Origin of the sequence: Asaia bogorensis (assembly GCF_900465345.1) — a bacterium.
GTDB lineage: Bacteria > Pseudomonadota > Alphaproteobacteria > Acetobacterales > Acetobacteraceae > Asaia > Asaia bogorensis_A.
The window spans coordinates 57443-115113 of record NZ_UEGO01000013.1 but is presented as its reverse complement, the minus strand read 5'-3'; the positions used below and the strand labels follow the sequence as shown (position 1 = coordinate 115113).

Annotated in this window: 44 protein-coding genes (2 of these 44 running past the window's edge); 24 read left to right on the top strand and 20 right to left on the bottom strand. The window is 59.4% G+C overall.

What is annotated here, in order from left to right; translation table 11 throughout:
• The 5 genes from ED655_RS07795 to ED655_RS07775 all read right to left on the bottom strand — a co-directional run.
• On the bottom strand, positions 1–950 hold the 5' portion of the coding sequence (locus ED655_RS07795) for an ABC transporter ATP-binding protein (protein WP_062164488.1). The gene continues 154 nt to the left of window position 1, outside the view; the window shows 950 of its 1104 coding nt (coding positions 1–950); it begins with the start codon at positions 948–950; its stop codon lies off the left edge, out of view.
• Between the two features lie 54 nt (positions 951–1004).
• A complete protein-coding gene (locus tag ED655_RS07790; protein ID WP_023977319.1) occupies positions 1005–1832 on the bottom strand; it encodes a carbohydrate ABC transporter permease in 828 nt (275 codons plus the stop codon).
• Between the two features lie 4 nt (positions 1833–1836).
• A complete protein-coding gene (locus ED655_RS07785; protein ID WP_122039412.1) occupies positions 1837–2730 on the bottom strand; it encodes a carbohydrate ABC transporter permease in 894 nt (297 codons plus the stop codon).
• A 111-nt stretch (positions 2731–2841) separates the two neighbouring features.
• Positions 2842–4479, bottom strand: a complete 1638-nt coding sequence (locus tag ED655_RS07780; RefSeq protein ID WP_122049680.1) for an FGGY-family carbohydrate kinase — start codon at positions 4477–4479, stop codon at positions 2842–2844.
• A 164-nt stretch (positions 4480–4643) separates the two neighbouring features.
• Positions 4644–7586, bottom strand: a complete 2943-nt coding sequence (locus ED655_RS07775) for a TonB-dependent receptor domain-containing protein (protein ID WP_205836000.1) — start codon at positions 7584–7586, stop codon at positions 4644–4646.
• Between the two features lie 300 nt (positions 7587–7886).
• Between ED655_RS07775 and edd the strand changes: the two genes are divergently transcribed.
• The 8 genes from edd to ED655_RS07735 all read left to right on the top strand — a co-directional run bounded on the left by edd (position 7887) and on the right by ED655_RS07735 (position 18187).
• The gene (gene edd / locus ED655_RS07770; protein WP_240993562.1) at positions 7887–9875 is read left to right on the top strand and encodes a phosphogluconate dehydratase; all 1989 of its coding nucleotides are present in this window, start codon (positions 7887–7889) and stop codon (positions 9873–9875) included.
• Positions 9775–10365: a bifunctional 4-hydroxy-2-oxoglutarate aldolase/2-dehydro-3-deoxy-phosphogluconate aldolase gene (eda, locus tag ED655_RS07765; protein WP_240993569.1), complete on the top strand. Its 591-nt coding sequence runs from the start codon at positions 9775–9777 to the stop codon at positions 10363–10365. The genes edd and eda overlap by 101 nt, the downstream gene beginning before the upstream one ends.
• Before the next feature lie 355 nt (positions 10366–10720).
• Complete coding sequence (locus ED655_RS07760; RefSeq protein ID WP_023977313.1) at positions 10721–12280, top strand: MFS transporter; 1560 nt, start codon at positions 10721–10723, stop codon at positions 12278–12280.
• 3 nt (positions 12281–12283) lie between these two features.
• Positions 12284–13378, top strand: a complete 1095-nt coding sequence (locus ED655_RS07755; RefSeq protein WP_122049678.1) for an HlyD family secretion protein — start codon at positions 12284–12286, stop codon at positions 13376–13378.
• The gene (locus tag ED655_RS07750; protein WP_205835999.1) at positions 13375–14865 is read left to right on the top strand and encodes an efflux transporter outer membrane subunit; all 1491 of its coding nucleotides are present in this window, start codon (positions 13375–13377) and stop codon (positions 14863–14865) included. Before ED655_RS07755 ends, ED655_RS07750 begins: the two co-directional genes overlap by 4 nt.
• A gap of 237 nt (positions 14866–15102) precedes the next feature.
• The gene (locus ED655_RS07745; RefSeq protein WP_122049677.1) at positions 15103–15663 is read left to right on the top strand and encodes a metal-dependent hydrolase; all 561 of its coding nucleotides are present in this window, start codon (positions 15103–15105) and stop codon (positions 15661–15663) included.
• A 55-nt stretch (positions 15664–15718) separates the two neighbouring features.
• Positions 15719–17299, top strand: coding sequence for a bifunctional phosphoribosylaminoimidazolecarboxamide formyltransferase/IMP cyclohydrolase (gene purH / locus ED655_RS07740; RefSeq protein ID WP_122049676.1), 1581 nt, complete (start codon positions 15719–15721; stop codon positions 17297–17299).
• A 135-nt stretch (positions 17300–17434) separates the two neighbouring features.
• Entirely contained in the window at positions 17435–18187 is a 753-nt protein-coding gene (locus ED655_RS07735) for a hypothetical protein (protein WP_162993433.1), read from the top strand.
• 115 nt (positions 18188–18302) lie between these two features.
• Here ED655_RS07735 and ED655_RS07730 read toward each other — a convergent pair whose 3' ends face one another.
• Positions 18303–19559: an AGE family epimerase/isomerase gene (locus tag ED655_RS07730; protein WP_122049674.1), complete on the bottom strand. Its 1257-nt coding sequence runs from the start codon at positions 19557–19559 to the stop codon at positions 18303–18305.
• Between the two features lie 307 nt (positions 19560–19866).
• On the opposite strand from ED655_RS07730, the gene ED655_RS07725 reads away from it, so the two are divergent.
• Together ED655_RS07725 and clpB are read left to right on the top strand one after the other, a co-directional pair.
• Entirely contained in the window at positions 19867–21363 is a 1497-nt protein-coding gene (locus ED655_RS07725) for a glycosyltransferase family 2 protein (protein WP_162993432.1), read from the top strand.
• Between the two features lie 212 nt (positions 21364–21575).
• Entirely contained in the window at positions 21576–24179 is a 2604-nt protein-coding gene (gene clpB, locus ED655_RS07720; protein ID WP_122049672.1) for an ATP-dependent chaperone ClpB, read from the top strand.
• Between the two features lie 147 nt (positions 24180–24326).
• Here the strand turns inward: clpB and ED655_RS07715 are convergent, their stop codons facing one another.
• Complete coding sequence (locus ED655_RS07715) at positions 24327–25298, bottom strand: SDR family oxidoreductase (RefSeq protein ID WP_240993567.1); 972 nt, start codon at positions 25296–25298, stop codon at positions 24327–24329.
• 338 nt (positions 25299–25636) lie between these two features.
• Between ED655_RS07715 and gyrB the strand changes: the two genes are divergently transcribed.
• Together gyrB and ED655_RS07705 are read left to right on the top strand one after the other, a co-directional pair.
• Positions 25637–28090, top strand: a complete 2454-nt coding sequence (gene gyrB / locus ED655_RS07710; protein ID WP_122049670.1) for a DNA topoisomerase (ATP-hydrolyzing) subunit B — start codon at positions 25637–25639, stop codon at positions 28088–28090.
• Positions 28080–28916 carry a DUF3108 domain-containing protein gene (locus ED655_RS07705; RefSeq protein ID WP_240993561.1) on the top strand — a complete coding sequence of 279 codons (837 nt, stop codon included), beginning with the start codon at positions 28080–28082 and terminating at the stop codon, positions 28914–28916. The genes gyrB and ED655_RS07705 overlap by 11 nt, the downstream gene beginning before the upstream one ends.
• Positions 28917–29004: 88 nt before the next feature.
• Here ED655_RS07705 and ED655_RS07700 read toward each other — a convergent pair whose 3' ends face one another.
• Entirely contained in the window at positions 29005–29679 is a 675-nt protein-coding gene (locus ED655_RS07700) for an HAD family hydrolase (RefSeq protein ID WP_240993560.1), read from the bottom strand.
• 105 nt (positions 29680–29784) lie between these two features.
• On the opposite strand from ED655_RS07700, the gene glmU reads away from it, so the two are divergent.
• The 7 genes from glmU to ED655_RS07665 all read left to right on the top strand — a co-directional run bounded on the left by glmU (position 29785) and on the right by ED655_RS07665 (position 38405).
• A complete protein-coding gene (gene glmU, locus ED655_RS07695; RefSeq protein ID WP_122049668.1) occupies positions 29785–31152 on the top strand; it encodes a bifunctional UDP-N-acetylglucosamine diphosphorylase/glucosamine-1-phosphate N-acetyltransferase GlmU in 1368 nt (455 codons plus the stop codon).
• On the top strand, positions 31152–32975 hold the full coding sequence (gene glmS, locus ED655_RS07690; RefSeq protein ID WP_122049667.1) for a glutamine--fructose-6-phosphate transaminase (isomerizing): 1824 nt from the start codon (positions 31152–31154) through the stop codon (positions 32973–32975). Before glmU ends, glmS begins: the two co-directional genes overlap by 1 nt.
• A 43-nt stretch (positions 32976–33018) precedes the next feature.
• Complete coding sequence (thiO, locus tag ED655_RS07685) at positions 33019–33990, top strand: glycine oxidase ThiO (RefSeq protein ID WP_122049666.1); 972 nt, start codon at positions 33019–33021, stop codon at positions 33988–33990.
• Positions 33991–34112: 122 nt separating this feature from the next.
• Positions 34113–34310 (top strand): sulfur carrier protein ThiS, encoded by a 198-nt coding sequence (thiS, locus tag ED655_RS07680; RefSeq protein ID WP_122049665.1) that lies wholly within the window; start codon positions 34113–34115, stop codon positions 34308–34310.
• A 3-nt stretch (positions 34311–34313) separates the two neighbouring features.
• Complete coding sequence (locus ED655_RS07675; RefSeq protein WP_122049664.1) at positions 34314–35081, top strand: thiazole synthase; 768 nt, start codon at positions 34314–34316, stop codon at positions 35079–35081.
• Between the two features lie 2 nt (positions 35082–35083).
• Positions 35084–35695, top strand: a complete 612-nt coding sequence (locus ED655_RS07670) for a thiamine phosphate synthase (RefSeq protein WP_122049663.1) — start codon at positions 35084–35086, stop codon at positions 35693–35695.
• Between the two features lie 130 nt (positions 35696–35825).
• The gene (locus ED655_RS07665) at positions 35826–38405 is read left to right on the top strand and encodes a cation:proton antiporter (RefSeq protein ID WP_122049662.1); all 2580 of its coding nucleotides are present in this window, start codon (positions 35826–35828) and stop codon (positions 38403–38405) included.
• A gap of 329 nt (positions 38406–38734) precedes the next feature.
• Here ED655_RS07665 and ED655_RS07660 read toward each other — a convergent pair whose 3' ends face one another.
• From ED655_RS07660 to ED655_RS07605, 12 genes are all read right to left on the bottom strand, one after another.
• Positions 38735–40237, bottom strand: coding sequence for a SpoVR family protein (locus ED655_RS07660; RefSeq protein ID WP_122049661.1), 1503 nt, complete (start codon positions 40235–40237; stop codon positions 38735–38737).
• Positions 40238–40239: 2 nt separating this feature from the next.
• Positions 40240–41550 carry a YeaH/YhbH family protein gene (locus ED655_RS07655; RefSeq protein WP_122049660.1) on the bottom strand — a complete coding sequence of 437 codons (1311 nt, stop codon included), beginning with the start codon at positions 41548–41550 and terminating at the stop codon, positions 40240–40242.
• Positions 41551–41572: 22 nt separating this feature from the next.
• Positions 41573–43519, bottom strand: coding sequence for a PrkA family serine protein kinase (locus ED655_RS07650; RefSeq protein ID WP_122049659.1), 1947 nt, complete (start codon positions 43517–43519; stop codon positions 41573–41575).
• Positions 43520–43795: 276 nt separating this feature from the next.
• The gene (locus tag ED655_RS07645) at positions 43796–44581 is read right to left on the bottom strand and encodes an MBL fold metallo-hydrolase (protein WP_122049658.1); all 786 of its coding nucleotides are present in this window, start codon (positions 44579–44581) and stop codon (positions 43796–43798) included.
• Complete coding sequence (locus ED655_RS07640) at positions 44578–45360, bottom strand: TatD family hydrolase (RefSeq protein ID WP_122049657.1); 783 nt, start codon at positions 45358–45360, stop codon at positions 44578–44580. Before ED655_RS07640 ends, ED655_RS07645 begins: the two co-directional genes overlap by 4 nt.
• A gap of 11 nt (positions 45361–45371) precedes the next feature.
• A complete protein-coding gene (metG, locus tag ED655_RS07635; RefSeq protein ID WP_122049656.1) occupies positions 45372–46913 on the bottom strand; it encodes a methionine--tRNA ligase in 1542 nt (513 codons plus the stop codon).
• Entirely contained in the window at positions 46910–47851 is a 942-nt protein-coding gene (locus ED655_RS07630) for an AAA family ATPase (RefSeq protein WP_122049655.1), read from the bottom strand. The genes metG and ED655_RS07630 overlap by 4 nt, the downstream gene beginning before the upstream one ends.
• A complete protein-coding gene (gene tmk / locus ED655_RS07625; RefSeq protein WP_122049654.1) occupies positions 47848–48507 on the bottom strand; it encodes a dTMP kinase in 660 nt (219 codons plus the stop codon). Before tmk ends, ED655_RS07630 begins: the two co-directional genes overlap by 4 nt.
• Before the next feature lie 3 nt (positions 48508–48510).
• Positions 48511–49746, bottom strand: coding sequence for a D-alanyl-D-alanine carboxypeptidase family protein (locus tag ED655_RS07620; RefSeq protein WP_023977287.1), 1236 nt, complete (start codon positions 49744–49746; stop codon positions 48511–48513).
• Between the two features lie 9 nt (positions 49747–49755).
• The gene (locus tag ED655_RS07615) at positions 49756–50622 is read right to left on the bottom strand and encodes a septal ring lytic transglycosylase RlpA family protein (protein WP_162993431.1); all 867 of its coding nucleotides are present in this window, start codon (positions 50620–50622) and stop codon (positions 49756–49758) included.
• Positions 50609–51646: a lytic murein transglycosylase gene (locus ED655_RS07610; RefSeq protein ID WP_122049652.1), complete on the bottom strand. Its 1038-nt coding sequence runs from the start codon at positions 51644–51646 to the stop codon at positions 50609–50611. Before ED655_RS07610 ends, ED655_RS07615 begins: the two co-directional genes overlap by 14 nt.
• 43 nt (positions 51647–51689) lie before the next feature.
• Complete coding sequence (locus ED655_RS07605) at positions 51690–52073, bottom strand: hypothetical protein (RefSeq protein ID WP_240993559.1); 384 nt, start codon at positions 52071–52073, stop codon at positions 51690–51692.
• A gap of 555 nt (positions 52074–52628) precedes the next feature.
• On the opposite strand from ED655_RS07605, the gene ED655_RS07600 reads away from it, so the two are divergent.
• The 5 genes from ED655_RS07600 to ED655_RS07580 all read left to right on the top strand — a co-directional run.
• Entirely contained in the window at positions 52629–53651 is a 1023-nt protein-coding gene (locus ED655_RS07600) for a LacI family DNA-binding transcriptional regulator (protein WP_122049651.1), read from the top strand.
• 332 nt (positions 53652–53983) lie between these two features.
• Complete coding sequence (locus ED655_RS07595) at positions 53984–55399, top strand: MFS transporter (protein ID WP_122049650.1); 1416 nt, start codon at positions 53984–53986, stop codon at positions 55397–55399.
• Positions 55400–55502: 103 nt separating this feature from the next.
• On the top strand, positions 55503–56309 hold the full coding sequence (locus tag ED655_RS07590) for a 2-keto-4-pentenoate hydratase (RefSeq protein WP_240993558.1): 807 nt from the start codon (positions 55503–55505) through the stop codon (positions 56307–56309).
• Between the two features lie 78 nt (positions 56310–56387).
• Positions 56388–57368 carry a 2-hydroxyacid dehydrogenase gene (locus tag ED655_RS07585; RefSeq protein WP_122049649.1) on the top strand — a complete coding sequence of 327 codons (981 nt, stop codon included), beginning with the start codon at positions 56388–56390 and terminating at the stop codon, positions 57366–57368.
• A 113-nt stretch (positions 57369–57481) separates the two neighbouring features.
• Positions 57482–57671, top strand: the beginning of a protein-coding gene (locus ED655_RS07580; protein WP_240993557.1) for a carbohydrate porin. It continues 1280 nt past the right edge of the window; the window shows 190 of its 1470 coding nt (coding positions 1–190); its start codon is at positions 57482–57484; its stop codon lies off the right edge, out of view.

The following is a 57671-nucleotide window of genomic DNA, read 5'->3' as shown; positions in this document are numbered from 1 at the left end:
GGAAGTGCGACGTGCAAGAGCGTGAGCGCGCCAAGCCGCTCGACCATGCGGATCACACCTGAGATCTCGCCATGCGGGTCGAGCACGATATGCTCTGGTCGAACACCCAGCGTCATGGCTTCGGCAGAAGCAGACTCACCCGGTAGCACAGGCACCGTGATGGGCGTTCCGTGATCGAGGGCAACGGTCATGCCTTCTTCACCGATGCTGCGCACGGTCACGGGCAGGAAATTCATTGGCGGTGAACCGATGAAGCGCGCAACGAACAGGTTGCGGGGGTGATGATAAAGCTCGAGCGGTGAGCCAACCTGCTCCACGACACCCTTTTGCAGTACCACGATCTTGTCAGCCATAGTCATGGCTTCAACCTGATCATGGGTGACGTAAATTGTCGTTGCTTTGAGGCGACGGTGCAGGGTGGCAAGCTCGACACGCATCTGGCCACGCAGGGCCGCATCGAGATTGGAAAGGGGCTCGTCGAACAGGAACACCTTGGGGTTGCGCACGATGGCACGGCCGATTGCGACGCGCTGCCTCTGGCCGCCCGAGAGCTGTCCTGGCTTGTGCTTGAGATAGGAATCGAGCTGCAGGGTTTTGGCCACGTCGGTGATTTTCTGGCGACGTTCGGCTTCCGGCATGCCGGCCAGCTTCAGGCCGAATTCCATGTTCTGGTAGACATTCATATGCGGGTAGAGCGCATAGGACTGAAAGACCATCGCAAGGCCGCGCTTGGCGGGCTCGACATCATTGACGCGCTTGCCGTCAATCAGCAGGTCACCGCCAGAGATCTCTTCCAGTCCGGCGATCATACGCAGCAGGGTGGATTTCCCGCAGCCTGAGGGGCCAACGAAAACCACAAATTCCTCATCGTTGATCTCAAGGGAGACGCCCTTGATGATTTCTTCGGCGTGATAGGTCTTGCGGATATCGCGCAGTTCAACTTTAGCCATTGTTCACTCCGAAAGAGCGTGAGAAGCCGAAAGGAAAGGTCATTTCAGAGAGGGTCATTTCACGGCGCCAAACGTAAGGCCACGTACGAGCTGCTTCTGGCTGAACCAGCCGAAGACAAGGATCGGTGCGACGGCAAGCGTGGAGGCGGCGGAAAGCTTGGCGAAAAACAGTCCCTCGGGCGACGAGAACGAGGCAATGAAGCTCGCCAGAGGGGCAGCGCGTGACGAGGTAAGGTTGAGCGACCAGAAGGCCTCGTTCCAGCACAGGATGAGAGAGAGCAGCGCTGTAGAGGCAATGCCGGGCAGGGCGAGCGGAAGCAGCACGACGCTGATCTCCTGCCAGCGATTGGCCCCGTCCATACGACCGGCCTCAAGGATTGGCACCGGCACTTCTTTGAAGAAGGTGTAAAGCATCCAGACAATGATCGGCAGGTTGGTCAGCAGATTGATGATCGCGAGGCCGATTACCGTGTCGAGCATGTGCGTCGAGCGCGCGATCAGATAGACCGGCACGAGCACGCCGACAGGCGGCAACATGCGCGTCGAGAGCATCCAGAGCAGGGTGCCACGTGTGCGTTTTGTGGGGAAAAACGCCATCGAATACGCTGCTGGAACACCAAGGAGCAGCGCGCCGCCAGTGGCAAGCACCGACATGAACACGGTGTTGAAGGTGAAATGCCAGTAATTCTCCTGGGCAAAGACGTCGTGATAGCTTTGCAGCGTCGGCTTGAAGATTAGATGGGGCGGTGTCGAGATTGCGTCCATCTCGCTCTTGAAGCCGGTAAGGACCATCCAGAGGATCGGGAAGAAGATCCACAGCGCGACGGCCCAGCCGACGACACCGAGCGCGATTTTGGGGAGGAGTTGCGTTTTCCGGGCCATGATTTCATGCCTCCAGATTGCGGGCGACCGCACGAACGAGGAATGCAGCGATGATATTGGCGATGATGATTGCAATCACGCCACCGGCCGAGGCACCCCCGATATCGAATTGCAGCAGGGCGCGTGAATAGATCAGGAAGGCCAGATTGGTGGAGGCAACGCCCGGTCCGCCTGAGGTCGTAACCGAAATTTCGGCGAACACGGTCAGCAGGTAGATGGTCTCGATCATGATCACGACCGTGATGGCGCGGCTCAGATGCGGCAGGATGATGTAGCGAAACCGCGCGATCGGCCCCGCGCCGTCCATACGTGCCGCTTCTTTCTGCTCATGATCGAGCGACTGGACCGCCGTGAGCAGGATAAGCACGGCAAAAGGTAGCCACTCCCAGGCAACAATCATCATGACTGTCTGCATGGGATAATGGGCAAGCCAGTCGATGGGTTGTAGCCCGACTGCCCGCATCATGGCGCTGTAGACGCCATAGATCGGGTGCAGCATCAGGTTTTTCCACAACAGGGCCGAGACTGTGGGCATGACGAAGAACGGGGAAATGACCAGCACACGTGCAATGCCGCGCCCGAAGAAATCCTGGTCATACAGCACGGCCAGTAGCACACCGCCGCCAACGCTGATGACAAGAACCCCGAGCACCAGCAGAACGGTATTCAGCAGCGCATAGAGGAAGTCCGGGTCGGTCAGCAGATAGACATAATTGCTGAACCCGGCGAAACCCTTGAGGGTCGGGTCGACCAGATTATAGTTCTGGAACGAATACCAGAGTGTCAGGACGAGGGGGATCAGAGACCAGATCAACAGGATGATGACCGCAGGGGAGAGGAATACACCTGCTCCCGCTTTGCGCTTCACCCGCTCTGGTGTGGCGATGACAGCTTCCATAGGCAAGCTCCACGAGCGTAAGGCCGCTCGTCCTGGCTGTAAGGGAAAAGTTCAGCGTGTCTTGTGGGCAGTCCGGATGATGTCCCCCACGTGGGGTGGGGGCTTTGAGGTCTAGTGGGCGAGGGCTTCGGCCATCAGGGCACGATGGTGAAGCTGCTCGTCATGCATCGCCTGAAACACGGCGAATTTGGCGTTGTGATAAGGTGACGTGCTCGCATCAGGCGCGACTTCTGCGCCGACACGGGTCATCTGCGACATGGCCACGCGCATGTCGCTGTAAACACCGCCCGCAACAGCGCCGAGGATGGCCGAGCCAAGGAGAACAGCATCGGGCTCCTTGGGCAGCATGATACGGCATCCCGTTGCATTGGCATGTTCACGCAGGAACACGGGGTTCTTGGTGCCGCCCCCTGTCGCGAAGATGGTGTCGATCGCGTAGCCCTTGGCATTGAGCGCGCGGATGATATCGCGCGTGCCATAGGCCAGGCCCTGAATGGTCGCGAGATAGAGCATCACGAGGTCATCGAACCCGGCCGAGAGGCTGAGCCCGCTCACCATGCCGCGCAGGGTCGGGTCGGCGTGGGGCGACCGGTTGCCATGATAATCTGGCAGCACGTGGAATTCCGCTGTCAGCGAACCGGGCAGGGCGCCCTTTTCCAGTTCGGCCAAGCGCTCATTGAGCAGCTCGTAAACGGTGCGCCCTTCTGATTTGGCCTTTTCGGCCAGCTCAGGACCATAGGCATGGCTGGAAATCACGAAATCGACGAGTGAACCTACGGCAGACTGACCGGCTTCGTTCAGCCATGTGCCGGGGATCATGGCCTCGGAATAAGGGCCCCAGATCCCATCCACATAACGTGCCTCTTTCGACACGGCCATGTGGCAGCTCGACGTTCCACCGATCAGCGCAAGGCTGCGGTCGAGTGCGGCATCATCAACCGTCTCACCCGATGCGGAGCCGATCACACCGATGCCACCGGCATGGGCGTCAATCGCGGATACCCCGACCGGAATACCGGCTTCGAGCCCGAGTTCATGCGCGGCATCGGCACTCAGCCCGTTTCCGACGGTCTCGCCCAGCGAACGCACATCCTTGCCGATGCGCTGGTAGCCTTCATCAACCAGTTCGCCCAGACCGATTGCCTTGAAGTAGGACTCATCCCAGCCCTTGGAATGGGCGAGATAGGTCCATTTGCACACTGTCGAGCAGCAGCTGCGGGAGTCTGCGCCGGTTGCGCGCCATGTCAGGTAATCGGGAAGATCAAAGAAATAGCCGGCTTTGGCGAAGGTGTCCGGCATATTGCGCTTGAGCCAGAGCAGCTTCGGTGTTTCCATCTCGGGAGAGATGGTGCCCCCGACATAACGCAGCACCTCATACTGGCCGGCGTTGATTTCCTCAGCTTCCTTCATCGCGCGATGATCGGCCCAGAGGATGATGTCCTGCTCAGCAGCCCCCTTGGGGTCGATAGAGAGGGGCTTACCCTCCCGATCGAGGACGACGAGCGAGCAGGTGGCGTCAAACCCGATGCCGCGCACCACAGGGTTTTTCCCCTGAAGTTCGCTCATCGCTGTGCGAACGCTCTTGCAGATGGCACCCCAGATGTCCGTCGAGGATTGCTGGATGAAATCTGCCTCAGGCCGCCAGGTACGGGTGGGGGTCACGCAGGAAGCGAGCTTCTCTCCGGTGAGGGAAAACACGCCGGCGCGTGCACTGCCTGTGCCGACATCGACGCCAATAACAACTTCCATGGGAACCCATCCAAACTCTTACGAATTCGTCATATTCCCACTCAGCTTCTGGGATGCAATTCACCAATGCGTGTGATCTGTCTCAATATGTATGAGATATCGCACAAAAAAACCCGGCACCTTGAGATGCCGGGTCGATAGCCTGTTATGTTTGCCAGAAAGGGTCAGAAATTGACCCCGGCCTGGACGAACACGTTACGGCCCATGAAGAGATTGCCGTACTGGTAAACGTTGCTGTTCGTGGCACCATCAACGACGTAGGGGGGCTTCTTGTCGAACAGGTTGCGCACGCCTGTCTGGAAGTTCCAGCGGTTCAGCTGATAGGCCAGCGTGATGTCATGCGTGAAGATGCCTGGCGTCTTGTAACGGCCAACGGTGCCCTTCACGAGGTCCTCCGACTGGTTGTTCCAGACCATGCCGCCCGTATAGCTCATCATATAGATGAAGCTGAAATCGTCATGACGCCATGTTGCCGTTGCGTAGTCACGCACGCGGGGCTGACCTGTGCTGTTGTTGTACAGCAGGCGGCCATCATAATTGTACCACTGACCACCCGGCACATATTGCTGCTGATAGCTTACCAGCTGCTGGAAGTTGTTGCTCAGGTTCAGGCGATCATGACGCGTGATACGGAAGGTATAATCCAGATCGAAGTCGATACCGCTCGTATGCAGGCCGCCGAGGTTTTCATACATGGCGGTGGCGGTCTGGATCTGCTGGGTCTGGGCGTTACGTACGATTGCCGAGCAATAGCCGGTGTTTGCGCCGGTATAGCACTGATCGAGCAGATACTGCGTGCCGATGACGCTGATCATGTTCTTGAGCGTGTAGTGCCAGTACTCGACCGAGAGCGAGAGGCCCGGCACCCAGTGCGGCGTCAGCACGGTACCGAATGTGTAGGTGCGACCCGTCTCGGGCTTGATCTGGGCATTGCCGCCCTGAAGGGTCGGAACCTGCGCCGTGTTGCGCATCTCAAACCCTGGGCCAATGTTCTGACGAGCGCATGTGGCGGCAACCGTCGGGGAAGACGCGCCATAGTTGCCCATCTGCGAGCAGGGATCATAGGCGGTTTCATAGCTCAGCTGCTGACCACCGAAGAGCTCGAAGATGTTGGGCTGGCGGTAGGACGTGCCCAGCGTTCCGCGGAAGCGAATATCGCGGTTCGGTGCCCAGTTGATCGCAACCTTCCAGTTCTTTGCTGAACCGAAGGTGTTGTAGGACGAATAACGGCCCTGGGCGTCGATCGTCAGATCCTTGGCGAGGAAGGCATTCTTCAGCAGGTTCAGCTTGCCTTCGAGGTACCCTTCGGAAACGTTGAAGCCACCACCGGTATAGGCCTGGGTGTTGGTCAACGTGAGACCCTGTGCCACCAGCGGGTCGGGGCTGTCGCTCATCTGCTCGCTGCGATGTTCCATACCAAGGGCGATGCCGAGTTCGCCACCGTTCTTCCAGGGCATCGAAACGACGTGGTTGTTATGCACACGGAAGTTGGTATCGCGGAACTGGTACTGGATGTTTTCCGCCGTGGTGTAGTTGGTGTAGGCAGCGCCCTGCGGTGTCAGCTTGCCAAATGGTGAAGAGAGCTCACAGCCTGCCGATGCCTGACACACACTCGGATCATAGACGAGGCTGGTGTCCGGGTTGCCGGGATCGGTTGCGCGCAGACCCCAGGTGTTGAGCAGATTGGCATAATTGCCAATGTTCAGGCTGCGGACGTTCTCACGGTTCACACCATAGGTGTAGGACGCATCATACATCCACCCATGGGTGATCTCACCCTTCGCACCGAACATGCCGGTCACGGTGTCTGAGGCGCGCTCATAACGGCGGGACCCCCATTCACCCATGCGGCGATAGACGGTTGTATCTTCACCAAAGGGGTTGCCGGGATAATTACCCGGAACATTGACGGTATTTGCAAGGGTGCTGGGCGGGATCGAGCCGGTCATGGGCTCGGGCGCCATGAAGCTGTTCGTCGTACGGTGGCTGTAAAGCACGTTTGCATAGACTGTCAGGTGCTTGTTCACATCGTAATGTGCATCACCCGAGAGCGATGAGTCCTGATAGTTGTTGGTCAGGCTAGAATCGCGGTTGAAGGGATAGCGATCTGCCTTTGTGAACGGCACGACCGTCTGTCCATTGTCATGGGTCGTGTAGCCCTTGCCATTGCCACTATCGGGGTAGAATACGCCGTTCGTGCTGTAGGAGGAGCCGTAGGTCGGCTGGCCCGAGACAGGGTTCGTCAGCGCCACGGGGTTTGCCCACGCACGGTTACGCTGCATCACGCCGGTTGAGGTCAGGTATTGACCGAACAGGGTGATGTTGCCCTTGCCGTGGTCGAAGTTCCAGCCCTTGAACGCTGAGAGCATGCCCTCCGGCGCATCGCCATATTGCGAGATGCTGCCGCGCATCGTGATGTTGCCGGTGTTTACGTCGTGACGCATCTTGATGTTGATAACGCCTGACACGGCATCGGCGCCGTAAAGCTCTGAACCGCCATCCTTCAGGATTTCCACGCCAGCTACCTGCTGGAGCGGAATGGCATTGAGATCGACGCAGTTCGAGTTGCCATTGATGGTCGTGCGCTTGCCGTCGATCAGCACGAGAACGCGGTTGGTGCCGAGGTTGCGCAGATCGGTACAGGACACACCGCCGCCGCCATTGGTGACAGCGTTTGTCGTGGCACTGGAGCCGACGGAAGGCAGACGGGCAAAGAAATCACCAAGGTTGTTCACACCCGTCTGGGCGATCTGCTTGGAGGTGATGATCTGCACCGGGTTCGCGTTGGTGTTGTTCGAGGTGCTGAGCGCCGAGCCAACGACCGTGATGCTTTCATTGCCGGCCGGAGCGGGGCTGGAAAGCGACGACAGGCTGCTGCGACGTGCGCTGACTGGTGCTGCCGTCGTGGCAGCCACCGGGGTTGCCGTGGTGCCCGTGCTGACCGGACGCGCAGAGGTGCGAACGGCGCGCTTTGTGCTGCTCTTGTGGCTTGCCTTGTGCTGGGCCGTGGTCGTTGTGGCGGCCTGAGCGGTGACGCTTGCACCGGCGAGGATCGTTGCACCAAGCAGCATGGAGGCGCGGCAGATGCGGATGCGGGAAATGGCCATTGGTCACTTTCGCGAAAGGAATTGACGGCGGAAAGAGTTCCGAATTGGCAGCGCAGATGGCACATGGTGATCGAGGGTTTCAATATCGTAATGTAGTGTCACCCACTGCAATTGTGACATTCATATTGCTATGTGTTCCTGATGCAACAGCCTGTTGCATGGCTGCTGTTAGGAAATTGCTAATCGGGACGGAAATTGGAAATCTTATTACCGTCACACTCTTGACGTCTCGATCACGGAAACTTTACAAGGTCACAGCTCGCGAAAACGCGAGCACGAAACAGCTTCCAGTGAGCCGCCATGACCGTTCATCCCGTCGTTGCTTCCGTCACCGAGCGCATCATCGAGCGCTCCGCCGTGTCGCGGCGTCGTTATCTCGCTCTCATGGAGCGAAACCGTCAGAAGGGTATTTCGCGCCCGCGTCTCGCCTGCGGCAATCTGGCCCACGCTCTCGCGGCGTCGGGGGAGGACAAGGCGCGCCTCATGCGTGGAGGTGGGGTGAATCTGGGTGTCGTCACCAGCTACAACGACATGCTCTCGGCGCATCAGCCTTATGCGCGCTATCCCGATCAGATGCGCCTTTTCGCCCGTGAAATGGGGGCGACGCTGCAGGTAGCCGGTGGCGTGCCCGCCATGTGCGACGGCGTGACGCAGGGGCAGGAGGGTATGGAACTCTCTCTGCTGTCGCGGGACAACATAGCCATGGGCACGGCCATTGCCTTGAGCCACGGAATGTTTGAGGGCGTGGCGCTGCTGGGTATATGCGACAAGATCGTGCCCGGACTGCTTATGGGCGCTTTGCGCTTTGGCCATCTGCCCGCTCTGCTCGTTCCGGCAGGCCCCATGACGTCTGGGCTGCCGAACAAGGAAAAGCAGCGCGTGCGGCAGCTCTATGCCGAGGGAAAAGTGGATTCGAGCGCGTTGATGGAGGCTGAGGCTGCTTCCTATCACAGTGCCGGAACCTGCACCTTTTATGGCACGGCCAACACCAATCAGATGATGGTGGAGATGATGGGCCTGATGTTGCCCGACTCTGCTTTCTGGAACCCGAGCACCCGCATCCGTCAGGCGCTCAACCGCAAGGCTGTGCATCGCCTTGTCGAAATTTCACGGCCGGGCGCGGATCATCGCCCGCTTGCCCGGATGGTGGATGAAAAGGCCATCGTGAATGCAGCGGTCGGGCTTTTGGCCACGGGTGGGTCCACCAATCATGCCATCCACCTGCCGGCCATCGCGCGTGCAGCAGGTATCTCCATTGACTGGAGCGATCTCGATGCGCTTTCCGGGGCCGTGCCGCTGCTCACGCGGGCTTATCCCAACGGTTCGGCCGATGTGAATGCCATGCAGGAGGCCGGTGGGCTTCCAACGCTGATCGCTGCGCTGAGCGAGGCCGGGATGTTGCACCAGGATATTCTGACGGTGTCGAAGGGTGGCTATGCGGATTACGCCTGCCGTGCCCGACTGGAGGGAGAGGCCCTTCTCTACAGTGCAGCGCGTACGTCATCCGATCGCAGCGTACTGCGCGATACACGCGAGCCTTTCCGTCAGGATGGCGGGATGCGCCTGGTTCAGGGCAGTCTCGGCCGTGGCATTTACAAGACGAGTGCCGTTGATGATGACCGCCAGACCATCGAGGCACCGGCTGCAGTGTTTCATCGTCAGGAAGATGTCATCGCCGCTTTCAAGGCAGGCAAGCTGAACCGCGACGTCATTGTGGTGGTTCGTTTTCAGGGGCCGGATGCAAATGGCATGCCAGAGCTGCATCGCCTGACGCCCACTTTGGCAGTCCTGCAGGACAAGGGCTATCGCGTGGCGTTGCTCACGGATGGTCGCATGTCGGGCGCGAGCGGGAAGGTGCCAGCCGCCATCCATATCTGCCCTGAGGCCCAATCCGGCGGGCCGATTGCCCTGATCGAGGATGGCGACATGCTGCGTATCTGTGCCCGCCGTGGGCAGATCGAAGCGCTGGTCGAGCCCGCCATCTGGCAGGCGCGTCAACCGGCCTTGCCGCCTCTGCCCGGACTGGGTACGGGACGCGAACTGTTCACACTGATGCGTAGCCGGTCCGATACGGCAGAAAAAGGGGGCTCAGCCATGCTCGCCGCTCTCGAAGACACGATGGACCTTCACGCCACAGAACTCGACAAGGAATTCTTCGATGCTCGACACGACTCTGCTCGACTCGGTCATGACGCGTTGTCCGGTCATTCCGGTCCTGGTCATACCGGACCTGTCTCTGGCCCGGCCGATCGCGCAGGCGCTGGTCGCGGGCGGGTTGACCACGCTTGAGGTGACGCTGCGCACCGAATGCGCGCTCGATGCCATCCGGGAAATGTCCAAGGTTGAGGGCGCTCATGTCGGTGCGGGCACTGTGCTGAATGGTGACGATCTGGCACGCGCTGTCGATGCGGGATCGCAGTTCATCGTAAGCCCCGGTCTGACGCCAGAAGTGGCTGCCGCAGCCCAGCGTCATGACGTGCCTCTTCTGCCGGGCGTGGCCAATGCGGGTGATATCATGCGCGGGCTCGACCTCGGACTGAGCCGGTTCAAGTTCTTCCCTGCTATGGCCAATGGGGGCCTGCCCGCGCTCAAGGCGCTTGCTGCCGTGTTCGGCAAGGCCCGTTTCTGCCCCACGGGCGGGATCACGGAAGATAACGCGAGTGCCTGGCTCACCGAACCCGCTGTTACATGTGTGGGCGGTTCCTGGCTTACGGCCGGTCCGTTCGACGCAGCCGCGATCGAGGCACGTGCCCGCAATGCTGCGAAGATGGCAGGCTGAGGCCAGACGTAAGGAGAGAAAGACCTTCTGACAGATCCGCGATGATGGGCCGGGTTCGAGCGGCCCGGATGCGCGCTTAGGCGTCAGGCAGGAAGGCAGTAGCGAGGGGGCGTATGTGAGAGCCGTGCTGTCTCACTGCCTGTCTTGTGGGGTGTGTTCGGCGCACCATGGAATATGAAAGACTGTCCCCCGGGTTCATGGTCTTGCTTGGGGTACGTCCCTGATCCGTCAGTCAGAAATTATAACTTAGAATTTAAGATCGGGATCATTGCCAAGTCGAAGCCTTTCGACGGATAGACACAGACATGCCCTCCTCAGAATTCCGTCCGGATCCCCACGGCTCTCAGCCGCTTTCATGACAAAGCAGGGGCGATCCTATTTCGGATTGGCTGGTGTCATCGTGCTCGCGATGACAACCGAACTCAACGAGCAGGTCTCGTCACAATCACTCCCTGATATCCTGGGCGGGCTGGGCATCAGCCACGACCCCGGGACCTGGTTCAACAGCCTATATCTTTCGGCTGAGGTCATGGGGATGTCGCTCGCGCCCTGGATGGCGCTGACCTTCGGCGTCCGTCGCTTTGCCGTGGTGGTGGCAATGATTGCCAGCCTTTCGGCTGCCTGCATCCCGTTTAACCACAATCTGACCCTGCTTTACGGGTTGCGTCTTGTCGAGGGGCTGGCTGGCGGGTTTGCCGTACCGTTGCTGCTGCTGGTGGCCCTGCGCGTGCTGGCACCCCCTGTGCGGCTTTATGGCCTCGCGGCTTACTCCCTGACAGCCACGTTTTTTCCCAATCTCAGTACGGCGCTGGCAGGTCTGTGGACCGATCTTGTCGATTGGCGCTTTGTGTTCTGGCAAGCCGTGCCTTTTGGCAGTCTGGCAATTTCGCTTATCTGGTATGGCATCGCGCCGGAGGAGCCCAATTACAAACGCTTCCGCAATTTCGACTGGAAGGGCGCGCTTCTTATTTTGTTCGGCTTCGGGGCGCTATCTACCATGTTGCAGCAGGGAGACCGGCTGGACTGGTTCAATTCGCCTGCCATCTGCGTCATGGCCCTGGTGGCGGTGGTGTGCATACCCCTTCTGGTGATCAATGAATGGGAGCAGCATACGCCGCTGTTTCGTATCCAGCTGCTCGGTCGACGCAATTTCGCCTACGGGGCAACGACGTTGCTCATTTTCCTTGTGGTGTCTCTGGCTTCATCGACCCTGCCTGCGACATTCCTGCAGGAAGTGGCTGGCTACCGGCCTGAACAGATCTACCCTGTCACGCTGGAGATTGCCTGTATCCAGCTCGTCATGCTGCCTCTCATGGCTGTGGTGCTGAACAGTAAGGCGGTTGATAGCCGCGTGGTCAGCCTGCTGGGCATGTGCCTGATCTGCATGGCGTGTATTGGCGATAGCTTTCTGACGGTCGGATGGAACCGCAACGAGTTCTATCTGTGGCAGATTTTCATGGGCGCGGGTGAGGCGATGATTGTCATGCCACTGCTCATGATGTCCACCAACTCGCTCGTTCCCGCCGAGGGGCCGTTTGCCTCGGCGATGGTCAACACCCCGCGTGCCGTGTCGCAGGCTATCGGCGTCTGGATGCTCCAGCTTATCCATCGCTGGCGCGGTGGGCTGCATTCCAACCGCATTACGGACCGCATCGGGCTGGACCGCTACCGCACCTTTCAGGCAAATGCCATTCCCCTGCAGCGCCCGGCTCCTTTACTGCCTGACGGTACCCCGCGCAGCCCGGATGCGTTGCCCACCTTCAAATATCAGCTTGCCCATCAGACGACCGTTCTGGAACTGTCTGACGCCTATCTCATCATCGCCGGGATCACGGTTTTCCTCATGGCATGGGTCATTCTCCTGCCTCAGCGGACCTATCCCCCCCGCCTCATGTTCGTGAAGAAAAAATCCTGAATCATGGCCTCAGACGATCAGAAAAGCAGTCCCGCCAAATGGCCTTTCCTTGTGACAGGCTTCATTCTCGTGGTGTTCTGCGGGATCATCCTTGCGATCATTTTCGTGCCAAACCGCAAGGTCTGGACCAATGATGCCTATGTGACAGCTCATTACGCAACCATTGCGCCGCGTGTGCCGGGACAGGTGGTCGAGGTGCTGGTGGATGACAACCAGAGCGTCAAGGCGGGGCAGGTCATGGCGCGGCTCGATCCGCGCGACTACGAGACGGCGCTTACGCGCAGTCGTGCCCAGCTCGCGCACGACGAGGCGCTCGTGCTCGATGCCGAGGCAGCGGTGGATCGTCAGCCGAGCATGATCGAGGAAAGCAAGGCAGAGGCCTCGCGGATTGAGGCGCAGCTCGTCTATGCCAGGCAGAATGCCCAGCGCTATCACAACCTGGCCCAGACCGGCGCAGGATCCGCGCAGGAGCGTCAGCTTACCGATGCCTCTATGCGCGAAATGGAAGCCAATCTGAGGAGCATGAAAGCGCGGATCACGGCAGCGCAGGATGAGATCCCGATCCTGCGGGCACGCCATGAGGCGGCGCTCAGGACGCTCAAGATCGACCACGCCGTGGTGCGGCAGGACGAGCTCAACCTGTCCTATACCGAGATACGCGCACCGTTTGACGGTATGGTGGGCGAGAAGACCGTCCAATCGGGCAATTATGTATCGCCGGGTGCCGCCCTCATGGCGCTTGTGCCAATGGATCAGCTTTGGGTCATGGCGAATTATCGTGAGCTTGCGCTGCGCCATATGCGTCCCGGGCAGCATGCCCGTATCCATGTCGACGCCTATGATATGGATCTGGACGGCATTGTTGACAGTATTCCCCCGGCTTCGGGTGCCGCCTTCGCCCCGATCGCCCCGGAAAATGCCACGGGGAATTTCACCAAGATCGTCCAGCGCCTTCCCGTGAAGATCGTCGTGGCCCCGAACCAGCCTCTCGCCAAGCTGCTGCGTATGGGCTTTTCGGTCGAGACGACGGTCGATACCCATCTCGAAAATGTCGTGGATGAGCAGCGGCATAACGCAAACGGGATCACCGCACGATGAGAACGATCGGATGGGCGGCTGTTCTGCGCAGCGGAATAGCGCTGTGCTGCCTTGGTAGCATGGTTGCAGCCTGCACAATGGGCCCTGATTTCAAACGTCCGGATGTGATCTCGCCAGCGCAGTTCGGGGCGGAGCCGCAGGATGTGGCAGGAGCGACCTATGGCGGTCCGGTCGATGTGGCCTGGTGGAAGCAGTTCAACGACCCCGAACTCAATCATCTGATTGATCGTCTTGCGGTGCAGAACATCGACTTGCAACGCGGGATGCAACGTATTGCCGAAGCCCGGTCGCAAACACGTATCGCGGCCGCGCAGGGGCTCCCTAGTTTGAACTGGGCCGGGTCCTATACCCGCACCCATCAGAGCGAGACAGGATTTATCTCGCTTGTGCAGCCACGCACTGGCGCGCCGAACGAATATGATTTCTTTCAGAACACGCTTGGCGCGTCATGGGATCTCGATCTCTTCGGGCAGATACGCCGTGCCGTCGAAGCCCAGCACGCAGCGCAGGAGGCCGCAGCCGAGGCACGCCACGGCCTTGCCCTGAGCACGATCGCGACACTGGTTGACAGCTACATGCAGCTTCGTGGTGTTCAGGACCAGATTGCAATTACCGAGCGGCACATGGCGGTCTCCGATCATGATCTGGCCCTTGTGCAGTCGCGTTTTGGCAACGGTGCCGCGACCACGCTAGATCTGGCGCAGGCCCGCACGGAGCAGGCCAATACGGCTTCGGCGCTTCCCACCCTGCGCAACTCGGAAAGCGCGCTGATCAATGCCATCGGTCTGCTTCTGGATGAACCCCCGCGAAGCCTGGCGCAGGAACTGGCACGCCGTGATGGCACGATGCCGGTCATCGTGCCGGCTGCGCCGATCGGGGTGCCCTCAGCCCTGGCTCGCAGGCGCCCTGATATTCGTGAAGCCGAAGCCAGGCTGCATATGGCGACTGCTGGCGTCGGGGTCGCCATCGCTGCGTTTTACCCGGATATTACCCTCACGGGGCAAATGGGCACACAGACCCTGTCTGCAGCGAATTTCTTTTCACTGCCATCTCGTCAGTTTGCGACAGGGCCGACCCTGTCTGTCCCACTCTTTGAGGGCGGGCGCCTGCGCGGGACACTGGCGCTGAGACGGGCTGAGCAAAAGGACGCGGCGCTTGCCTACCACCAGACCGTGACGACGGCCTGGAACGAGGTCGACAATGCCTTGACGGCTTATGCCCAGTCCCAGAAGCGCCTCGTGCAGACGCGGATCGCGTGGCAGGAGAGCCGCAAGGCTGTCGAGGTGGCGCAACAGCGCTATCGCGAAGGGGCTGTGGACTTCCTTCAGGTCGACACGGCAGAGGCTGCGGCGCTGGCCGCGGAGGCGACTTTCTCGGCGAACCGGATACAAATCGCGACCGCTTTCGTGTCGCTTTACCGGGCACTCGGTGGAGGATGGGAGTATCCGGCGTTTTCGGAGGATAAAGCTTCGAAATCAGCTAGTTAGGATTATTGTCTCACCCATAGTGTCAAGCGCTATATCCTGAGCTTTCGGGCGATGAATGTTCGCTAAATCACTGATATTGCATTATTCGAGATATGGAGCGTTTTCCGTTCGTGCATCAACAAAGTGACCGCGAGCTTCCCGTGATCGCGGATCTGATCAGAACAAAATATGCCGTCCGAAGTCTTGTTTAGAATCATTGTCATAGACGGGAATGATCAAGTGATGCCATAAGGCGGCATGAATGGACGTTCTCATATCGTTCTGGGCTTGGCCTGCGGAATGACCGCGGCGGCGGCGGGCTATGTGCCGTTCACATTCGCCTCCATGGGAATGGCTGCCCTGGGGAGCCTGACACCTGATATCGACACTGAACGCTCAATGCTTGGTTGTCGCTTGCCGTGGCTCTCACGGCTGCTTTCCCGATGGATAGGCCATAGAACAGCCACTCACTCTCTGGCTGTACCATTATTGATAGGTCTGGCTGCGGTCCATTTTGGTGGAATGAGTTTCTTGCATTCGGCCTTGGGCAGTTTCCTGATTGGATATGCCAGTCATATCGCCGGTGACCTCGTGACCGGCGGATGCTGGGCGCTCTACCCATTATCCCGCAACAGGATCTCTCTCTGGCCATATGCCAGGGTTGGCAGCCTGCGCGAATATATGGTCCTGCTTGTCAGCCTCGGGTTGCTGGGCAGCATAACGTATCATCTTTTGGCCCATGACGTGCGTCAGCCCGGCCACCATGCAACAGTCACATCTCACTCGACCAAGGCCCGTCGCATGGCTTTTATTGCGTAAAATGGCTCCGACGCCTATGAGCACCTCTTGAAATTCAGCCATTCCGGAGCCCGTCATGACCTCTCCCGATCGCCTGCCCGTACGCCGGGCGCTTCTTTCCGTTTCAGACAAGGCCGGTCTGATCGATCTGGGCAAGGCGCTGGTCGCGCATGGCGCGCAGCTTCTCTCGACGGGTGGATCGGCCAAAGCCCTGCGTGATGCCGGACTGCCTGTGACGGATGTTTCCGATCATACGGGCTTTCCGGAAATCCTTGATGGTCGAGTAAAAACGCTGGTGCCGCAGATCCACGGTGGTATTCTCGGTCGTCGCGATCTGGACTCTCACAAGGCCCAGATGGCTGAACACAATATTGCGCCAATCGACCTCGTTTGCGTCAACCTGTACCCGTTTGCCGCGACCGTCGCGTCGGGGGCAGGCCCGGAGGACTGCATCGAGAATATCGATATTGGTGGCCCCGCCATGATCCGCGCAGCAGCCAAGAATCATGACCATGTTGTGATCCTAACAGAGCCTGCACAATATGATGCGCTCAAGGCATCGCTCGATGCAGGCGGTTCCACCCTGGCTGAGCGCACGGCTTGGGCAGGTGCCGCCTATGCCCATACGGGTGCCTATGATGCGATGATTGCCACCTGGTTTGCGGGCCAGCGCGGCGACGCCTTGCCAGAAACCATGACACTGAGTGGCACGCGTCGTGAGTCCCTGCGCTATGGTGAGAACCCTCATCAGCAGGCGGCTTTTTATGTGACCGGTGAGAAGCGTTTCGGTATCGCGACGGCAACGCAGATTCAGGGCAAGGCGCTCAGCTATAACAACCTGAACGACACGGATGCAGCTTTTGAGGCTGTTGCCGAGTTCGACAAGCCGAGCGTGGTGATCGTCAAGCATGCCAATCCCTGCGGTGTGGCCAGCGCCGAGACGCTCGAGGCGGCATGGAAAGCGGCACTCAAATGTGACCCTGTTTCGGCTTTTGGCGGCATCGTCGCGCTGAACCGCACACTCGATGAGGCGACAGCCGAGCAGATTGCCACGATCTTCACCGAGGTGATTGTGGCCCCTGATGCCACCGAAGGTGCACGCGCGGCGCTGAGCCGCAAGAAGAACCTGCGCCTGCTCCTGACGGGGGGCGTGCCTTCCGCCACGGCTGAGGGCATGACCTTCAAATCCGTCGCGGGCGGCTTCCTGGCACAGAGCCGTGATGCTGGTCAGGTGACCGAAGCTGATCTGCGTGTCGTGACCAAGCGTGCACCCTCCGACGCTGAAATGGCCGATCTGCTTTTTGCTTTCCGCGTTGCCAAGCACGTGAAGTCCAATGCCGTGATCTACGCCAAGGATCGCGCTACGGTCGGTATTGGGGCGGGGCAGATGTCACGCGTCGACTCAGCGCGTATCGCAGCTCGCAAGAGCCTTGATGCTGCCGAGGCTGCAGGCGAAACGGTGGCATTGACAGAAGGGTCTGTTGCAGCGTCCGACGCATTCTTCCCCTTTGCTGATGGGCTGGAAAGTGTGATCGCCGCGGGCGCGATCGCCGTCATACAGCCTGGCGGTTCCATCCGTGATCAGGAGGTTATTGACGCGGCAGATGCAGCGGGCATCGCCATGGTATTCACAGGAATGCGCCATTTCCGCCATTGAGAAACCCTGGCGCGGCACGGCATGTGATAGCGCTTTCCCGGAACGGTATGCACAGGGTGCAGCCGATATCCGGTGTTGAGCGGAGGCTTGCTGTTGCCGCCATTTTCGCGGGCATGGCAGGCACGAGGAGATAAAATGAGGGTCAGGACCACTCTGCTGGCCGGATTGATCGCCATTTCAGTGACGATCCCGGTCGACCACGCCGGAGCAGGTACACAGCCTGTGGTAAATATGAAGGGCGCATCTCAAGAAGGCGCGCCGCCACCCGCTTCCGGCTCGCTCCCCACGGGATGCGTTTTCGATCTGACAAGCCTTCCGCGTTTTTCGGGCAGGGTTGAACGCCTTTTGCCTGGCACTCAGGGCGATGTCGTAGGGGCTTTGCTGGTGGATGGCACAGAGATCGAGATGCCACCGGGCCTCGCCGCGCAGGATCACCATCTGCGTAAAGGCGCGATGATCAGCGTTCGAGGGCTTGCGGCACCATCGCTTCATCTCGTCAGGGCTTTCGCGCTCAGTAATGGCACGGATATCTGCGCGGCCCCCATGCCCGAACTCGTGACGGCGGCGCCGCCCGCCAGTACGCAGGGCAGGATCTCGCGTTTGCTGCATGATGGTGACGGGGCGCTCAACGGAGCACTGCTGGATGATGGTTCCGTGTTGCGTGTGCCAGCTTCAGGCGCAAGGACGAGTTTCCTGCGTCTTGGCGCCCCAATCTATGCCGAGGGGTATGGCTACCAGACAGCCTACGGCAAGCTCGTGGTCGCGCGCCGACTTGGGCCTGACAGACTACAGGCAATTCATGTGTCGGACGAACCCTTGATACCGCGTGGCGCGCCTCCCGGCTCATTGGGGTATGATCAGATCGAAACGCCAGGCGGAACCGAGTAGCACCCGGGCAATTCCCGGGTCGCGGAGAGCCTTGGGCTGACCCTGAAAATCGCCGGGTGATGTCCTCACCCGGTATTCTCGTGAGCAAGCCAGAACAGGTGGCTGCTGAGCAGCGCTACACGATGTCTGACTCACGAAGCGCCAGAGTGAGGCAAGGTGAAAGCGGCAGGATGGGGGCAACCGTCGCCTGAAACGCATGATAGAGGTCGGCCTTGTCCGGATAGACTTCGCCAGAATAACGGCCTTGCGCATCAACCTCATTACGCCAACCGCCGTATTCGTGATCAATCAACGTGCTGGCGATATAGTCCCAGACTTTTCTGTACCAGGTTTCATAGGCTGGGCTACCCGTTCGCTTGAGCAGGTTGACGGCAGCTGTAACAGTCTCTGCCTGAACCCAGTGTGCGCGGACTGTGACCACCGGCTTACGGTCCCAGTCAATCGTATAGATCATGCCCGGCTCACCATCTGCCGCCCAGCCAAGGCGCAGTGCTGAATCCAGCAGAGCCCGCGCGTCATGCAGCATCCAGCCCGGGGCCGTACCCTCGCGACGCAGCAAGGCGGCCTCAACCTTGAGCGTAAGATGTGCCCATTCCGAAAAATGGCCCGGCGTCATTCCGTAGGGACGCAGGGGATCCGTGGGCTTGTCACGGTTGTAGTCCTTGAGGAGCGTCCAATCGCGATTGAAGTGCTCCGGCATGCAGTAATCGTGATTTCCGGCAATCTCATGCACAAAGCGGTGTACGATGCGATGCGCCCTATCACGCCACTTCTCGTCACCGGTGATATCGGCGAGCGCCAGACAGGCCTCGGTAGAGTGCATATTAGCATTCGCGCCGCGATAATCCTCCTCGTCGCTCCAGTCAGAGGCGAAGCTTTCGCGCATGACACCTTCATCCTCAGACCAGTAATGCGTCTCGAGGATATTGGTCGCGAGGCTGAGAAGCTTTTCTCCGCCTTCAACGCCTAGCAAGGTTGCCGACGAGCCTGCGAGCGCAACGAAGGCATGAAGGTATGCCTGCTTGCGGCCATCACGCGCTGCGGGGGATTCATACCAGCCGTCATGATCCTTGTCGTGCAACGGACCAAGAAGGGCCTTGACGCCATGACGTACCAGCGGGAGGCAGCCCGGGATGCCCTGCAGGGCCGCCATGGAGAAGGCATGGACCATACGAGCCGTCAGAATGCCGTCCGGCAAGGCATCTTCAGGCAGGGTGCCATCACGTCCAAGGGCGCCAAACCCGCCTTCCATACGCGACGCCATGGCGAAACGGAGCAGGCGGCGCCCTTCGGCCGCAAGCCACAGGCGATGGGCAGAACGGCGCACCCAGCTTGTTTCGGGCAGGAGCATGGGCGAGAGAAGATCGGTCATCGGCGTGATCCCGTTAACAGCCGTGAAACGGCATAGCATTGCATGAACAGGGATGATCACGCGCGGCGGCCGGTTGAGTTTCGCGACAGAAGATTACTTGGCCCCAGCGGCGACCGCTCGGGTACATGCCCAGTGCTGCCACGGCATAACTCTGCCTTGCGTCTTCCGCAGGCTTGAACGGCATTTGCAAAGCGCGGCTACAGGTCTGTCACAAGAATTCACTATCGAAGCATGCGGCCGGGTTCTATTGTGCGGCACCAACGCATCGTACCAACAGCCTTGTTGTATCAGGATATCAAGAAAAGAAATGACGCCGCCAAAGTCATCAGTCTCCCTGCCGACCGATTTGCAGGGGTTCGGCAAGCTTCCGCTCGCAGTTGCCCGTAACAAGGGCATCTGGCCTGAACCCAGATACCAGCATGTCCTGGTCGCCTGCGCTCGCTGGGAATTGGAAAGCGTTGTGGAATGGCTGACCTATCATCGGTCAATCGGGTTTGATCATGTCTATCTGTATTGCGCCGACGATGATCCGAGCGCGCTCTACGAGGCGGTCCTGCCCTTTATCATGGCAGACAGACCGTTCGTGACGTTTCATCACTTCCGGTATGTCGGCGAGCAATTCCAGATGTATCGTCACTTCCTGCGCCATTACGTACATGAGACCCGCTGGCTCATGTTTCTGGACCTGGACGAGTTCGTCTGTCTCCCGGGCAGTAATGATATCCGCAGTGTCAGTGCGCGTTTCGGGGCCGATCACGATGCCATCTATCTGAACTGGTGCGGTTACGGGCATGGCGGTCATGCCGAGCGGCCTTCAGGGGGTATCCTGCGCAATTACTGCTACCGTGAGAGCGGCGCATCACCATTCACGAAAATTCTCGCCAAGGCGGGCGCCGTGTCCTATCGGCTGTCGTTCGAGAACCCGCATGTGGCGATCCATCATGATCTGTATGCCCTCGGGGCATCCCTGCGCGCCTGCAACATGCTGGGTGAGTCGATGGAAGGATATTACGACAATTTTCCCGAGCATGCCTGGGCCTTCCTGAATGGGGAGGATCGTCGCGCCCGTCTGGTCCAGGCAGGCTGTATTGCTCATTTCAACATCCGGTCGGAACAGGATTTCGAGCGGCGTGTCGCACGGGGGTGTCATGGTGATTTCTCCGCACAGACACATTGGAAGAACAAGAGCAGAGAAGAGCGGACGGCCTACCACGCCGATACGAATGCCGTGTTCGATCCTTATCTCGCTGCCTACTGGTCTTCGTTGATTGCAGGTGGATGGCAGTCGAGCATCGTGCCGTGTTCCAATTGGGAATTACTGTCAACGGGAAAGCGTGCCACGCAGAGTTCCACCATGCATGAAGGTTCGCGCGATGAAGATGCATGCCGCGCCGTATCAGGCCATCTGACGGGACGCCCCCAGCATCATACCGCCCTTCAGGACAACCCGTGGTGGATGGTGGACCTTGGTACGTTGTGCCACATACACCAGATCATGATCTTCAACCGTCTTGATGGCGTGATGGAACGCCTTGCCAGTTTTACGGTAGAGGTTTCGCATGATCGTTTCTTCTGGACCAGGATCATCGACAGGAAGAACGGTCCCGTATTTGGCGGCCTTGATGGTACGCCATATAATTGGGTGGATGAGACTGGGGTCATGGGGCGTTTCGTCCGTGTCACCATTCCTGGCATCCAGGTCTATCTGCAGACCGATCAAATCGAGATCTATGGTCGTCCATTCTCGCTTGAGGAATTCGAGGCCGAGAGGATGCCGATGCGGCAGACCGCACTTCCGGGCTGAGCGGGATGGGTGGCTGCGTAACGCCATTCATCAAACGGCCCAGCCACTGTTCCCATGATCGGTTGGCGATAACATACGAATTGTGTCAGTGCGGTCTTGGAAAAGGCCGAAATGCTCCTATCTTCAAGTTATGACGAGGCGAGAACTGCCTTAGAGGGGTTCTCGTTGTCGTAACCAGCCGCCTTTATGGGGCATAGGAGCATTGCGAAAACATGAATATTGAGAAATTTACCGAGCGTAGCCGCGGTTTTCTTCAGGCCGCTTCGACAATTGCACTGCGTGACTTCCACCAGCAGCTGACCCCCGAGCACCTTTTGAAAGCGTTGCTCGATGACCCTGAAGGCGCTGCCTCGGGTCTGATCCGTGCAGCCGGGGGTACACCCGAGACAGTTCGCAAGGCCAATGATGCCGCACTGGCTCGTATCCCCAAGGTACAGGGTGGCGGTGCAGGGCAACCTCAGGCGACGCCTGACCTTGTGCGTGTACTCGATGGTGCCGAGCAGGATGCCCAGCGTGCCGGTGACAGCTTTGTTGCGCAGGATCGCCTGCTTGTGGCGCTTGCTGCCAGCAAGACTGGCGCCGGGCAAGCCCTGAGCGAAGGCAAGGCCGATGCGAAGGCCCTTGAACGCGCAGTGGCTGAACTGCGCAAGGGACGCGTGGTGGATAGCGCCAATGCCGAGGCGGGCTTCGACGCCCTCAAGAAATATGCACGCGATGTCACGGCCGTGGCCCAATCGGGCAAGCTTGATCCGGTGATCGGACGTGACGAGGAGATCCGTCGCGCCATTCAGGTTCTGGCACGCCGCACCAAGAACAATCCTGTGCTGATTGGTGAGCCCGGCGTGGGCAAGACCGCCATCGTGGAAGGTCTGGCGCTGCGTATCGTCAATGGCGACGTGCCTGAAGCGCTGCGCAACAAGAAGCTGCTCTCGCTCGATATGGGTGCCCTGGTGGCTGGCGCGAAATATCGCGGTGAGTTCGAGGAGCGCCTGAAGGCTGTTCTCAAGGAAATCGAAAGCGCCGAGGGGCAGGTTATCCTGTTCATCGACGAGATGCACACGCTCGTGGGCGCGGGACGCTCCGATGGCGCGATGGATGCTTCGAACCTGATCAAGCCCGAACTGGCACGCGGCGTGCTGCATTGTATCGGTGCCACCACCCTCGACGAGTATCGCAAATACATCGAGAAGGACGCGGCTCTGGCCCGTCGTTTTCAGCCGGTCTTTGTGGGTGAGCCCTCGGTTGCTGATACGATCTCGATCCTGCGTGGCATCAAGGAAAAATACGAGCTGCATCACGGTGTGCGTATCACCGATGGCGCACTCGTGGCTGCCGCGACGCTGTCCAATCGCTACATCACGGACCGTTTCCTGCCTGACAAGGCCATTGACCTCGTGGACGAGGCGGCGAGCCGCCTGCGTATGCAGATCGACAGCAAGCCCGAGGCGCTCGATGAACTCGACCGCCGTATCATCCAGCTCAAGATCGAGCGCGAGGCGATCCGCAAGGAAGAGGACAGCGCGAGCCGCGAGCGTTTGGTGAAGCTTGAAGCCGAGCTGGCCGATCTGCAGGAACAGTCGGACACCATGAGCGCGGCGTGGCACGCCGAGAAGGACCGGGTGAACGCTGTTCAGAAGCTCAAGGAGCAGCTCGATCAGGCGCGTTCGGACGTCGAAATTGCCCAGCGCAAGGGCGATCTCGCCAAGGCGTCCGAGCTTATGTATGCGACGATCCCAGGCCTTGAGCGCCAGATTGAGGAAGCACAGCAGGTTGAGCAGCAGGATGCCGCTCAGGCAGGATTGTTCAGCGAGGCTGTGACCGATCAGGGAATTGCCTCTGTCGTGTCGCGCTGGACCGGTGTGCCCGTGGACCGGATGCTGGAAGGCGAGCGCGCCAAGCTGGTGCGTATGGAGGACGAACTTCGTGAACGCGTGGTTGGTCAGGAGCCTGCGCTCAAGGCGGTGTCCAACGCCGTACGTCGTGCCCGTGCAGGCTTGCAGGATCCCAATCGCCCTATTGGTTCGTTCCTCTTCCTCGGCCCAACCGGCGTTGGCAAGACCGAATTGGCCAAGGCGCTGGCGCAGTTCCTGTTTGACGACGATCGCGCCATGCTGCGCGTGGATATGAGCGAGTTCATGGAGAAGCACGCCGTATCCCGTCTTGTGGGTGCGCCTCCCGGCTATGTTGGCTACGAAGAGGGTGGCGTGCTCACCGAGGCAGTCCGTCGCAGACCGTATCAGGTCATCCTGTTCGACGAGGTCGAGAAGGCGCATGAGGATGTTTTCAACATCCTGCTGCAAGTGCTTGATGATGGTCGTCTGACGGACGGGCAGGGGCGTGTGGTGGATTTCCGCAACACGATTATCATCCTGACCTCCAATCTCGGGTCAGACATACTGGCGCAGCAGCCCGATGGTGAGAGCACGGACCTCGTACAGGCACAGGTCATGGCGGTGGTACGTAACCATTTCCGCCCTGAATTCCTTAACCGTCTGGACGAGATCGTTCTGTTCTCGCGTCTGCAGCGAGCGGATATGAATCGTATCGTCGCTATCCAGCTCAAGCGCCTGCGTGAGTTGCTGGCTGATCGCAAGATTACGCTCGATCTGGATCAGGCAGCAGATAACTGGCTGGCTGAATCCGGTTATGACCCGGTCTACGGCGCTCGCCCGCTCAAGCGTGTCATACAGCGCAGCCTGCAGAACACGCTGGCAGGGCTGCTGCTGGATGGGACGATCTTCGATGGTCAGACCGTGCATGTCTCGGCCAATGACAAGGGGCTGGTCATCAATGGCCAGCAGGCCGAGCTGAACTGATTGGCCGCAGGGCCATTGCCATGCCATAGGCCGGTTCATCCGGCGAGCGGCATGGCAAAGAAAGGCATCTGAAGTAAAGGGGGCGCACCTATGGCCGGGTGCACCCCCTTTTCGTTTAATGAACGCTGCCCGAAAGGGGCGTCACTGTTATCCGGGCATACCTGTGCCACCAGTTATGCCGTAGATCTGTCCGGTGATGTAACTACCCTCTGTGGAAGCCAGTGTCACATAGACCGGTGCGATCTCCGCAGGCTGGCCCGGACGCCCCATGGGCACGGTGGTCCCGTATTTCTCGACGGCGGACATCGGTTGGCCGCCGCAGACCTGAAGTGGCGTCCAGAAAGGTCCGGGCGCCACGGCGTTGATGCGTATACCCTTGGGGAGCAGCTGCTTCGCCAGAGATTTGGTCAGGTTGGCGATGCCGGCCTTCGTCAGGCTGTAATCGATGATGATTTCCGACGGGTTATAGGCGTTGGAAGAAGCCGTGTTCACGATGGCGCTGCCCGGTGGCATATGCGGGATAGCGGCCTTGATGATCCAGAACAGCGCATAGAGATTGGTCTTGAGTGTCCAGTCGAATTCCTCGGTGGAAAGTTCAAGGATACTCTCATGGTAGTGCTGCCGACCGGCGCAGTTCACCAGCGTATCAAGGCCGCCGAGTTGTGACGCAGCGTCCGACACGAGTTTCTTACAGAACGCTTCGTCGCGAATATCGCCCGGCAGGGCAATGGCCTTGCGTCCCGCCTTGCGGATGAGGGCCACAACCTCGCGCGCGTCTTCTTCTTCCTGCGGGAGATAGTTGATCGCGATATCAGCCCCTTCACGTGCGTAGGCAATGGCGATGGCGCGCCCAAGGCCTGAATCGCCGCCGGTGATCAGGGCCCGGCGGCCAGCCATGCGGCCGCTGCCTTTGTAGCTGGTCTCTCCGCAGTCTGGTTTGGGATGCATACGCGATTGCAGGCCCGGCCACTCCTGGGGCTGGGACGCAAACGGGGCGTGGGGATAGAGTTTCTGCGGGTCGGCCAACGGTGCTGAGGCGGCAGGCGCATTTGGCGCAGCGTGCGCACGGCTCGACCCGGCAACAAGCCCTGCAAGCCCGAGCGTTGCCCCTTGCATCATGCTGCGTCGGTTGGTGGCGGAGCTGGCCTCTTCAGGCGTGGTCGTTTTGATGGTTTTCTTGTCGGTCGGATCGGTCATGGCGGCTTATCTCGCTAGCGTCGGGGAAACTGTGCCAGGCAGCCGGCACGGGATGAGAAGTCGCAAGACGGGTTTGGGTTGCTATGCAAAGCGGCCCCGAGGCTCTGACAGGCTTGCCGCACAGGGGGCGTGGCTGGGGCATTTCGGGTCCCTGGGTGGCTGACAGGTGCCTGTCCGGGTGCCCGGTTCCAACGCCCTAGCCGTAGCCCCCTAGAGAGGCTATATTGGCGGCTTGTTGCGAGTAGGAGCGTCACGCCAGCATGTCCGAACAGATCCGTCCGACCGAGTTGCCCGAAAACCTCGATGACGAAGCCGATTATGGCGCCTCCTCGATCTCGGTTCTCAAGGGGCTCGATGCGGTACGTAAGCGCCCCGGTATGTATATCGGCGATACGGATGACGGGTCCGGCCTGCACCACATGGTGTTCGAAATCATCGATAACGCCGTAGACGAGGCTCAGGCTGGCCACGCGACGCGGTGTATCCTGACACTCAACGGCGATGGTTCGATCAGTGTCCGTGACAATGGGCGTGGAATTCCGACCGATCTGCATGAGGAAGAGGGCGTCAGCGCGGCAGAAGTGGTGCTGACAAAGCTGCATGCGGGCGGCAAGTTCAACCAGAATTCCTACAAGGTTTCCGGTGGTCTGCACGGCGTTGGCGCGGCCGTTGTCAATGCGCTGTCGGAATGGATGGAAGTCCGTATCTGGCGCAATGGCACAGAACACTTCATCCGTTTCCAGCACGGCGAGCGTGACGACGCTCTGGCGGTAATCGGTGCCAGTAACGAGCCACGCGGCACGCTCGTGACGTTCAAGCCGAGCAAGCAGACTTTCACGAAGGTGGAATTCGAGTTTGCCATTCTCGAGCGTCGTATGCGCGAGCTGGCCTTCCTCAACTCCGGTCTTGAAATCGTCCTGCGGGACGAGCGTCATGCCGAAAACAAGGAAGTCGTCTTTTGCTACGAAGGCGGGCTAAGCGCGTTTGTCGAGTATCTCGATGCCAGCAAGACCTCGATCGTCACCCCGCCTATCGTCGGGTCGATCGATCATGCCGAAAGTGGCATCAAGGTCGAGTTCGCGCTGACGTGGAATGACAGCTTCCATGAGACCATGCTGTGCTTTACCAACAACATCCCTCAGCGTGATGGGGGCACCCATCTTGCAGGGTTCCGTCAGGCGCTGACGCGTGTTGTCGGCAAGTATGCTGACACGGGATCATCCAAGAACTCGGCATCGCTCACGGGCGAGGATATGCGCGAGGGCATGACGGCTGTGCTGTCGGTCAAGGTGCCCGATCCGAAATTCTCGTCGCAGACCAAGGACAAGCTGGTCTCTTCCGAGGTGCAGCCGGTTGTGCACGTCACGGCTGCTGATTCCATCGGGCACTGGTTCGAGACTCACCCGCGTGAAGCCAAGGCGGTCATTGCCAAGGTGAACGAGGCAGCCGCTGCGCGCGATGCCGCCCGTCGTGCCCGTGAACTGACGCGACGCAAGGGCGTGCTGGATGTCTCCTCACTGCCGGGCAAGCTGGCAGATTGTCAGGAGCGCGACGCAAGCAAGGCCGAATTGTTCATCGTCGAGGGTGACTCGGCAGGTGGAACGGCCAAGCAGGGGCGTGATCGTCGTTTCCAGGCGATCCTGCCGCTCAAGGGCAAGATCCTCAATGTCGAGCGTGCGCGTTTCGACCGTATGCTTGGCTCTGCCGAAGTCGGCACGCTGATCACGGCGCTAGGGACGGGCATTGGCCGTGGCGACGTGGAGCAGGGCGGCTTTTCCATCGACAAGCTGCGCTACCACAAGATCGTCATCATGACCGACGCTGACGTGGACGGTTCGCATATTCGCACCTTGCTGCTGACCTTCTTCTTCCGTCAGATGCCGGAGCTGATCGAGAAGGGTTATCTCTATATCGCCCAGCCGCCGCTTTACCGCGCCAAGCGCGGCAATGAAGAGCGTTACCTCAAGGATGACGCCGCTCTGGAGCAGTATCTGCTCGACAAGGCGCTGAGCAACGCCGCGCTCACCTTCGCTGGCGGCGAAGTGGTTGCTGGCGATGTGCTGATGGAGCGCGTCAAGGCCATGGGGCAGGTGGCCAAGACACTGACCGCCCTCGCCAGCAAGATTCCCGTCTGGGTGCTTGAGCAGGCCTATGTGGCCAAGGCTCTCTCGCTGGGTCATGATCACGCTCAGGAGCGTGCGCCTGTATTGCAGGCTCGCCTTGATGCGGCTTCGCCCGTCAACGAGCGTGGCTGGATGGTTGGCCCCACCGAAGAAGGTGGATTGCGTCTGGCCCGCAGTGTGCGTGGTGTGGGCGAGGTCTATACGCTTGATGCGGCCCTGCTAAAATCGGCAGAAGCACGCTGGCTGGCAGGTGAGGGCAGCCGCGTGGCCGATTATTTCGAAGGCCCGGTCAAGCTGTCGCTGGACAGTCAGGGCGCCGAACTTTCAGGTCCTGCTATGGTGTTCGACCGTGTTCTTCAACAGGGGCGCAAGGGCCTTGCCATCAACCGCTTCAAAGGGTTGGGCGAGATGAACAATGAGCAGCTGTGGGATACAACGCTCGACCCGGCCACGCGTATTCTCCTTCAGGTCAAGGTAGGAGATGTAGAAGATGCGGGTCAGGTGTTCTCGACGCTCATGGGCGATGTGGTGGAGCCACGACGCGACTTCATTGTTGGCAATGCCCAGAAGGTCGCCAATCTTGACGTTTAACGCCTTCGGACGATCCATAGCGGCGAGCGTGCTCGCCCTTGGACTTGCCGGCCATGCCAGCGCAGCTGACGTGGGCGAGGCCACGCATGCGGCCGCAGCGGCAAATCGCGGTCAGACGACAGCAGTCTATCGTGTTTATAACCACGGGCTGCATGTCGTCGATGCAACAGCCGATTATACCCTGACCGATCTCGGATACGGTATCCGTACCACGCTTCATGCTGGTGGGTTCATGAGCCTGTTCCTGCGTATGGACATACAGAGTACGGCACAGGGGCATTTCGATCATAACTGGGTGCAGCCTGTCACCTATGAGAGCGCGGGTTACTCACGCGGAAAGCATCGTAGTGTTGTTCTGCATTACGCTGACAATACACCGCATGTCGTGACCCTTGATCCCAAGGAGACAGATCGTGAGGCTGTTCCTGAGGCCGAACTCGATCATGCACTGGATACGTTGAGCGCTATGGCGCTGCTCTTGGAAAATGTGCGTCAGACCGGGAAATGCGACGGTAACGCGCATGTTTTCGATGGATTACGATTGAGCGCAATGACCTCGCGCGGGCCTTTCAAGGCAGATGTGCCGGTGACTTTCGACCAGAAATTCAACGGACCGGCTTTGCGTTGCGATTTCGTGGGGCAACAGGAGGCGGGTTTCATCAAGGATTCGTCGCATCTGGCAGTGATGAAGGCACCTCATCCAGGTGCTGCCTGGTTTCAGGATATTCCTGGAGCAGGGCTGACGGCCGTACGCGTCGAATTCGAGCATCCCAAGCTTGGACGAATGACTGCGGTCCTTGATCATGCGCCGATGGTGCAACCCTAGGGCGCGATGATCATGAGCTGACCTCAGATTTTTCTGGTACACGCGGTGTCTGTGGTCAGCGCGAAGATCGCCCGTTGGAGCGTATGATTCAGCAGGGTCGTGACAGATCGTAGATAAGCCTTGGCAGTTCAGCAATACAACCTGCGATTGCTGTCGCATGGGCGCTCATGCTTCTGTCTCCATACCCCCAGCTTGCGAAAAGTGATGGCATGGGAACACCCATGGCAGCCATGATGTCATTACGGTGATCGCCGATCATGATTCCGCGGGTTGGCTCGGCGTGGATAAGCCGAACAGTGTTACGAATATGGTCAGGGTCTGGTTTGCGGCTCGCAAAGCTGTCACCACCGCCTATGGCGTCGATCAGTGGTGCGATCCCGAGAACTTCCACGATTGCCTGAGCGGCCTTCAGCGGTTTGTTCGTGCAGATCACACAGGCAAGACCACGTTCACGCAACGTTGTCAGCATGGCTTGGGTATCGGGAAAAAGCTGCGTTTTCAGGGTTGCCCGAGGCTCGTATATTTCCAGAAATCGCTGTGTGGCCTGATCGCGATCAATGCGCGTTTCGTCACCGCCATAGGTCAGCAGTCGATCTACAAGCTTGCGTGCTCCGTCGCCTATCATACCACGCACCACATCAGAACCCGGAGGATGCAGATCATAGGATTTGAGAAGTTCGATGCCGCTCTCGGCGAGGTCAGGCAGGCTGTCGACAAGCGTACCGTCAAGGTCGAAAACGGCGGTCTTGATTTCAGTGCTCACGGTCGGTTTTCCTATAGATGCAGAACGCTGCAACAAACAGCAATCCGAAGTGACAGAGCGGGCGTTTGACAGAGCTCCGCCGCGTTGGCTACGCCACGTAATGATATGACATCATTTTCCTTTTCCGACGGCCAGCCCGTCCGCCATCACAAACCGACGACTGCCGTCATCCTCGCAGCGGGGCTAGGAACGCGCATGCGTTCCGCCCTGCCCAAAGCCATGCATCCTCTTGGTGGCCGCCCCATGATCAGCCACCTCATCGAGACTGCGAGCCGCGTCTTCGATCGAATCGTCGTGATTGTGGGACCGGACATGCCAATGCTCGAAAAGGCAGTCTCTCCCTGCCCGTGTGTGGTCCAGGTCGAACGTCTTGGCACGGGGCACGCGGCCTGGATGGCCGAGGCTTTGTTCGGTGAAGGTGATGTCGCGATCCTTTACGCCGACAATCCCCTGATCACGACTGAGACCATGCAGGCGCTTCTCACTGCCCGACGCGAGGCGGGAACAATGCTTGCCCTGCTTGCCATGCGTCCAGCCGATCCTGCGAAATACGGGCGTGTTGTGCTTGAAAACGGGTCGGTGAGGGAGATCATCGAGTTCAAGGATGCGAGTGAGGAACAGCGCGCCATTCAGCTTTGCAATGCAGGCGTATTATGTGCCTCTGCTGATGATCTGCGGCGCTGGCTCGGCAAGGTGGGCAATGACAACGCACAGGGCGAATACTACCTGACGGACGTCGTGGCCCTTGCTGCGCGTGAAGGGGACGTACGCCATGTCGAGGCTCCTGCCGAAGAGCTGGCTGGCATCAACTCCCGTGCAGAACTCGCGATTGCGGAAGGGACCCTCCAGCGGCGTCTGCGCCTGGCCGCGCTTGAAGCCGGTGTGACCCTGATCGCACCGGAGACGGTTTTTCTCTGTACAGATACCGTTATCGAGGCTGATGTCGTGGTCGAGCCCAATGTCGTTTTTGGCCCCGGTGTGACGGTGCGCAGTGGCGCAAGAATTCGCGCTTTCAGTCATCTGGAAGGTTGCGTGGTAGGTGAGGAGGCGCTGATTGGTCCCTATGCCCGTCTTCGTCCCGGCACGATCTGTGGCAAAGCCTCCCATGTCGGTAATTTCGTCGAGCTCAAGGCCACCGATCTGGGGGATGGTGCCAAGGCAAATCATCTGACCTATCTGGGTGATGCCAGTATCGGCCCGCGCACCAATGTCGGTGCAGGCACCATAACCTGTAATTACGACGGTGTGTTCAAGCATCGCACGACCATTGGAAGCGATGTGTTCGTGGGGTCTGACACCATCCTTGTGGCCCCGATATCGATCGGTGACGGTGCCTTGCTGGCGGCTGGCAGCGTACTGACCGAAAATGTTGAACCGGGTGCTCTAGCGTTGGGACGGTCGAGACAGATCAACAAGGCATCGCGCGGCCAGGCAATATCGTCTGCCCTGCGGGCAAAAAAGGAGAATGGCTGATGTGCGGCATTTGTGGCGTAGTTGGCCATCAGAACGCGACACCTCTCGTTGTCGAAGCGTTACGTCGTCTTGAATATCGCGGTTATGATTCGGCTGGTATTGCCAGTCTGGTGGATGGACATATCTCAAGGCGCCGCGCGGCCGGCAAACTTGATAATCTGCAGGCCGTGCTTGATATGCAGCCGCTCGAGGGCATGACGGCAATCGGACATACGCGCTGGGCCACCCACGGGCTGCCGAATGAGACCAACGCCCATCCGCATGCCACAGATCGCGTCGCCATTGTTCACAACGGTATCATCGAGAATTACGAAGAGCTGAAAGCCGAAATGCTGGCGGTGGGTCGCCAGTTCACCTCGGAGACCGACACGGAGTGTGTTGCCCAACTGGTCGATTTCTATCTTCATCAGGGGCTATCCCCGCGAGAGGCGGCCAGCAAGACATTGGGGCGCCTTCAGGGCGCCTACGCGCTTGCCATGATCTTTGCCGGGCATGAAGGGCTCATGATTGGCGCCCGCCACGGGGCGCCCCTTGCGGTTGGTTTTGGCGAGGGGGAAATGTTTCTCGGCTCGGACAGCCTCGCTCTGGCACCACTCGCCCGCAAAATCGCCTATCTTGATGATGGTGACTGGTGCGTACTCAGTCCTGACCAGGTCGAGTTTTTTGATGCGGCAAATCAGCGTGTGCAACGCCCTGTGCAGACGATAGCGCTCATGGCCGGGACTGTCGGCAAGGATGGCTATCGTCACTACATGGAGAAGGAACTGCACGAACATCCGGTCGTGATCGGGCAGACGCTTCAGCGCATTATCGATCCCGTCACACGCGAGATCAATCTGCCGGTATTTCCATTCGAGATGGCCCAACTTCCACGCGCTGTGATCACGGCGTGCGGATCGGCCTTCTATGCCGGGCTGATTGCGCGCTACTGGCTGGAAGCCGAGGCAAGGCTCCCGGTTGACATAGATGTCGCGTCCGAGTTGCGCTATCGCAATCCGCCCCTGACGCCGCACGGCATGGCGCTCATGATCTCCCAGTCTGGCGAGACAGCCGATACGCTTGCTGCCTTACGCAGCCTTCGCGAGCGCGCGCAGCACATCGTCTCGATCCTCAATGTCGAGGGCAGCACGATGGGCCGCGAGAGCGACGTGGTGCTTGGCATGGTAGCTGGCCCCGAAATTTCGGTTGCGAGCACCAAGGCCTTTACCGCGCAGCTTTCGGTGCTGGCCGTGCTCACAATCGCTATCGCCCAGGCACGTCATGCCATGTCGGAGAAACGCGCGGGCGATCTGCTGGCCCATCTGCTCGATCTTCCTTCGCGGGCATCAGAGGTGTTTTCCCGAGAGAGCGACATTCAGGCCATGGCGGCCTCTGTGGCCGAGGCACGTGATGTGCTTTATCTTGGTCGTGGCATCTGTTTCCCTGTCGCGCTGGAAGGGGCACTGAAACTGAAGGAAATTTCCTATATTCACGCCGAGGCCTATGCTGCAGGTGAGATGAAGCATGGACCGATCTCCCTTATCGACAAGGATGTGCCGATTGTGGTGATCGCGCCCTCGACGATCCTGTTCGACAAGACACTCTCCAATATTCAGGAAGCCAAGGCACGTGGTGGACGGATCATGGCCTTCACGGATGAAAAGGGGGCTCAGCGACTGAGCGGTATCGCCGAGCATATGGTGATCCTGCCGGAGGTGGATCCCTTTGTAGCGCCGATCCTGTATACGATTCCTGTGCAGATGCTGGCTTATGAGGTGGCCCTGCGCCGCGGGACGGACGTGGATCAGCCTCGCAACCTCGCCAAGTCTGTCACTGTGGAGTAGGCTCGTCGCAAAAGAGTCTGAGCCTTAGCGAGGAGCGTTCGACATGACGGGACCGGGGCCGAAAGTGTTGATCAAGGGAGCCGGGGTCGCCGGTCTGGTGACGGCTGTGACGCTGGCAGAGCGAGGGGCGCAGATTACCCTGCATGAGGCGGGCTCTCGCATTGGTTCCGGGGCATCATGGTTTGCCGGTGGCATGCTTGCCCCCTGGTGTGAAGCGGAGTCTGCGCCAGAAGAGGTGACCCGTGATTCGCTCACTTCGCTCTCATGGTGGTCTGCTCATGTGCCAAATGTTGCTCATCGGGGCAGCCTCGTCGTGGCGCCTCCGCGCGATCAGGTGGAACTTGCGAGGTTTGGCAGACGCACCAGTCATTTCGAGACGATAGATGCCGGGCGCATCGGCCAGCTCGAACCCGATCTCGCCGGGCGTTTCGACCGTGCGCTCTATTTTCCCGAGGAAGGACACGTTGATCCCCGGATAGCCCTGAAGGGGCTGGAAGCGCGTCTGGTGGATCTTGGCGGCCATTTCAGGTTCGACGCGGATCCGATGGAAGACACCTTCGACTGGGTGGTGGATTGCACGGGCATTTCAGCACGAGACAAAGACCCGGCGTTGCGTGGCGTGCGCGGCGAGATGATCCTCGTACGTTGCCCGGAGGTAACGCTTCATCGCCCGATACGTATGCTCCATCCGCGCATACCCATCTATATTGTTCCGCGAGATAACAATGTGTTCATGGCTGGCGCGACAATGGTGGAAAGTGATGATACCCGTGAAATCACGGTGAGAGCCATGAGCGAATTGCTCAACGCGCTCTACACGCTGCATCCTGCTTTCGCCGAGGCCGAAATCATTGAGGCCAGTGCAGGGATACGACCATCTTATGCAGACAACGTGCCGAAAGTGCACCGCGATGGAAACAGGATCTCCGTGAATGGCATGTACAGACACGGGTTTCTGCTCTCACCGGCACGGGCTGCCGAGGTGGAAGCAATTGTGTTTGCCACGCCGGGTTGAGGCGTTTGCTCCGGCGGCCTAGGGTGGGCGGGATCAAGAAGAGTAACGCCGAGATGGTACGAAATTGACCATCCGCGCCAACGCGGCCGGGCCAGAACGCCTGATAGTGCAGGAGACTCACCATGATGATTCTGGTGAACGACGAAACAAAAATCGTGAAGAACCATCTGCTTGCAGATGTTATCATCGAACTTGGCTATGGCGAGACCAAGGTGGCAACTGCAATAGACGGCCAGTTTGTCCCACGTTCCGCACGCCCCTCATGTCCCCTTCATGAAGGCTGTCGGCTGGAGATCCTTGCGCCGATGCAGGGTGGCTGACCAATGCTGGCCTATGGAACCGAACTGAGTTCGCCCCTCATGCTGGGCACAGCGCTGTATGACAGCCCGGCCGTGCTCGCAGGAGCCGTGCATGCGGCTCGTCCTGGTGCGGTAACGGTATCTCTCCGCCGTGAATCGGCGGGTGTGCAGGCAGGTCAGGCTTTCTGGGAACTGGTGCGCAGTCTGGATGTGCCCGTTCTGCCAAACACGGCCGGTTGTCATACCGTGCGCGAAGCCGTGACCACGGCCCAGATGGCGCGTGAGGTATTTGATACGGACTGGATCAAGCTTGAAGTGATCGGGCAGGGGGATCTACTCCAGCCAGATGTGTTCTCGCTGGTCGAGGCGGCGCGTATTCTGACGGAAGACGGTTTCAAGGTGTTTCCCTACACCACCGAGGATCTCGTGGTTGCCGAGCGGCTATTAAGGGCGGGTTGTGAATTGCTCATGCCCTGGGGCGCTCCGATCGGGTCGGGCAGGGGGCTGAACAATCCCTTCGGGCTCCGTGCGTTGCGTGCGCATTTCCCCGATATACCAATGGTGATTGATGCCGGCATAGGTCGACCCTCCCATGCCGTAGAGGCTTTCGAGCTCGGCTATGATGCGATCCTGATCAATACGGCAGTGGCAAAGGCTGGTGACCCTGTTGTGATGGCAGAGGCGTTTCGTCTCGCCTGCGAGGTCGGGTGTCTGTCACGCAAGGCCGATCCGATGGATGAACGTGACATAGCTGTCCCCTCTACACCAACCCTTGGCAAGGCGAGTTTCTGAAAATGACGTCACGACTTCCATCCCCGATCTATCCGGTTGTGGATCACCCGCGCTGGGTCGATCGGCTGGGTGCTGCGGGCGCGCGCTTTGTTCAGCTGCGCCTGAAGGACCTGGACCCAGAAACCCTGCGGGCCCAGGTTATCGAGGCGCAGGAGGCTGCGGCACGTCATAATGTCAGGCTGGTGCTCAATGACTATTGGCAACTCGCGATAGAGCTTGGCATAGATTACATTCATATCGGTCAGGAGGATCTGGATACGGCAGATCTGGATCAGATCAGGGCCGCGCGTGTTGCTTTCGGTATCTCGACCCATTCCCATGAAGAATTGCAACGCGCTCTCTCGGTCTCACCCGATTATGTGGCACTGGGCCCCATATGGGAAACAAGGCTCAAGAAGATGATATGGGGCCCCCAGGGCGTCGAGAAGCTGCGTGAGTGGCGTGATTTGATCGGTCCTGACATGCCCCTGGTAGCGATCGGGGGTATCACGCTGGAGCGTGCGCCGTCCTGTATAGCCGCGGGCGCTGACAGTGTTGCGGCCGTGTCGGATTTCATCGCCACGCCTGATCCGGAGGCGCAGGTGAGGGATTGGCTCAGGGCTTGCCAGAACTGACCTGCGGACCGGCGTTCCACGGAAAAGTAGAGTAATATTTCCATTATGCTCCGCCTGGTGCACTCGCGGAGTCGTGAGGTTTCGCGTATAGCATCCAGGTCTGTGCACAAATAAGGGAGAACACCCACCCATGATGGTGACGGGACTGGCTGCCGTGATTCTGGCGCTGGCGCTTCTGATGGTCCTCATCAGCGCCGTGCAGCCTTTGGCCCGACGCTGGGAGGTGTCGGAAACGGTCCTGCTTGCTCTTGCTGGTATCGGTATCGGCGCGACAGCAGATCTACTGTTGCGTTCATCCCTGACCGAAATCTTCGACGGGGCTGCGGAGACGCTGCTCTATTTCCCGGTCAATAGTGAAGCGTTCCTCCTAATCTTCTTACCAATCCTCGTATTTCAGGGGGCGCTCGCGATTGACGTGCGACGCCTGGCGCATGAGACGGCAACAGTGCTGCTTCTCGCTGTGGTGGCTGTGCTGGTTTCGACCCTTACAATCGGTATGGCGCTCTATCCCTTCGCCGGACAGACGCTTGTGGTCTGCCTGCTGCTGGGATCAATCGTTGCAACGACCGACCCTTCAGCCGTTGCGGGTATTTTCCGCGAGATCGGGGCTGCCTCGCGCCTGACACGGCTGGTTGAGGGTGAGGCGCTGCTCAATGATGCCGCGGCTATCGCTATATTCTCGATCCTGCTCGCCTCGGTTACCTCGCATCGACATATCGAGCTTGGTGAGACAGTCATTGATTTCTTTGCGTCATTTGGTGGCGCCATGATTGTCGGTGTGGCGGTCGGCCGTTTGACCCTGCTGATGATTGCAGGTCTCGGCGGATCGGCGGCAGCGGAGATCACGCTGACCCTGGCCCTGCCATATATCGTCTATATCCTGTGCGATGAGTTCCTCGGTTTCTCGGGGGTTGTCGCCACGGCAGCTTCCGGCCTGACAATGTCGGTCTACGGGCCCTCGACCTTCAGACCTCAGGTCTGGCGCTTCCTGAACGAACTATGGGTCCAACTCGTGTTCTGGGCGGGTTCTCTGGTCTTCGTTCTCGCATCCATGCTGGTACCACGTCTGTTGATCGGCATGACGCGCTGGGATTGCGTGCTGATCCTTATCGCGACGGTTGCCGGATTGCTGGCGCGTGGGGCCGTGGTGTTTGGCCTGCTGCCCATTCTTGCTGCCTTCAAGCTTTCGCCTCCCGTTCCAGCGCCCTTCAAGACGACGATGGTCTGGGGCGGGCTACGCGGCGCCATTACGCTGGCGCTGGCGCTGGCAGTGACCGAGAACCAGCGCGTTTCGACTTCGACGGCTCACTTCATCGGGATCATCGCGACAGGGTTTGTGCTGATCACTCTTTTGGTGAATGGCACGACGCTCCGCTATCTTGTGATGTTTCTCAAGCTCGATCAATTGCCTGCCATCGATCAGGCGATGCGCCATCAGGTGCTCAGCAGCGGTTTAGCACAGGTTGCCGAACGCACCCACAGCCTTGCTGACGAACTGGGTTTTGGGGCAGGGACCCAGAAAACCATCATTGGTCAGATCGAGCGACGCGCACAGGAAGAGAGCGAGGCCAATACCTTCGATACCGCTCTTGGTGATCGTCAGCGCGTGACGCTGGCACTGATCACCATCGCCAATCGCGAGCGTTCGCTTCTGCTTGATCTGTTCCGCATACGGGGCCTGTCGAGGCGCGTCATGGAGACGCTTCTGCGTTCTTCCGAGGCAATGGTCGATGGAGCCCGCCTGGAAGGCCGGTATGGTTATGTGAGAGCCCTGCGACGGCGGTTGCGCCCTACCATGCGGTTTCGCATGGCGCAGATGTTGCACCGGCGCTTTCACATCGATCAGCCGCTTATGCACTGCATGTCAGAGCGCTTCGAGATGCTGGTGATCGCGCATCTTGTCTCGCTGTCACTCATGCGCTTCATGCATCAGCGCCTTGAACCAACACTCGGTAACCGCATTGGCGAAATCGTTTCCGAGGTTCTCGGACGTCAGCGCCGTATGCTCGATGATGCGCTGGAAATGATGCGCCTGCATTATCAGGGTTATTCGGAGGCGCTGGAAAGCCGCATTCTTCATCAGATCGCCTTGCGCCTCGAGGAAGAGGAGTATGACGAGCTCCTTTCTGACAACCTCGTCAGCGAGGAGCTGCATCGCGAATTGCTCAAGGATGTCGAAAAGCGCCAGGAGCGCCTTGAAAAGCCGCTACGCTTCAATCTCAAGAGTGGTATCGAGCAGAGATTGCGGTCGTTTCCGGCGTTCCGTGGCGTGCCGGACGGCGTTCTTCATGATCTCGCGATGAATATCTCGCTGCGTTTCGCTTCGCCTGGTGAGGTCCTGCTTAAGCGTAACGGCAAGATCAGAATGGTCTATGCTGTCGTAGCGGGACTGGCGGAAGTTCATATTGCCGAACAGGATGTGCAGTTTGGGGCAGGGGACCTGATTGGGGCTGCGCCATTGATCAACGAGACGTTCTCAAGGGGTACGGTGCGTACTCTGCAGTTCTGTCATCTGCTCGCCATACCGGCATCGTTGTTCCGTCGTCTGGTCGAGGATTATCCGATCGTACGTCGAACGATTGACGAGCGTGCAGAAGCGAGGCTTGCAGACGGGCATCGCCTGTCGCTCGTGCTCGGTGGGGACAAGGAGCCGTTCATCCCGGCGAGAGAACTTATCAAGGCGGAGAGGGATACCTCCAAAAGCTCCTGACCGGGTTTCGCCTATGTGCCGGGAACGACCCCGGCGCATAGATGGTCCATGTATAATGCTTATTCCTCGTTCAGTGGTCATCAGCGTCGTGGCTGAAATTTTTCAGGTCCAATCAGCGGCCATACAAGGTGGTGATCCGTACGCCTCGGAGCAGCCCTTATTCCGCATATATAATAGTTCGATAAGATATATTATGCCAACTAGCATATCAGCTCATGGGCTGGAGGCCTGATGTTGCAGTGCCGCGCGCGTGGATTTTATCCCTAAATCGCCGGCGCGACAGCCCATCGCGCCGGCGTTCCATCCGCCGACGCGCTGCTTGAGTGTTCTCATGCCAAGGCATAGCTGCCCAGTTCAGCGCCGGTCTGGCCATCGACTTCCTTGAGGATCACGCCATAGCCCCAAAGCTGGCCCAGATGTTCCAGCGTCAGCCTTGCATCCGTAGGTTGCAACAGCTTTCCCGGTCGCGTGCGGTGCTCAAGCCGCAGGATACGATCTCCAGTGAGATCGGCCCCGACGATCTCGATTTCCTCAGCAAGCAAACCGGGATCGTAGGACGCGGCCACAGAGCGACGAATGTCTCGATATCCCCCGTCGTCATGAATTGCATCAACCAGCAGATAAGGCTGGCTGAGATCATCCTCCAGCCTGAACAAGCGGAAGTCACGGATCACCTTGGGTGACAGGAATTGCTGCACAAAGCTCTCATCCCGATATTCAGCCCAGGCGTGATGAAGCGTGCCCACAGGGTCCTTGTTTCCTGCATGATCGGGAAACCAGCGGCGATCCTCCTCAGTCGGGTCAGTACAGACGCGTGCGATATCGCTCATCATGGCAAAGCCAAGGGCGTAAGGGTTGAAGTTCGGCCCTCCCCCCTCATCAAAACCACGTTGGGTGATCACATTGCTCGTTGAATGGATGACCTCCAATATAGCCGCGTCATCGATCAGTTTCTTGTCATGCAGGCGATGCATGATGAAATTGTGCACCCAAGTCGCACACCCCTCATTCATAAGCTTCGCCTGGGGTTGCGGATAGAAATACTGTGCGATCAGGCGCACAATGCGGATAATCTCGCGCTCCCAGTTCGCTAGTCGCGGCGCGTGTTTTTCGAGAAAATAGAGGATGTTTTCTTCAGGCAGACCAAGGCTTACCATCTGATCATCTGTGGCGCCGCTCCCGGTATTCTGACCCTGCGTCTCTGGCAGCGTGCGCCACAGATCGTTGAACTGCTCATCCTCGTAGGCGCGCCTTTCACGCGCGCGTTCCTGCTCCTGTCGCAAATCGAGGCGCTTGCTGCCTGTATGACGGTCGACCCCTTGCCCCTGCAGGGCATGGGCCGCATCCAGAATACGTTCGACAGCCTTGATGCCGTATTTCTCCTCGCAGCGCGCTACATAGCCACGCGCAAACTCAAGATAGTCCAAGATCTGGGTTGAGTCGGTCCACTCTCGAAAAAGCCGGTTGTTCTTGAAGAAATGGTTATGCCCGAATGCCGCATGGGCGATAACGAGCGCCTGCATAGTGGCCGTATTTTCTTCCATCAGATAGCTGATGCATGGGCTCGAATTGATAACGACCTCGTAGGCTAGACCCATAAAGCCGCGCTTGTAGGCGTTCTCATGCGATACGAAGCGTTTACCCGCCGACCAGTGCGGGTAGCTGATCGGCATACCGTGCGAAGTATAGACATCAAGCATCTGCTCTGAGGTGATGATTTCAATACGATTGGGATACGTGTCGAGACGTAATTCCTCGCTCGCAATACGGTCGATCTCGCCGTAGCAATCCCTGAGTGTCGAAAATGTCCAATCGGTGCCGGTATAGAGCATGATCACTCCCCTGCCCGTTCGGCCGCGCGACGGGCGAACAGATCTCTGAAAACCGGAAAGATATCGCGCCTGTCCTGGACCTGACGCATGGCGAGTTGCGGTGTGCTGTCAGCGATATGCTTGTAACCACGCCACAAATCGGTTTCGCTGCGCAGCAACGCACCACCCATACTGACTTCGACATAGGCGAAGTACTGCACGACAGGCAGTATTGCCTCGGTCATCAGGCGGTTAACCTTGTTCATGTCCGATGAAATATTATCGCCGTCCGAAACCTGTGCGACATAGACATTCCATTTGTCAGTCGGGTACCGCTCAGCCTGGATCTGATGCATCAATTCCAGCGCGGTGGAGACAATTGTGCCGCCTGTCCGAGGATCGGTGAAGAATACGTCCTCATCGACTTCTTCGGCAGTTTCGGCGTGACGAACGAAAACAATCTCAAGCTTCTCGTATCGCTTTTCGAGAAAGACATGCAGCAGGAGGAAGAACTGCTTGCCCAGTTCCTTCATCTTCTCGGTCATGGAGCCGGAGACATCCATGATGCAGAAGATCACGGCCTGCGTGGTCGGTTTCGGGACAGGGGTAAAACGCCGATAGCGCAGGTCGACCGGATCGACCCAGGGAATACGCGCGAGGCGTTGGCGCAAAAGGTCGCGCTCGTCGCGCAGGCCTTGCAACCGCACGAACTGCTCGTCGGAAAGAGGACGCGCCTCCTCCAGCGCGGCGATTTCGGCTTCGATTTCGAGCAATTCCTGCGGTTTGGGACGTTTGAGGCCGATACGTCGCCCCATTGACCGGCGCATGGTGCGACCGAGATCGATCTGTGAGGGTGAGCCGTCGCTTGTCAGGCCAGACCGGCTGGTTGCGAGCGTTGTTGTCGAGGCAATCTCGCGCTTGACGAGATCAGGGAGTTCCAGATCGTCGAAAAACAGATCGAGAAACTCCTCGCGTGAGAGAACGAAGCGGTAGGAATCCTCGCCTCCACCCTGATCGCCCGCACCACTTCCCTCACCCGCTCCCTCGCCTTCACCACCCGGCGGCCGGCGCAGCCTGTCTCCCTTTACGAACTCCTTGTTGCCTGAGAGCACGATATGGCGTGCACCGGCGCCGAAATGCCGATGAAAGCTCGGCTCGTGGAGGACATCGGCCGGGATCGACACCGCACTGTCCTGGCCTATTTCTCGTATGCGGCCCTGTGCCGCGGCATCGCGCACGGCGCTCTGTATCGCCTGACGCGCCCTTGTCAGGACGCGCTGGCGGTTTTCGGTATTCTTGCCGTGCGGGTTCGGGCGCCTGTCTATGATTTCCATGAAACGCTCCGTGAAAGAGAGATCAGGCAGACTGCTTGACGCGCATGTACCACTCGACCAGTCGCCGCACCTGACGTTCGGTATAGCCGCGTGCGACCATGCGGCTGACAAACTCGTCATGTTTGCGCTCGCTCGTGCTGTCCTTCTTCGAGCCGAAGCTGATGACCGGCAGCAGATCCTCGACCTGACTGAACATGCGCTTTTCAATCACATCACGAATTTTCTCGTAGCTGGTCCAGGACGGATTGCGACCGCCATTGCTCGCCCTCGATCGCAGGGAGAACTTGACCACCTCATTGCGGAAATCCTTCGGGTTCGCGATGCCGGCTGCTTTTTCAGTCTTGCTGAGCTCCGCGTTGAGCAGGTCGCGGTTCATCAACTGGCCTGTGTCAGGGTCCTTGAAGTCCTGATCCTCGATCCAGGCATCCGCGTAATCGAGATAGCGGTCAAAAAGGTTCTGGCCATAGTCATTGTAGCTTTCCAGATAGGCTTTCTGGATTTCATTACCGAGGAATTCGGCATAACGCCGTGACAGATCGGATTTGAGCGAGGCCAGATAGGCCGCCTCGACCTCAGCCGGGAACTGTTCGCGTCGCACGGCCTGTTCAAGCACATACATCAGATGCACCGGATCAGCCGAAATCTCGGAGGGGTCGTGGTTGAATGTGGCGGACAGGACCTTGTAGGCGAAACGCGTGGAGATGCCCTCCATGCCTTCATCCACACCGGCACTATCCTTGTATTCCTGCATGGCGCGGGCCTTGGGGTCGGTCTCGCGGATGTTCTCACCATCATAGACGCGCATCTTTGCGAACTGCGTCGAGTTTGGGTGGGATTTCAGCCGCGAAAGCACCGCAAACTGCGCCAGCATCTCGAGGGTGTGCGGCGCACAGGGGGCGTCGCCCAGAGCCGACGACTGGATCAGCTTCTCGTAGATTTTCGACTCTTCGGTCACGCGCAGGCAGTAAGGCACCTTGATCACGCATACGCGGTCGAGAAAGGCCTCGTTGGTGCGGTTATTGCGGAAGGACTGCCATTCGGCTTCGTTGGAATGGGCAAGGATGACGCCGGTGAAGGGTATCGAACCGATATTCTCCGTGCCGACATAATTCCCCTCCTGCGTTGCCGTCAGCAACGGGTGCAGCATCTTGATGGGCGCCTTGAACATCTCGACAAATTCGAGAATGCCCTGATTGGCGCGGTTGAGCCCGCCGGAGAAACTATAGGCGTCGGGGTCGTTCTGGCTGAAATTTTCGAGCTGGCGGATATCCACCTTGCCGACCAGAGCCGAGACATCCTGGTTGTTGTCGTCACCGGGCTCGGTCTTGGCGATAGCGATCTGGCGCAGCTTCGACGGATTGAGGCGCACCACGGTAAAACGTGAGATATCGCCGTCGAAATCCTCCAGTCGCTTCAGTGCCCAAGGGCTTGCAATGCCGGTCAGGACACGGCGGGGGATATTGTACTGCGCCTGAAGCGAGTCCGCGTAGCGCTCCGGGTCGAACAGACCGAGCGGGCTTTCGAACACAGGGCTGATCTGCCTGCCTGCCTTGAGCACATAAATGGGCTCACGCTCCATGAGGGTTTTGAGCCGCTCACCAAGCGAAGACTTGCCGCCACCTACCGGGCCAAGGAGGTAGAGAATCTGTTTGCGCTCTTCCAGCCCCTGCGCGGCATGACGGAAGAACCCGACAATCTGCTCGACCGCGTCCTCCATGCCATAGAAATCGGCGAAGGCCGGATAGGTGCGCACCGTGCGGTTCATGAAAATACGGCTGAGACGCGGGTCGCGCGCTGAGTCGAGCATGACCGGGGCGCCAATCGCCTTCAGCATGCGCTCGGCGGCGCTGGCATAGCAGCTGGGGTCTTCACGGCAGAGAGACAAATAGGAAGCCAGTGACATCTCTGTTTCCCGGCGTTCCTCACGGTAAGAAGAGGCCAGCGTAAAGACGTCCGAGAATGCACTCATGACTCGTATGCTCCGATGAGGCCTGCCACTAAGCCGGGGGCGAAACGGTCACACCCACCGATAGGAAATCAGGCGATAAGTCGGGAAGTCAGGCTTTGAGAGACGACAAAGGGTGCGGAAGCATGAAATGCTCCAACATGGTCAGGAACTGGCCGGAATGACCGGATTTGAGGGGAATTCTCGCTATGAAAATTGGTACCGGACTCACCCGATATGCTGACGCTATCGCGATGTAGAGCCGCGCTTCAACAAAAAAACGGTTAATCGAAGAAATATTTAAACCGTGAGAACCATGCCGTCATAGCCGGGCTCTATGCCGTCGGGCAGACGCTGGCGGAGTGTCTCGTAATCGAGCGCAGGTCCCATATGGGTCAGGATTGTGCGCTCGGGTTTCAGGCGTGCACACCATTCAATAACCAGATCAACCCAGGCATGAGCCACGTGAGGCTCATACTGGAAACACCCAACAACCCAAGTTTTTACGCCTGAAAGGACCTCCAGCGATTCCTCACTGAGATACTCGACATCGGTCGAATAGGCGAAATCGCCGCAGCGCAGGCCGATCGTCGGAATACGGTAATGGCGCTGCTCGAAAAGCTGCAGATCGAGATCGCAGATTGCCAGCCTGTCGGTGGGGGTGATCAGATGCGGCTCCGGCACAGGGCGGAAAAACCCGGTACCGCTCCACGGCCGGAAGGCATAGCTGTAGCGCGCCTCAAGCTCGTGCATGACCGTATCGGTAGCATAGAGCGGAAGCGGTGCATCGAGCATGCGATTGATGGCGCGGAGTTCATCCAGCCCGGCCACATGATCCGCATGTTCGTGGGTGTAGAGAACGGAATGGACCACGCCGATTTTCTGGCGCAGGAGCTGGGCGCGCAGATCGGGTCCTGAATCCACCAGCAAACGCTTGCCGCTCTCGGCCTCGATGACGATGGAGGAGCGCGTTCGCTCGTTGCGGGGATTGGTGGGGTCGCAGGCGCCCCAGATCCCCTCACCCTGTGCGCCGCCAACCATGGGGACGCCGCCGGAACCACCACAACCGAGGATCGTGACTTTCATGCGGCGCGCTTGAACAAGGCGTGAAAGTTACGTGTGGTGAGTTCGGCCAGAGCGGTATTCTCCACGCCGCGTTCCATCGCCAGCCGCGCAGCAGTGTGGGCCACGTAGCCCGGCGTGTTAGGCTTGCCGCGTTTTGGCACAGGCGCAAGGAACGGGCTGTCGGTCTCCACCAGCAGTCGCCCCTCAGGTATGGCGCGTGCAACCTCGCGAATGGTCTCGCATTTGGGGAAGGTCAACAGCCCTGAAAAGCTGATATAGCCCCCCAGATCGATGGCGGTCCGGGCCAGTTCCATTCCTGAGGCGAAGCAATGGAGCAGAAAGGGAAAAGCTCCTTTCTCATGTTCGTCATTTAGTATGGCCGCGACATCATCATCGGCCTCCCTGGCATGGATCACCAGCGGCAGCCCGGTCTGGCGGGCGGCATCGATATGAACCCGGAAGCTATGGGCCTGCGCGTCGCGCACCGACGGCGCGCCATGCAGGTAATCCAGCCCTGACTCTCCAATGCCGATGACATGCTCCGGCCCGGCGAGACGGATGATCGTCCCGACCTCTGGCGTTACTTCTTCACCCACATGGTCGGGATGGGTGCCGATCGCGCACCAGACCCGCAATTCGGGCGTGTCAAAACGGGTCAGGTCGATTTGCGTCTGCGCCCGTGAGATGCGCGTGCCAATCGTCACCATGCCTGCCAGTCCATGTTCACGGGCCAGTGCCAACGCGGCAGGCACGTCGTCCAGACGCTCCAGATGGCAATGAGAGTCGATCAGGCCTGTCATGGGTTGGACGGTCACGCTGCAGTCTCGGACTCGACATAGCGGGGGAACAGACCCTGTGGTGCGGGCAGCGTAATACCGGCATCGAGCGGTGTGGCGAGGGAGGCGAAATCGCGTGCAGTCTCAGCGACACCAAGCTGTGTGAGCAGCTTGTCCATGGTCCCCGGCATGTAAGGCTGCAGCAGGATGGCGATATGGCGCATCGCCTCATGCAACACACGCAGAACCGTGGCCATACGCACGAGATCGGTCTTTTTTAGCGCCCACGGGGCCTGACGGTCGATATAGCTGTTGCAGGCACGGATGACCTTCCAGACTTCTTCCAGACCATCAGTCAGGGCAAAGCGTCCCATCTGGCCGCGCAGGAGTTCGGGCAGCAGCGATGCACTGGCCAGAAGCGCGTTGTCATCTTCGCTAAGCGCGTCAAAGGCAGGCAATGTGGCGTCGCAGTTTCGGGCGATCAGGCTCAGTGTGCGCTGGGCCAGATTGCCGAGATCATTGGCGAGCTCGACATTCAGGCGATTGACCAAGGATCGCTTGCTGAGATCCGAATCACCACCAAACGGGACTTCGCGCAGCAGGAAGAAACGCACAGGGTCGAGGCCGTAGCTGGCCACCAGATCACGCGGGTCGATGACATTGCCGATCGACTTGCTCATTTTTTCGCCCTCGATCGTCCACCAGCCATTGGCGAAAATCGAATGCGGAAGGTCGATCTCGGCGGCCATGAGGAAGGCGGGCCAGAACACGGCGTGGAAGCGGATGATATCCTTGCCGACGATATGTGCCGAGGCCGGCCAGTATTTCATGCGCTCAGCGCTGAAATCGGGATAGCCGAGCGCCGAGAGGTAGTTGGTCAGGGCATCGAACCAGACATACATGACATGATCGGCATCACCAGGGACCGGGATACCCCATTTGAAGCTGGTGCGGCTGATGGAGAGATCCTTCAGCCCCTGACGGACGAAACTGACGATCTCGTTGCGTCGTCCCATCGGGCCCAGAAATTCGGGGTGCTGTTCATAGAGCGCCAGCAGCCTGTCTTCGAACGCGGAGAGACGAAAAAAATAGGAAGGTTCGCGAACCCACTCGACGGGCGCACCCGTCGGGGCTGTCTTGCGGCCATCCGCATGCGTTGTCAGCTCGTCTTCAGAATAGAAGCACTCGTCGCGCAGCGCGTACCAGCCTTCATAGGCGTCGAGATAGATATGACCATTTGCGGCGACCTTTTCCCACAATGCCTGAGCGGCCTTCTTATGGCGCGGCTCGGTGGTGCGGATGAAATCGTCATAGGAAATGCCCATCGCATCCGCCATGCTGCGGAAATCGGCTGCGATGCCATCCGTAAAGCTCTGGGTATTGATACGGGCAGTCTGCGCCGCCTGTTCCACCTTCTGTCCGTGTTCGTCCGTACCGGTCAGGAAAAACACGTCCTTGCCATCCAGACGGTTGAACCGCGCAAGCACGTCGGCAGCGATGGAGGTGTAGGCGTGGCCGATATGGGGTGCGCCATTCACGTAATAGATAGGGGTGGTGACGTAGTAACGTGAGGTCATGGAGCACTCGCTATGGCGGCTGCCTGTCTGACAGCCTGATTCTTGTCCAGATTGAACCGCTCGGTCTCGCGCTGTAGCGCCTGAAGGGCGGAGAAAGCCTCGGCGGCCTGGCTGGCCTCGGCAAGCTTCCCCTGCCCCGCCAGTGTTCTGGCGCGGTCTGCAAGCCCCCCTCCTAGCAAAGAACAGAGCACGGCAAAACCGTCATCGTGACGCAGGAAAGCGGCAAGACTGTCTGCATCGGGTGTTTCGCCGGTCGCCAGCAGCGCCGTGGCGAGATCGCGCGCCGCTCTGTCTGTGCCCTGATCGGCAGAAAGGATGCGGCCGGGCGCACCATGCGCCTGCGCGACAAGGGTCTGGAGTTCGGCAACGCTTCTGCCCTGCGCCCTGAGCACGGCGGCCGTCTGCTCGGTGGTTAGCGGGGCCAGCCCCAGCAGGCGGCAACGGCTTCTGATGGTGGGCAACAGGGCCGAGGGTGCCGGACAGGTCAGGAAAAACACCGTATCGGTGGGCGGTTCCTCAAGCAGCTTGAGCAGCGCATTGGCCGCGTTGCGGTTAAGGGTTTCCGCAGCATCGACAATGACGACGCGCCAAGATCCGTCCGCAGCCGTATGATGCAGAAAATCCTGCACGGGGCGGACGTCATCCACCACGATTTCCTGACGCATGCGCTTGCGCTTTTCGTCCATGCGCCGGGTGATCAGCAAAAGATTGGGATGGGTGCCCGCCGTGATCTGTCGTCCGGCACGGCTCTGCCGATCCGTACCATTTAGCAGCACTCTGGCGCAGTCGAAGGCAAAGCTCGTCTTGCCGATGCCTGAATCGCCATGAATCATCCATCCATGATGCAGGCGACCGGATTCCAGCGCCTGTCGAAACAGGGCTTTTTCCGCCTCATGCCCGATCAGGGCAGTCGCAGCCGGGTTCTCTGTGCCACTCATGAACCGCAGGGTGGCGTGTCGATGCGTGAACCGATCAGGCGAGGCGCAACAATAGCCATGATTCCGGCGGCGACTTCTTCCGGGGTTCGCGAGGCATCGACCCGTTTGACCCGGTCCGGATCCTGTTGGGCGACCCGCGCAAAGCCCTCGGCAATACGGGTATGGAAGGCTTCCTGCTCCTGCTCGTAGCGGTCCAGCCGCCCGCCCCTTGCCGCCACACGGGCAGTCCCGATTGCCGGGGGAATTTCGAGCATCAGGGTCAGATCAGGCTCGCAGGCCAGCAAGGCGCGCAGGGACTGGATGAACGCAAGCGTGGTGCTATCGCCCTTGGCAAGACCATAGCCCTGATAGACGAGGGTTGAGTCATGAAAGCGATCGCAGATCACGATCTCACCCCGCGACAAGGCAGGAAGGATGACGCTGTCGAGATGATCGGCACGCGCCGCCATATGCGCCAGAGCCTGTGCCCGCAGGGAAAGAGGCGCCTCGTTGAACAGGATCAGTTCACGCAGGGCCTCGGCCCCCGGCGAGCCTCCGGGCTCGCGGGTAAGAAGTACTTTATGCCCTGCGGCAATCAGGGCCGCGTGCAAGAGGCGGGTCTGGGTGGATTTCCCCGCCCCTTCGCCGCCCTCGAAGGTGATGAACAGCCCGCTCACGCCTCAGCTATGGGGCGCGGCTTTGGGGCCATGGCCCAGTCGTGCAAGGGCTCGGCCCACCAGCCCGAGGCGCGGCACCGCATTGGCGGCGACGAGATCGAGGCGGATATCCGGCATCCCCTGATTCTGAAGCACAAGTGCACCGATCGTCTGTCCGGCCATGACAGGGGCAATGGCGGGGGACGGATATTCCACGCTGATCTTGCTGCGCTGCTGCCAGCCATGAGGCAGGGTCAGCACGATATCTCGGGTGCCGACGAGCGCGACCTCGGCGGCCTCGCCCATATAGACCGGCATATGATCGACCACCTGACCATGATGGAACAGGGTGACGTTCTCGAAATTGGCGAAGGCCCACCCGAGAAGGCGCTCACCCTCATGAGCACGCTCATTCATGGAAGACGTGCCGTTAATCGTCATGATGATGCGACGGCCATCACGCTTGGAGCTGGCGCACAGACCATAGCCGCCAGCATCGGTGTGGCCGGTCTTGAGACCGTCTGCCAGCCCCTTGTCCACCAGGACGTTGCGATTGCCCTGCTTGATATTGTTGTACGTGAATTCCGTAGCTGAGAAGAGATGGTAATATTCGGGGTAGTCACGGATCAGGTGCATCGCGACGCGGCTGACATCACGAGCGCTCATATACTGCGACTCATCCGGCAGGCCGGTGCAGTTCATGAAGTGAGTGTTGGTCATGCCAAGCTTGGCGGCCGTCTGATTCATCAGATTAACGAACTGCTCTTCCGACCCGGCAATGCCCTCAGCCAATACGATACAGGCATCATTGCCGGACTGAATGACCATGCCTTCAATCAGATCCGAAACGGTCACGCTCTGGCCCAGAGGCACGAACATCTTCGAGCCCTGTGTGCGCCATGCCTTCTCACTGACCGGCAGAGACTGGGTCAGGCTCAGATGGCCCGCCCGGATCATGCCGAACGTGATATAGGCGGTCATCATCTTGGTGAGAGAGGATGGCGGCATGTGCTCGTCCGCTGCTTTTTCCAGCAGGGTTGCGCCCGTATCGAAATCGATGATGCAGGCCCAGCGCGCTACGGTATCGAGCGGGCCGATCGGCGTGGATGCCGGTGTGGCCGTGCTGGCTGTGGCAGCATTCGGGGTGGCTGCCGCCGCAGCGCTGGACGCTACCTTGCCACGTCGCGGGCGCGCGAAAGCAAACTGACTTGAAACGGCTAACCCAGCCGCACCCGAGAGCAGAAAACGTCTTGTCCGCACGTCAACACCTTACCTGGCCACAATATGCGCGCCTGTGCCACCGCATTGGCGCGCCTGGGCTAATGCCCTGTCCGCCTCGGATACAGCGGTGAAGGGGCCCAACGCAACCGTCCACGGCAATGATCCCGCCACACCCGCCGTCTGGCTGATGTCAGCGCCACATTGTGCAGCCACACGTGCAGCCGCTGCATGCCCCGAGAAACTGCCAAGAATCACACGGTAATAGGGCATCTGGGCCTGTCCCTGCATGACCGTTTGCGGCATGTCGGGCACATAAAGCGTCTGGCGTCCGGCCTCACGGTCGTTCTGGTTCATGCCAAGCGTCTGGGTTGTGCCATCATCAAGCGACTGCGCCGTGATGGCCTCGCGTGGGGCTGCGCTGATTTCAAGTTTCGGTGCATTCGGATTGGACTCGGCGATCTGGCGGCTCATGGCCCCGTCCTGCACAATCTCGACCGGTGTCGGCGTGGCATCCATACCAAGAAGAGTCGCTACGCGCGGTGTGACGGCGAGGACCCGAGCTGCGCTCGAGGGGCCACGATCATTCAGCCTGATCCTAACCATACGGCCATTGGCAAGATTGCGCACCGTGACCACAGACGGAAGCTGAAGCGTCTGATGCGCGCCCGTCATGGCATTGGGCGACCAGATTTCGCCATCTGCCGTAACGCCCCCTTTGGGCGCAGTGGCAATTACTGCAAGGCCTGTCTCGTTGAGATCGAAATGCTCGGCAGGATAAAACCAGCTGTCACTCCCCTGCCAGGCACTGCCCACCATGTAATGCGGAGCCGCCTGTCTTGGCGTTTCATGATGGTGGCACCCTGCGAGCCCGATTGTCGCGCCCAGAAGCGCCGCGCTACCCTTAAGCGACCGCATAGCCGAGCAATCCAACGCCGAGAGCATAGAAATCGGACGGGTTATAGCGCCGGATCACATCGAAATTGCGATAGACCATGAAGGCGTCCGTGCCGGGACCATCTGGGCGAATGACAGCGCCCGTTACATCACTGCGCGAGAAGGCGGACCCATCCTCGCGGCGCACACCAAGCGCCATCCATGAGGCAAGCGTCTGCTTGTTACCTCGCCCAAGCTGCCCCTGCGGGATATCCTTTGTGAGCGTAACGGCCTGACCCCAAGGGGCGTCGGGTTCCCAGCCACTGCCATGCAGATAATTGGCAACCGAGGCGAATACATCCTGCTCGCTGGTCCAGATATTGCGTCTGCCATCATGATCGGCATCAACAGCGTAGTGCAGATAGGCGCTGGGCATGAATTGCGGCTGCCCCATTGCCCCTGCGTAAGAGCCAAGCATCGCTTCTGGCTGAATGTCGCCATGATCGAGAATCTGAAGCGCCTTGAACAGCTCGCCACGGAAGAAGCTGGCGCGCCTGCCGTCATAAGCGAGTGTCGCGAGCGCATCGATGACCGAGAATGTACCGATCTTGCGACCGAAACCTGATTCCAGCCCCCAGATGCCGACGATGACCCGTGGATCGACCCCGTACATCTTGCCTGTGGCTTCAAGCATCTGCGCACGCTGCTGATAAGCGGCCTGCCCCTGGCTGATGCGTGTCGTGCTGATCACACGTTCGCGATACTGGGCCCAGGTCAGGGTAAATTCCGGTTGATGCCGGTCAAGCTTGATGACGCGCGCATTGGGTTCGCGTGTTAGGGCGAAGGCACGCGACAGAGTCGAGGGGGCGATTCCCTTGCCTATGGCCTCGCTGCGCAGGGTGTCGAGAAAGGCAGCATAACTGCCGCCCGATACACCGGAAGTAGCCTGCTTATGAACATGGGCACTCCCTTTGTGCCCAAGCGTTCCGGCAAGGCTGGTCCCGTACAGGCAGGGGGCGGCCGCTGTCGCGGCCAGTATAGAACGTCGGGTAAGCACCAATGTCATCCTTGCCTGTTTATCTGCCAGAGGGTGCCGCCCCCGGTTCAGCTCAGGGATGAAGCTTTCGACCCTCGGCAGCACCATGCATGATGAAGTGCAGGAATGGATTGATCGTCAAGGGAATGTCCGGGTTCGCAGCAATATATTCGGCGACGCTGAAATGGCCATTGGGGTCGCGGCCTTCGAGATAACCATGCGTCATGAAGTGCTCGACAGCATCCATCCCGCAGGCACCGACATCAGGATAGGCTGCAAGATACCAGTTCGAATCGAAATAAAGCGCTTCGGCTGGGTAAGTCAGGCCCTGATATGTCTCGGTATCAGGCGTGGGCTCTGCAGCGCGATCAGACTCCGAAGTAAACGCGGTATTCGTTTCTTCAGCGGTCAGGGGTGCTGTGACGAGCGGCTCTTCTGACGGGTTTGCCGCAGGCACAACTGCCGCCTTTCCCTCAGGGGCCGAAGCAGGGGCGTCTGGCTGGTCTTTTTTTCGTATTGTGGTCGTTCGGGACCGGGCTGCTTTTGCCAAGAGAGAATCCCCCAGTTTATTCTACGCGCTCTGCTGACCCCAAGAGACAGGAGGCGCATTTCCTGTCATTGGATCGTGATCTACCCATCCGCCGGTGTGCATTTTTTCGACCGATGGCCAGACCGTTAATAACCGTTTACCCGCCGCGTTGGTACTTGAACAAAAGTGGTCGGTGCCGCTGCGATCCGGGTTTGAACGTCATGCAGGTTCTATGACACGCCTGCATCCTGGTCCAGTGACAAACTGCGTGAATATCGTTGATTTGCAAAGTATTACAGAACCGACATGCGAAATTCGATAAGAATACGAAATAATAATGATCATCTGTGCTGACAGATCGGTGGATAGGTGCCTGGGTTCTGCTATCTCAATGCGGTGTGTTTGCCTCTTGTTGACGGTGAATGATACGTCTGCCGTCAGCATCGTTATTTTACCATTACAAACAACGGAGACCTGTATTCCATGAAGCGCGAGCGAAGGGCGAGTACTGTCAGTTTGCTGGATGTCGCGCATGAGGCTGGTGTTTCACGCGCCACAGCGTCGCTTGTTTTACGCAACAGCCCCCTCGTTGCGGCCTCAACGCGCGAGAAGGTTCAGGCGGCCATGCTGAGACTTGGATATATCTATAATCGCGGCGCTGCCAACCTCAGGCAGAAACGCACAGGCACTATAGGTCTTGTGCTTTCCAATATTGCCAATCCGTTTTTCAGCACGCTGACGGCTGGCGTGGAAGAGGTCAACGACACGCAGGAGATCGTTTCCATCATCGCCAATAGTGGTGAATCTCCGGCGCGTCAGACAAGGCAGATCCAGCGCCTGCGAGAACATAACATAGATGGTCTCATCATATGTCCGGCAATCGGCAGCGATGCCGGGCTCATTGCTGATCTCGACCGGCTCGGCCTGCCTTTCGTTCAGGTCCTGCGTGAGGTGCCTGACGCACAACGTGATTATGTGACAGCAGATTATGCAGCAGGGATCGGGGCCGCCCTCGCCTATCTCGATCGCATCGGGCGAAAACGGGTTGTCTATGTCGGCAACATGGAAACGCACTCGGCTGCGTTAGCCCGCGTACAGGGTTTTCGCGAGGCCGCAGCGCATCTCGGTATGAGTGACGTGGCGATCGTCAATGGGACGAAAGATAGTCACTATGACGAACGCGTATTCGAGGCACTGCTGGACTCTTCTGACCCGCCGGAAGCAGCGATCTGCTATAATGATATCATAGCGCTTGCCCTGATGAACCAGCTGCATCGCAGAGGCGTTCGGGTGGGCGGTCACGACAGGGATGGTTTTGCCGTGATTGGCATGGACGATCTCGCCGCCGCGGCGGCGGCTTATCCCGCTTTGACCACGATTGCCACGATGCCTCGTCTGATCGGTGCGGCTGCGGCTCGCCTCCTCCAAAAGCGTATGGCGCGACCTGCGCGTGCATACGAGAAGCAGGTTATTGCTCCAGAGCTTATCCTGCGTGAAAGCGCATAAGGCGCTGCGTGATTTTATCCGCCGTTTTTCACGAGATATCACACAGGAGTGAAAGATGTTTCACATTTTATGTGTGACTTCTTCTCCGGAATGGCGTTCAAAGTCATTACAGATTTGTTAGTTCCGACAGATTCTTCCCTTCCAAGGTAGCCCTTCCCCACAGGTTCAATTCCCTGATCGCTCATTTAGACCGATCTAAATTGGCAAGGGAGGGTCCGACGGAGTGTAGCCAGGCGGTGTGTGATGACCCTTCTCGATCTCATGTCGACAACCAGACCGGGCCGCATTGGCGGCCTCGCAACAGCGGTTCTCCAAAGCGTGGAGGAGGCATCATGGTGAGCCTCGCATTGTCAGGAAACAGTTCGACCGTCGGCTTGCGTTCTGCCCAGGCCGAGGCGAGTGAAACACAGCGTCCGGAAATGTCCGCGCAGGAACTGCGCCGCGCCGCGTGGACCTGCTCGATTGGCAGCGCGATGGAGTATTACGACTTCGCGCTCTACAGCCTCGCCTCTGCCCTGATTTTCGCGCCGCTCTTTTTCCCAAGCAATATTCCCGGCCTCGGTCTGGTGGCGAGTTTTGCAACCTACTTCATCGGTTTTGCGGTGCGGCCTCTGGGGGGAATCTTCTTTGGTCGGCTGGGTGATCGCTATGGCCGCAAGCGCGTATTGCTGCTCACTGTCACGCTGATGGGTCTCGCCAGCGCACTTATCGGCCTTATCCCGACTTACAAGAGCATCGGCATCATGGCGCCCTTTCTGCTCGTTTTCCTTCGTATGGCGCAGGGCTTCGGCGCTGGCGCGGAGCAGGCCGGGGCCGCCGTCATGATGACAGAATGTGCTCCGCGCAAGCGTCGTGGCTACTACGCGGCCCTGCCTTTTCTTGGCATCCAGATCGGGACGGTCGCGGCGGGACTCATCTATTATGCCATGCTGACCGGCGTTCCGGATATTACCCAGACCATGCTCTGGCGCGTTCCCTTCGTCGGAAGTGCTGTCCTGCTTCTCATCGCGCTTTACATGCGCATGAGGCTCAAGGAATCACCGACTTTCGCCAAGATCAAGGAAGATGAGCGTCATGAGGAGACAGGCTCGCTGCGCGAGACGCTGACGGCCTCATGGCGGCCGATCCTGGCAGGAATGGGTCTGCGTATGGCTGAAAACGGGGGCTCGTCGATCTATCAGGTGCTCGCCATCAGCTATCTCGTGCACACGATCGGCATGAACAGCCAGTGGGGTACTCTGGTCCTGATCGGCGCGGCACTTGTGGGTGGTGTAACCATCCCCGTTGCAGGATGGCTGAGCGATCGCTTCGGACGTGTGCGTGTCTACCGTGGCTTTGCGATACTTCAGGCCGTCAGCGCCCTGCCCGTCTGGTATGTCTTCAGTCAGGGCCATCCTGTTCCCTCGGCCATCGCCCTGTCTTTTGCGCTGGGGGTGGCAACCTGGGGAATGTTCGGCACGCAAGGGGCCCTGTTGCCCGAAATGTTCGGCCTGCGTCATCGCTACACGGCTGTCTCGTTCACGCGCGAGTTTTCCTCCGTCATCGCGGGTGGCGTGTCGCCAATGGTTGGACAATTCCTCATCGCGATGTTCGCAAGGTTTCATATTGGCGGCGTCGGGAGTGGCAAATACGCCTGGATCCCGCTCTCCGCTTACGTCGTCTTTCTGGCATGTCTTGCCATCCTCGCGACCTTCTATGTGCCCGAAACCAGAGGGCGCGATCTGATGGCGCAGGAAGATGCGCTGTGAAGAGCCCCAGATACGCGATCATGGCCTTCGCATGGACTGTTGTGAGTCCGGGCCTCATCGCACCGCATCGTATTCACTTTTCTGATCGACCGGGAGTTTCCGCATGATCACACTCGACCTCGCCCCGCCCGGTGACATCCCGACTGTCTGCGATGCGGCGTCAGCTGCGGCGCATCTGTTGAATGGTCGCCGTACACGCGCCCCGCTGCAGGCGCTGGACGACAGCGAGGTGCCCCGGACAGAGGACGACGCCTATCGCATACAGGACGCTGTTGCCGCTGCGCTGATCGCCGATCAGGGCAACATCATGGGCTGGAAAGTTGGCGCGCCCTCGCCCACCGGGCTTCCGTTCGCTGCCCCCCTGCATAAAGCGACCCTCTTTGATGAGGATACGACGCTGGCACCGGGTTTATGCCGTTATCGCGGGGTGGAAGCGGAAATCGTCTATCGTCTTGGCCGTGACCTGCCATGGCGCGACCAGCCCTGGTCGCTGGACGAGGTGATGGACGCCATCGACAGTGTCCATACCGCCATCGAAATCATCGACACACGTTTCGTGCGGCCCGGCTCCCAGCCACGGCTCGTGCATCTGGCTGATCAGGCGAGCCACGGCGCACTCGTAATCGGCAAAGGTACGAAGGCGTGGCAGCGTCTCAGCCCTGTTTGCGAGACGGTTCGTCTCGCCTTCAGTGATGGTCGTGTGATCGAGCATATCGGTGGCAACTCGGCGGGCGATCCGCGTCGCCTGCTGGTCTGGCTGGCCAATCACGCAATGGGGCGAGGTATCCCCCTCATGGCGGGCTGCATGATCACAACGGGCTCGATGACAGACACGATTTTCGTTCCGCCGGGCACGACGGCTATGGCGAGGATCGCCCATCTCCCGCCTGTCACGGTTGAGATGCCCTGACAACGGCGCGCCACATTCAAATCGACCCGTCAATCGGGTCGGACCCCCGACTCTCTTGCAGAAATAGGACATTCCCCCGTGAAACCTCATATCCTTCTTATCGAACCCATGATGCCTTTCGTGGAAGCCGAGCTCGAGCAAGGCTACGTGCTCCATCGCTGGCATGGTGAGACGCTTCCCTCCGGCGTGTCGATACGCGGGGTGGTGACCGGCGGCGGTACGGGGCTGCCTCGCAAGTTGATGGACGCGCTGCCGGATCTGGAGATCATCACCATCAACGGCATCGGTACGGATGCGGTAGATCTGGTCGAGGCTGCGCGCCGCAATATCGCCGTGACCGTCACACGTGATGTGCTGACCGACGATGTGGCCGATCTCGCGATGGCCCTTATGCTGTCAGCCCTGCGGGACCTGTTGCCCGGTGATGCGCTGGTTCGACAAGGGCTATGGGGTAGCAAGGGGTTGCCGCTATCGCGCAAGGTCAGCGGGGCGAAACTCGGCATTGTGGGCATGGGTCAGGTCGGGCAGGCCATCGCGCGGCGGGCGCAGGCCTTCTCCATGCCGGTTTCGTATTTCAGCCGCAGGGACCTCTCCCTGCCGGGGATTCCGTTTGTGGCTGACCTCAAGGCGCTTGCTGAAGCCAGCGACGTTCTGGTTGTTGCGGCCTCGGGCGGGGCGCAGTCCCGCCATCTGATCAGCGAGGATATTATCGAGGCTGTCGGGCCTGAGGGGCTTCTGGTGAACGTGGCGCGTGGCAGCGTGGTCGATGAGGAGGCCCTGGTCAGCGCGCTTCAGGACGGGCGGCTTGGCCGCGCCGCGCTCGACGTGTTTGCTGATGAGCCGCATGTGCCGCAGGCGCTCACGACCATGAGTAACGTCGTGCTGCAACCGCACCGCGCCAGTGCCACCATCGAGACGCGTACCGCTATGGGGCGGCTCGTGCTGGATAATCTGGCGGCTCATTTCGCGGATACCCCGCTACTGACGCCTGTGTTCCCTGCAACCGTTCCTGCGCCATCGGCGCCTGTAGCGGCGCGCGAGGCCGAACCCGCAAGCTAGGCAGCGCCAGAACAGCGCCTGGAACCACGCAGCGAAAAGCCTGCGTGGGGTTGGGCGGCAGGCCGTGTGACCGTGATCTGCGCCCGTTGAGGCGCAGGCAAGGATAGTCGCTCATGAAATCGAGTTTCCTGCTGAGGGCCGCGCCAGTCGCGCGGTCAACGAACCCGCTCGTCCATCGCTCGGGGCTCCTCCCGGCGGGTCTGGGGTGCAGCCTCTTATGCCTCGCCCTGACCCAGAATGCCTGGGCGCAGTATCGAGGGCCGATCTCCGAAACCGCGCCGCTTTTTGCCCTTGATACACCGA

Coding starts and splice junctions, on each gene's coding strand:
- eda (WP_240993569.1), top strand. CDS start 9,775: ATGACGCGTTGTCCGGTCATTCCGGTCCTGGTCATACCGGACCTGTCT.
- ED655_RS07650 (WP_122049659.1), bottom strand. CDS start 43,519: ATGAGTGCATTCTCGGACGTCTTTACGCTGGCCTCTTCTTACCGTGAG.
- ED655_RS07780 (WP_122049680.1), bottom strand. CDS start 4,479: ATGGAAGTTGTTATTGGCGTCGATGTCGGCACAGGCAGTGCACGCGCC.
- ED655_RS07745 (WP_122049677.1), top strand. CDS start 15,103: ATGAATGGACGTTCTCATATCGTTCTGGGCTTGGCCTGCGGAATGACC.
- ED655_RS07730 (WP_122049674.1), bottom strand. CDS start 19,559: ATGACCGATCTTCTCTCGCCCATGCTCCTGCCCGAAACAAGCTGGGTG.
- ED655_RS07645 (WP_122049658.1), bottom strand. CDS start 44,581: ATGAAAGTCACGATCCTCGGTTGTGGTGGTTCCGGCGGCGTCCCCATG.
- ED655_RS07785 (WP_122039412.1), bottom strand. CDS start 2,730: ATGGAAGCTGTCATCGCCACACCAGAGCGGGTGAAGCGCAAAGCGGGA.
- ED655_RS07595 (WP_122049650.1), top strand. CDS start 53,984: ATGGTGAGCCTCGCATTGTCAGGAAACAGTTCGACCGTCGGCTTGCGT.
- ED655_RS07655 (WP_122049660.1), bottom strand. CDS start 41,550: ATGGAAATCATAGACAGGCGCCCGAACCCGCACGGCAAGAATACCGAA.
- ED655_RS07610 (WP_122049652.1), bottom strand. CDS start 51,646: ATGACATTGGTGCTTACCCGACGTTCTATACTGGCCGCGACAGCGGCC.
- ED655_RS07615 (WP_162993431.1), bottom strand. CDS start 50,622: ATGCGGTCGCTTAAGGGTAGCGCGGCGCTTCTGGGCGCGACAATCGGG.
- glmU (WP_122049668.1), top strand. CDS start 29,785: ATGACATCATTTTCCTTTTCCGACGGCCAGCCCGTCCGCCATCACAAA.
- ED655_RS07735 (WP_162993433.1), top strand. CDS start 17,435: ATGAGGGTCAGGACCACTCTGCTGGCCGGATTGATCGCCATTTCAGTG.
- ED655_RS07600 (WP_122049651.1), top strand. CDS start 52,629: ATGAAGCGCGAGCGAAGGGCGAGTACTGTCAGTTTGCTGGATGTCGCG.
- ED655_RS07675 (WP_122049664.1), top strand. CDS start 34,314: ATGCTGGCCTATGGAACCGAACTGAGTTCGCCCCTCATGCTGGGCACA.
- ED655_RS07665 (WP_122049662.1), top strand. CDS start 35,826: ATGATGGTGACGGGACTGGCTGCCGTGATTCTGGCGCTGGCGCTTCTG.
- edd (WP_240993562.1), top strand. CDS start 7,887: ATGACCGTTCATCCCGTCGTTGCTTCCGTCACCGAGCGCATCATCGAG.
- ED655_RS07660 (WP_122049661.1), bottom strand. CDS start 40,237: ATGCTCTATACCGGCACCGATTGGACATTTTCGACACTCAGGGATTGC.
- thiO (WP_122049666.1), top strand. CDS start 33,019: ATGACGGGACCGGGGCCGAAAGTGTTGATCAAGGGAGCCGGGGTCGCC.
- ED655_RS07670 (WP_122049663.1), top strand. CDS start 35,084: ATGACGTCACGACTTCCATCCCCGATCTATCCGGTTGTGGATCACCCG.
- clpB (WP_122049672.1), top strand. CDS start 21,576: ATGAATATTGAGAAATTTACCGAGCGTAGCCGCGGTTTTCTTCAGGCC.
- ED655_RS07775 (WP_205836000.1), bottom strand. CDS start 7,586: ATGGCCATTTCCCGCATCCGCATCTGCCGCGCCTCCATGCTGCTTGGT.
- glmS (WP_122049667.1), top strand. CDS start 31,152: ATGTGCGGCATTTGTGGCGTAGTTGGCCATCAGAACGCGACACCTCTC.
- purH (WP_122049676.1), top strand. CDS start 15,719: ATGACCTCTCCCGATCGCCTGCCCGTACGCCGGGCGCTTCTTTCCGTT.
- metG (WP_122049656.1), bottom strand. CDS start 46,913: ATGACCTCACGTTACTACGTCACCACCCCTATCTATTACGTGAATGGC.
- ED655_RS07760 (WP_023977313.1), top strand. CDS start 10,721: ATGACAAAGCAGGGGCGATCCTATTTCGGATTGGCTGGTGTCATCGTG.
- ED655_RS07640 (WP_122049657.1), bottom strand. CDS start 45,360: ATGACAGGCCTGATCGACTCTCATTGCCATCTGGAGCGTCTGGACGAC.
- ED655_RS07590 (WP_240993558.1), top strand. CDS start 55,503: ATGATCACACTCGACCTCGCCCCGCCCGGTGACATCCCGACTGTCTGC.
- ED655_RS07715 (WP_240993567.1), bottom strand. CDS start 25,298: ATGATGCAAGGGGCAACGCTCGGGCTTGCAGGGCTTGTTGCCGGGTCG.
- ED655_RS07755 (WP_122049678.1), top strand. CDS start 12,284: ATGGCCTCAGACGATCAGAAAAGCAGTCCCGCCAAATGGCCTTTCCTT.
- ED655_RS07630 (WP_122049655.1), bottom strand. CDS start 47,851: ATGAGTGGCACAGAGAACCCGGCTGCGACTGCCCTGATCGGGCATGAG.
- ED655_RS07790 (WP_023977319.1), bottom strand. CDS start 1,832: ATGGCCCGGAAAACGCAACTCCTCCCCAAAATCGCGCTCGGTGTCGTC.
- thiS (WP_122049665.1), top strand. CDS start 34,113: ATGATGATTCTGGTGAACGACGAAACAAAAATCGTGAAGAACCATCTG.
- ED655_RS07750 (WP_205835999.1), top strand. CDS start 13,375: ATGAGAACGATCGGATGGGCGGCTGTTCTGCGCAGCGGAATAGCGCTG.
- gyrB (WP_122049670.1), top strand. CDS start 25,637: ATGTCCGAACAGATCCGTCCGACCGAGTTGCCCGAAAACCTCGATGAC.
- ED655_RS07725 (WP_162993432.1), top strand. CDS start 19,867: ATGACGCCGCCAAAGTCATCAGTCTCCCTGCCGACCGATTTGCAGGGG.